The 45,801-nt window shown below is 56.1% G+C and carries 52 protein-coding genes, 1 tRNA gene and 1 pseudogene; 25 read left to right on the plus strand and 29 right to left on the minus strand.

The features are described 5' to 3' along the window. Nucleotides 1-35: 35 nt before the first annotated feature. From WKI84_RS01405 to WKI84_RS01415, 3 genes are all read left to right on the plus strand, one after another. Nucleotides 36-932, plus strand: a complete 897-nt coding sequence (locus WKI84_RS01405; protein ID WP_337861727.1) for an inositol monophosphatase family protein — start codon at nucleotides 36-38, stop codon at nucleotides 930-932. A gap of 328 nt (nucleotides 933-1,260) precedes the next feature. Next, on the plus strand, nucleotides 1,261-3,489 hold the full coding sequence (locus tag WKI84_RS01410; protein ID WP_337861728.1) for a hypothetical protein: 2,229 nt from the start codon (nucleotides 1,261-1,263) through the stop codon (nucleotides 3,487-3,489). A gap of 112 nt (nucleotides 3,490-3,601) precedes the next feature. Beyond that, nucleotides 3,602-3,922 carry a hypothetical protein gene (locus tag WKI84_RS01415; protein ID WP_337861729.1) on the plus strand — a complete coding sequence of 107 codons (321 nt, stop codon included), beginning with the start codon at nucleotides 3,602-3,604 and terminating at the stop codon, nucleotides 3,920-3,922. Between the two features lie 58 nt (nucleotides 3,923-3,980). Here WKI84_RS01415 and WKI84_RS01420 read toward each other — a convergent pair. The 4 genes from WKI84_RS01420 to WKI84_RS01435 form a co-directional block, all read right to left on the minus strand. Next, nucleotides 3,981-4,092 (minus strand) — tRNA-Asp (locus tag WKI84_RS01420). A gap of 214 nt (nucleotides 4,093-4,306) precedes the next feature. After that, nucleotides 4,307-6,286, minus strand: a complete 1,980-nt coding sequence (locus WKI84_RS01425; RefSeq protein ID WP_337861730.1) for an AAA family ATPase — start codon at nucleotides 6,284-6,286, stop codon at nucleotides 4,307-4,309. Nucleotides 6,287-6,471: 185 nt separating this feature from the next. After that, on the minus strand, nucleotides 6,472-8,325 hold the full coding sequence (locus WKI84_RS01430) for a DUF790 family protein (RefSeq protein ID WP_337861731.1): 1,854 nt from the start codon (nucleotides 8,323-8,325) through the stop codon (nucleotides 6,472-6,474). A gap of 3 nt (nucleotides 8,326-8,328) precedes the next feature. After that, nucleotides 8,329-9,759, minus strand: a complete 1,431-nt coding sequence (locus WKI84_RS01435) for a DEAD/DEAH box helicase family protein (RefSeq protein WP_337861732.1) — start codon at nucleotides 9,757-9,759, stop codon at nucleotides 8,329-8,331. A gap of 179 nt (nucleotides 9,760-9,938) precedes the next feature. Between WKI84_RS01435 and WKI84_RS01440 the strand changes: the two genes are divergently transcribed. The 4 genes from WKI84_RS01440 to WKI84_RS01455 all read left to right on the plus strand — a co-directional run bounded on the left by WKI84_RS01440 (nucleotide 9,939) and on the right by WKI84_RS01455 (nucleotide 11,278). Next, nucleotides 9,939-10,127, plus strand: a complete 189-nt coding sequence (locus tag WKI84_RS01440) for a hypothetical protein (protein WP_337861733.1) — start codon at nucleotides 9,939-9,941, stop codon at nucleotides 10,125-10,127. Next, the gene (locus tag WKI84_RS01445; protein WP_337861734.1) at nucleotides 10,124-10,483 is read left to right on the plus strand and encodes a hypothetical protein; all 360 of its coding nucleotides are present in this window, start codon (nucleotides 10,124-10,126) and stop codon (nucleotides 10,481-10,483) included. The genes WKI84_RS01440 and WKI84_RS01445 overlap by 4 nt, the downstream gene beginning before the upstream one ends. Before the next feature lie 128 nt (nucleotides 10,484-10,611). After that, the gene (locus WKI84_RS01450) at nucleotides 10,612-10,821 is read left to right on the plus strand and encodes a hypothetical protein (protein ID WP_337861735.1); all 210 of its coding nucleotides are present in this window, start codon (nucleotides 10,612-10,614) and stop codon (nucleotides 10,819-10,821) included. Between the two features lie 34 nt (nucleotides 10,822-10,855). Further along, on the plus strand, nucleotides 10,856-11,278 hold the full coding sequence (locus WKI84_RS01455) for a helix-turn-helix domain-containing protein (RefSeq protein ID WP_337861736.1): 423 nt from the start codon (nucleotides 10,856-10,858) through the stop codon (nucleotides 11,276-11,278). On the opposite strand, the gene WKI84_RS01460 is transcribed toward WKI84_RS01455, so the two are convergent. The 8 genes from WKI84_RS01460 to WKI84_RS01495 form a co-directional block, all read right to left on the minus strand. Beyond that, on the minus strand, nucleotides 11,265-11,939 hold the full coding sequence (locus tag WKI84_RS01460; RefSeq protein WP_337861737.1) for a hypothetical protein: 675 nt from the start codon (nucleotides 11,937-11,939) through the stop codon (nucleotides 11,265-11,267). The two genes, WKI84_RS01455 and WKI84_RS01460, sit on opposite strands and share 14 nt — an antisense overlap. A 1-nt stretch (nucleotide 11,940) precedes the next feature. After that, nucleotides 11,941-12,522 (minus strand): proteasome subunit beta, encoded by a 582-nt coding sequence (locus WKI84_RS01465; RefSeq protein ID WP_337861738.1) that lies wholly within the window; start codon nucleotides 12,520-12,522, stop codon nucleotides 11,941-11,943. Between the two features lie 82 nt (nucleotides 12,523-12,604). Next, nucleotides 12,605-13,435, minus strand: a complete 831-nt coding sequence (locus WKI84_RS01470) for a MarR family transcriptional regulator (protein ID WP_337861739.1) — start codon at nucleotides 13,433-13,435, stop codon at nucleotides 12,605-12,607. 153 nt (nucleotides 13,436-13,588) lie between these two features. Next, the gene (locus WKI84_RS01475) at nucleotides 13,589-13,876 is read right to left on the minus strand and encodes a stress response translation initiation inhibitor YciH (protein ID WP_337861740.1); all 288 of its coding nucleotides are present in this window, start codon (nucleotides 13,874-13,876) and stop codon (nucleotides 13,589-13,591) included. A gap of 86 nt (nucleotides 13,877-13,962) precedes the next feature. Then, nucleotides 13,963-14,949 (minus strand): trypsin-like peptidase domain-containing protein, encoded by a 987-nt coding sequence (locus tag WKI84_RS01480; protein WP_337861741.1) that lies wholly within the window; start codon nucleotides 14,947-14,949, stop codon nucleotides 13,963-13,965. 44 nt (nucleotides 14,950-14,993) lie between these two features. Then, nucleotides 14,994-15,587, minus strand: coding sequence for an NAD(P)H-dependent oxidoreductase (locus tag WKI84_RS01485; protein ID WP_337861742.1), 594 nt, complete (start codon nucleotides 15,585-15,587; stop codon nucleotides 14,994-14,996). A gap of 161 nt (nucleotides 15,588-15,748) precedes the next feature. After that, entirely contained in the window at nucleotides 15,749-16,693 is a 945-nt protein-coding gene (locus WKI84_RS01490) for a methyltransferase domain-containing protein (protein ID WP_337861743.1), read from the minus strand. A 32-nt stretch (nucleotides 16,694-16,725) separates the two neighbouring features. Continuing rightward, nucleotides 16,726-17,295, minus strand: coding sequence for an OsmC family protein (locus WKI84_RS01495; protein WP_337861744.1), 570 nt, complete (start codon nucleotides 17,293-17,295; stop codon nucleotides 16,726-16,728). Between the two features lie 153 nt (nucleotides 17,296-17,448). Between WKI84_RS01495 and WKI84_RS01500 the strand changes: the two genes are divergently transcribed. Next, nucleotides 17,449-17,760: a hypothetical protein gene (locus WKI84_RS01500; protein WP_337861745.1), complete on the plus strand. Its 312-nt coding sequence runs from the start codon at nucleotides 17,449-17,451 to the stop codon at nucleotides 17,758-17,760. A gap of 30 nt (nucleotides 17,761-17,790) precedes the next feature. Here the strand turns inward: WKI84_RS01500 and WKI84_RS01505 are convergent, their stop codons facing one another. Further along, nucleotides 17,791-19,830 carry an AAA family ATPase gene (locus WKI84_RS01505; RefSeq protein ID WP_337861746.1) on the minus strand — a complete coding sequence of 680 codons (2,040 nt, stop codon included), beginning with the start codon at nucleotides 19,828-19,830 and terminating at the stop codon, nucleotides 17,791-17,793. Between the two features lie 88 nt (nucleotides 19,831-19,918). On the opposite strand from WKI84_RS01505, the gene WKI84_RS01510 reads away from it, so the two are divergent. The 3 genes from WKI84_RS01510 (at nucleotide 19,919) to WKI84_RS01520 (ending at nucleotide 22,105) form a co-directional block, all read left to right on the plus strand. Continuing rightward, nucleotides 19,919-20,503, plus strand: coding sequence for an OsmC family protein (locus WKI84_RS01510; RefSeq protein ID WP_337861747.1), 585 nt, complete (start codon nucleotides 19,919-19,921; stop codon nucleotides 20,501-20,503). A gap of 148 nt (nucleotides 20,504-20,651) precedes the next feature. Continuing rightward, the gene (locus tag WKI84_RS01515) at nucleotides 20,652-21,113 is read left to right on the plus strand and encodes a hypothetical protein (protein ID WP_337861748.1); all 462 of its coding nucleotides are present in this window, start codon (nucleotides 20,652-20,654) and stop codon (nucleotides 21,111-21,113) included. A 305-nt stretch (nucleotides 21,114-21,418) separates the two neighbouring features. Then, nucleotides 21,419-22,105, plus strand: a complete 687-nt coding sequence (locus tag WKI84_RS01520; RefSeq protein ID WP_337861749.1) for a hypothetical protein — start codon at nucleotides 21,419-21,421, stop codon at nucleotides 22,103-22,105. 72 nt (nucleotides 22,106-22,177) lie between these two features. Here the strand turns inward: WKI84_RS01520 and WKI84_RS01525 are convergent, their stop codons facing one another. The 6 genes from WKI84_RS01525 to WKI84_RS01550 form a co-directional block, all read right to left on the minus strand. After that, the gene (locus WKI84_RS01525; protein ID WP_337861750.1) at nucleotides 22,178-22,903 is read right to left on the minus strand and encodes a hypothetical protein; all 726 of its coding nucleotides are present in this window, start codon (nucleotides 22,901-22,903) and stop codon (nucleotides 22,178-22,180) included. Between the two features lie 75 nt (nucleotides 22,904-22,978). Beyond that, nucleotides 22,979-23,125, minus strand: coding sequence for a hypothetical protein (locus WKI84_RS01530; RefSeq protein WP_337861751.1), 147 nt, complete (start codon nucleotides 23,123-23,125; stop codon nucleotides 22,979-22,981). Continuing rightward, nucleotides 23,119-23,700 (minus strand): nicotinamide-nucleotide adenylyltransferase, encoded by a 582-nt coding sequence (locus WKI84_RS01535; RefSeq protein WP_337861752.1) that lies wholly within the window; start codon nucleotides 23,698-23,700, stop codon nucleotides 23,119-23,121. Before WKI84_RS01535 ends, WKI84_RS01530 begins: the two co-directional genes overlap by 7 nt. Continuing rightward, on the minus strand, nucleotides 23,697-25,364 hold the full coding sequence (gene metG / locus WKI84_RS01540; RefSeq protein ID WP_337861753.1) for a methionine--tRNA ligase: 1,668 nt from the start codon (nucleotides 25,362-25,364) through the stop codon (nucleotides 23,697-23,699). The genes WKI84_RS01535 and metG overlap by 4 nt, the downstream gene beginning before the upstream one ends. A 60-nt stretch (nucleotides 25,365-25,424) precedes the next feature. After that, nucleotides 25,425-26,678: an adenosylhomocysteinase gene (locus WKI84_RS01545; RefSeq protein WP_337861754.1), complete on the minus strand. Its 1,254-nt coding sequence runs from the start codon at nucleotides 26,676-26,678 to the stop codon at nucleotides 25,425-25,427. A gap of 45 nt (nucleotides 26,679-26,723) precedes the next feature. Next, a complete protein-coding gene (locus tag WKI84_RS01550) occupies nucleotides 26,724-27,260 on the minus strand; it encodes a hypothetical protein (RefSeq protein WP_337861755.1) in 537 nt (178 codons plus the stop codon). Between the two features lie 165 nt (nucleotides 27,261-27,425). Between WKI84_RS01550 and WKI84_RS01555 the strand changes: the two genes are divergently transcribed. The 3 genes from WKI84_RS01555 to WKI84_RS01565 all read left to right on the plus strand — a co-directional run bounded on the left by WKI84_RS01555 (nucleotide 27,426) and on the right by WKI84_RS01565 (nucleotide 29,671). Continuing rightward, a complete protein-coding gene (locus tag WKI84_RS01555) occupies nucleotides 27,426-27,731 on the plus strand; it encodes a Rieske 2Fe-2S domain-containing protein (protein WP_337861756.1) in 306 nt (101 codons plus the stop codon). A 65-nt stretch (nucleotides 27,732-27,796) separates the two neighbouring features. Continuing rightward, on the plus strand, nucleotides 27,797-29,230 hold the full coding sequence (gene cysS, locus WKI84_RS01560) for a cysteine--tRNA ligase (RefSeq protein WP_337861779.1): 1,434 nt from the start codon (nucleotides 27,797-27,799) through the stop codon (nucleotides 29,228-29,230). Nucleotides 29,231-29,329: 99 nt separating this feature from the next. Further along, entirely contained in the window at nucleotides 29,330-29,671 is a 342-nt protein-coding gene (locus WKI84_RS01565; RefSeq protein ID WP_337861757.1) for a hypothetical protein, read from the plus strand. Nucleotide 29,672: 1 nt separating this feature from the next. Here the strand turns inward: WKI84_RS01565 and WKI84_RS01570 are convergent, their stop codons facing one another. The 4 genes from WKI84_RS01570 to WKI84_RS01585 all read right to left on the minus strand — a co-directional run bounded on the left by WKI84_RS01570 (nucleotide 29,673) and on the right by WKI84_RS01585 (nucleotide 31,934). Continuing rightward, a complete protein-coding gene (locus tag WKI84_RS01570; protein ID WP_337861758.1) occupies nucleotides 29,673-29,888 on the minus strand; it encodes a hypothetical protein in 216 nt (71 codons plus the stop codon). An 8-nt stretch (nucleotides 29,889-29,896) separates the two neighbouring features. Continuing rightward, nucleotides 29,897-31,159: an MBL fold metallo-hydrolase RNA specificity domain-containing protein gene (locus WKI84_RS01575; protein WP_337861759.1), complete on the minus strand. Its 1,263-nt coding sequence runs from the start codon at nucleotides 31,157-31,159 to the stop codon at nucleotides 29,897-29,899. Nucleotides 31,160-31,379: 220 nt separating this feature from the next. After that, nucleotides 31,380-31,523: a hypothetical protein gene (locus WKI84_RS01580; RefSeq protein ID WP_337861760.1), complete on the minus strand. Its 144-nt coding sequence runs from the start codon at nucleotides 31,521-31,523 to the stop codon at nucleotides 31,380-31,382. A gap of 153 nt (nucleotides 31,524-31,676) precedes the next feature. Continuing rightward, the gene (locus WKI84_RS01585) at nucleotides 31,677-31,934 is read right to left on the minus strand and encodes a hypothetical protein (RefSeq protein WP_337861761.1); all 258 of its coding nucleotides are present in this window, start codon (nucleotides 31,932-31,934) and stop codon (nucleotides 31,677-31,679) included. A 107-nt stretch (nucleotides 31,935-32,041) separates the two neighbouring features. Here WKI84_RS01585 and WKI84_RS01590 point away from each other — a divergent pair, with 107 nt between their 5' ends. The 6 genes from WKI84_RS01590 (at nucleotide 32,042) to WKI84_RS01615 (ending at nucleotide 39,391) form a co-directional block, all read left to right on the plus strand. After that, nucleotides 32,042-33,427, plus strand: a complete 1,386-nt coding sequence (locus WKI84_RS01590; RefSeq protein ID WP_337861762.1) for an NAD(P)/FAD-dependent oxidoreductase — start codon at nucleotides 32,042-32,044, stop codon at nucleotides 33,425-33,427. A gap of 203 nt (nucleotides 33,428-33,630) precedes the next feature. After that, entirely contained in the window at nucleotides 33,631-35,037 is a 1,407-nt protein-coding gene (locus WKI84_RS01595; protein ID WP_337861763.1) for a DEAD/DEAH box helicase, read from the plus strand. A gap of 48 nt (nucleotides 35,038-35,085) precedes the next feature. Then, nucleotides 35,086-35,589, plus strand: coding sequence for a zinc ribbon domain-containing protein (locus tag WKI84_RS01600; protein WP_337861764.1), 504 nt, complete (start codon nucleotides 35,086-35,088; stop codon nucleotides 35,587-35,589). Between the two features lie 151 nt (nucleotides 35,590-35,740). After that, complete coding sequence (locus tag WKI84_RS01605) at nucleotides 35,741-36,253, plus strand: hypothetical protein (RefSeq protein WP_337861765.1); 513 nt, start codon at nucleotides 35,741-35,743, stop codon at nucleotides 36,251-36,253. Nucleotides 36,254-37,017: 764 nt separating this feature from the next. Next, on the plus strand, nucleotides 37,018-38,523 hold the full coding sequence (locus WKI84_RS01610) for an ATP-binding protein (RefSeq protein ID WP_337861766.1): 1,506 nt from the start codon (nucleotides 37,018-37,020) through the stop codon (nucleotides 38,521-38,523). A gap of 445 nt (nucleotides 38,524-38,968) precedes the next feature. Next, complete coding sequence (locus tag WKI84_RS01615) at nucleotides 38,969-39,391, plus strand: zinc ribbon domain-containing protein (RefSeq protein WP_337861767.1); 423 nt, start codon at nucleotides 38,969-38,971, stop codon at nucleotides 39,389-39,391. Here WKI84_RS01615 and WKI84_RS01620 read toward each other — a convergent pair whose 3' ends face one another. Further along, nucleotides 39,392-39,532: a hypothetical protein gene (locus WKI84_RS01620; protein WP_337861768.1), complete on the minus strand. Its 141-nt coding sequence runs from the start codon at nucleotides 39,530-39,532 to the stop codon at nucleotides 39,392-39,394. Nucleotides 39,533-39,618: 86 nt separating this feature from the next. Between WKI84_RS01620 and WKI84_RS01625 the strand changes: the two genes are divergently transcribed. After that, nucleotides 39,619-40,215 carry an AAA family ATPase gene (locus WKI84_RS01625; protein ID WP_337861769.1) on the plus strand — a complete coding sequence of 199 codons (597 nt, stop codon included), beginning with the start codon at nucleotides 39,619-39,621 and terminating at the stop codon, nucleotides 40,213-40,215. A 286-nt stretch (nucleotides 40,216-40,501) separates the two neighbouring features. Here WKI84_RS01625 and WKI84_RS01630 read toward each other — a convergent pair whose 3' ends face one another. After that, nucleotides 40,502-40,984 carry a luciferase family protein gene (locus WKI84_RS01630; RefSeq protein WP_337861770.1) on the minus strand — a complete coding sequence of 161 codons (483 nt, stop codon included), beginning with the start codon at nucleotides 40,982-40,984 and terminating at the stop codon, nucleotides 40,502-40,504. A gap of 70 nt (nucleotides 40,985-41,054) precedes the next feature. On the opposite strand from WKI84_RS01630, the gene WKI84_RS01635 reads away from it, so the two are divergent. Genes WKI84_RS01635 through WKI84_RS01645 form a run of 3 tightly spaced genes read left to right on the plus strand, consistent with a single transcriptional unit; the run spans nucleotide 41,055 to nucleotide 43,624 of the window. Next, a complete protein-coding gene (locus WKI84_RS01635) occupies nucleotides 41,055-41,468 on the plus strand; it encodes an Lsm family RNA-binding protein (RefSeq protein WP_337861771.1) in 414 nt (137 codons plus the stop codon). Nucleotide 41,469: 1 nt separating this feature from the next. Further along, nucleotides 41,470-43,008 (plus strand): tRNA guanosine(15) transglycosylase TgtA, encoded by a 1,539-nt coding sequence (tgtA, locus tag WKI84_RS01640; protein ID WP_337861772.1) that lies wholly within the window; start codon nucleotides 41,470-41,472, stop codon nucleotides 43,006-43,008. Next, nucleotides 42,995-43,624 (plus strand): endonuclease V, encoded by a 630-nt coding sequence (locus tag WKI84_RS01645; RefSeq protein ID WP_337861773.1) that lies wholly within the window; start codon nucleotides 42,995-42,997, stop codon nucleotides 43,622-43,624. The genes tgtA and WKI84_RS01645 overlap by 14 nt, the downstream gene beginning before the upstream one ends. Here the strand turns inward: WKI84_RS01645 and WKI84_RS01650 are convergent. From WKI84_RS01650 to WKI84_RS01665, 4 genes are all read right to left on the minus strand, one after another. After that, nucleotides 43,614-43,748, minus strand: coding sequence for a hypothetical protein (locus WKI84_RS01650; RefSeq protein WP_337861774.1), 135 nt, complete (start codon nucleotides 43,746-43,748; stop codon nucleotides 43,614-43,616). The two genes, WKI84_RS01645 and WKI84_RS01650, sit on opposite strands and share 11 nt — an antisense overlap. 75 nt (nucleotides 43,749-43,823) lie before the next feature. Further along, the gene (locus WKI84_RS01655; protein ID WP_337861775.1) at nucleotides 43,824-44,117 is read right to left on the minus strand and encodes a 4Fe-4S binding protein; all 294 of its coding nucleotides are present in this window, start codon (nucleotides 44,115-44,117) and stop codon (nucleotides 43,824-43,826) included. A gap of 104 nt (nucleotides 44,118-44,221) precedes the next feature. Beyond that, nucleotides 44,222-45,160, minus strand: coding sequence for a hypothetical protein (locus WKI84_RS01660; protein ID WP_337861776.1), 939 nt, complete (start codon nucleotides 45,158-45,160; stop codon nucleotides 44,222-44,224). Between the two features lie 101 nt (nucleotides 45,161-45,261). Continuing rightward, nucleotides 45,262-45,438: a hypothetical protein gene (locus tag WKI84_RS01665; protein ID WP_337861777.1), complete on the minus strand. Its 177-nt coding sequence runs from the start codon at nucleotides 45,436-45,438 to the stop codon at nucleotides 45,262-45,264. A gap of 162 nt (nucleotides 45,439-45,600) precedes the next feature. Between WKI84_RS01665 and WKI84_RS01670 the strand changes: the two are divergent. After that, nucleotides 45,601-45,801, plus strand: a pseudogene (locus WKI84_RS01670) (hypothetical protein); the annotation flags it as partial.

Consider the following 45,801-nt stretch of genomic DNA (forward strand, 5'->3'; position numbering starts at 1 on the left):
TATTTAACAGGCAGGGGCGCACAGGTGCTCCGGCAATGACTGTTGCTACTACTACTGCTACTGCTGCCGGCGATCATGATGATGATGACGACGATGCGATGGCAGGCATCCTCAAAGAGGCGTGCCTGCTGGTGCGCGCCCGCACAAAAGGCATGGCCGGGACTGCTCGCGGGAGCAAGGAGATGGGCAGGACGGGCGCCGGCGGCGACGTTTCGAGGAAGATCGACCTTGCGGCAGAAAAGGCGGTCATGGAGGTGCTGAGAAAGCACAAGGTCGGCGCAACGGTGATCGGCGAAGAGTGCGGCGTTATCAGCAATGAAGGCAGCGGCTTTGTAGTCGTGGACGGCATCGACGGCACCACGAACGCGGTGCGCAGGGTACCCTTTTACTGCTGCTCGCTGGCGTACGCCACCGGGCCCAGGCTGAGCGCAGTAACTGACGCCGCGATAATAGACCTTGTAACAGGCGACCTCTACCACGCGTCCAGGCGCAGGGGCGCGTTCTGTAACGGCAGGAGGATCAGGACCAGAAAGAGCACGGAGAGCATGGTGATGGGGATCAACCTCTCCAAGATCGACGAACGGGCGGCAAGGCGCCTTGCCCCTGTCATAGCCCGCTCAGAGCACACCCGGCAGCTGGGCGCAACAGCTCTGGAGATGTGCTACGTGGCGTCAGGGCGGCTCGACGCGTTTATCGACGTGAGGGGCAAGGCAAGGATAACCGATATTGCCGCCGCCTGCCTGATAGTGGAGGAGGCCGGCGGCGTGGTCTGCTCTCCAAGCGCCGGTGACGACGACGGCTCCGCTCTCGACGCCGACCTGGATATCAAAACGCGAGTCTCGCTCATAGCCGCCGGGAGCAAAAAGATATTCCGGCGGCTGTGGCCTGCCAAGCGTGGCGGCAGCACCAAACACTATGGCGCACAGCCATAAAGCTGCGACTGCCACCAAGCCCGCCGCATCACGACAATCTTCTGTCTGATTTTTACCTTTTTTGGTCACAGAATGCGCAAAGGGTATCCTGCATAAAGTTGATAGATATTCTTATTTTTTGAAAAAAATGAACACTAACAGAACAGTTCTATGGCAAGTGAACGAATTTGGCGTTGCAGTCAATAAATATCGTATCATATATAGTTTTATAAAAGGCGACCTCACGACTGCCATGCAGAAAAACAGCATTACTGATCCGACATCACCTATTACAGAAACGATACCAGAAACTACCTTTTATGAGGAGGAAATACCAGAAGAATATTCTATGATGGAAACATATGAGGAAGCAATCGCCGCGCAAGGCAATAGTGAAGGAGGGGAAGAGGCCACCACCACCACCGCTGCTGCTGGCACGGTTGCAATGGCGATGAGCATGCCAGAGATGGCTGCGCAGGTGGCGGCAGCAGCACCGCCGTCGCTTCCGACCCCGCAGCCAATCCCGATCCCCGCCAAGCCTGTGCCGGTCCCGATACCTCCAAAACCGATACCTATCCCCAAAAAGCCAATCCTCCTCCGCAACAGGGTGAGCGGGCGGTACAGGGGCAGGACCGGCCCGTTTGAGCTGGAGCTGAGGATAGATGTCGACGGCAGGAGGCCGACGATGAGGGTGAGCGGCGACTTTTACCAGATCAGCGGCAGCACCACCCTGTATTTCGGGTCGTTCGTGGTGCACCCGATCGCGGTGAGGAGGACGATCTCGACCGTGACGATAGAAGGCACGGGCACCTACACTTGGAGCGCCGGCGCGCCCAAGGTCAAGATCACGATACCGCGCACCCCCATTTTCAGGCCGCGGGCAGACGCCGTCCTGCAGTTCTACAGGCTCGACGACACGCCGGGCGCAAGCTACACGTGCTCGTTCGAGTCCGTCTACTTCCGCACGGTTCTCATCGAGACGGACTGCGTGGAAAACGTCACTCCGTTTTCCTCGTACAACACGGGCTCCCTCCCCTCGGGAGGCCCGGCACGCAACCTGTCCGTGGTCAGCAGCTACGCCGAGGCGGGGCTTGAATTCCAGGTGTCGGGCAGCGCAAACGTGATCCCGCTTGGCGAGGCGCAGGGGAACGCCAAGTGGAGCGACAGCGAGCTCCACGCGTCGATGGCGGCCCACTTTAGCCAGTGGAAGGAGGAGCCGCAGTGGAAGGTCTGGCTGCTGGCGGCCAACGAGCACGAGGAAGGGCCGGGGCTGTACGGCATAATGTTCGACTACCCCAACTTTGGCAGGCAGCGCCAGGGCTGCGCGACATTCCACAACGGGATCGGGGGCAACACCGCCGACAAGCTGCGCCTGCAGCTGTACACCTACGTGCACGAGCTGGGCCACTGCTTCAACCTGCTCCACTCGTGGCAGAAATCCTACGCAAACCCGCCTGTGCCCAACAGGCCAAACGCGCTCTCGTTCATGAACTACCCGTGGCGCTATCCCTCCGGGGGCGCGTCGGGATTCTGGAGCGCGTTTGCTTTCCAGTTCGACGACGAGGAGGTGGTGCACCTGCGCCACGCGTTCAGGAACAGCGTGATAATGGGCGGAAACGACTTTGTCGTGGGCTCGGCACTCACCGCGCTTGAAGACCCCGCGGCGTTCTCCACGCCGGTGAGCGACGAATCGGGCCTGCAGCTGGAGCTGAGGACGCAGGACTCGCGGCAGAGCTTTGCCATGGGCGAGCCGGTGGTGGTGGAGCTCAAGCTGAGCGCCACCGATACCCGGGGCAAGAGGGCGCACACGCTCCTGCATCCAAACTCGGGCTCGGTCCAGGTGGCGATACGCAAGCCGAGCGGACACGTGCAGATCTTTAAGCCGCTTGCGCAGCACTGCGCCATCCCGCAGGTCGTGACGCTGAACGAAAAGTACCCTTCGATATACGACAGCTCCTACATCGGGTACGGCAAGGACGGCTTTTACTTTGACCAGCAGGGCACCTACCTGATAAGGGCGGTGTACAGCGCACTCGACGGCTCGCAGGTCACGTCCAACATCCTGACGGTCAGGGTGCGCAGCAGCCAGTCTGCCGAGGACGACCAAGTGGCAGAGCTCCTCATGGGCCAGGAGCAGGGGATCCTGCTGTCGCTGCTCGGCTCCGACTCGCAGATGCTAAAGAGCGGGAACGAGGCGCTTGCCACGGTAGTGAAGGAGCACGGCAAGCACCCGCTTGCGGTGTATGCAAAGCTTGTGCAGGGGTACAACGAGGCGCGCAACTTCAAGACCGTGCTGTCTGACAACAGGCTGAGCGTGCGCAAGCCAAACCCCGAAAGGGCGGCAGAGCTGCTGACCCCCGTGATAGAGGACTCGGCAAGGGGCGCCGGCGTGGACAACATCACGCTGAACCAGACGATGCGCCAGCTGGCAGTGGGCCAGAAGGCGGCAGGCAGGGAGAAGCAGGCCGAGAACACCATAGAGCGCATGCTAAAGCTGTTCACAGGCAAGAACCTGAGGCCGCACGTCATGCAGACGATAGAGCTGCAGGCAAAGAGCGTGCTCGGCGGCATGAGATGAGGCCGTCCTCTCCTCCCCCTTTCTCTTCCTTTTTATCTTATAGAATGCAAGCGAGAACTGCTTAAGAGCAGATGCAGTATGTATATGTCATTACAATAAAGGGCTTGGAAAAATGGCGAAACTGACTGTAGACATCCAGGAAGGCTTCAGGGGCGACTCTGTGGTGGTCAAGGTCGACGGCAAGGTGGCGTTCAGCAAGGACGGCGTGACCACGCAGCTGCTGAGGGGCCCGGCGGCAGCGTTTTCAACAGAGGTAAATGACTCGGGGCGGCCGGTAAAGCTGCACGTGATAGTAAAGACGAGGAACCTGGAAGGCTCCAAAGAGTACAGGGTGAATGAGGATATGCATGTTGGAATCTCGATAGAGGAGAGCGGCAGCGGCGGCGGCAAGGAGGAGATAGTGTTCCGCGAGGGCCCGTTTGGATACCTGTAGCAGCATATATGCTGCTGGCAGTTTTTGGCGGCCGGAAATGAAAGAAAAGATGTGTAAGCGCCCGGGCCGGGATTCGAACCCGGGTCGGAGGAGTGACAGTCCCCCATACTGGACCGGACTGTACGAGGCCAGCTGAGCGCATCAGCCAGGCTTCTCTATACTACCCGGGCGCACGTAACGCAACTCTTGGAGGAAGCAATTAAAATGTTTTGATTTTAGTTTAAAGCAGAAATAAAAAGAAGACCTCTTTCGAGTCGTATTGCTCTTTTAGCGCTTTTCCTTATAAAGTAAATCCCCTTAGCGCCCGTCATTAGATAATGACCTGCAAAATATGTATCGGCAAAATGCCTACCACCTACTCTGATGAAATGCACTGCCGGACTCCTAACTTCTTGATTTACTGACTACTATCCGCAAGAATGACCTTATGGTTTCTAGGCAATCTGGGTTAATGCGCGCAAGTAATCTTGCGAACTCAGAAGCAATTGCTGGTTTTGAGCCCTTGAATTCCCTCTCTGCTTCCCTATACAAATTCAAATCAATGTTACGCATAAGATCCTCCAAGTTTCCGTCCTCTATGACGAATACCGGGCCATTTTCTATTATGCTATCCTTCCTAATAGAGCCGTAAGTATCAAAGAGGTTGCCTGCATCAGCGTCTGCCAAAATAATATACGGGATCTCAAATCCGTCCAGGTACCTTCTGTATTTGATAAAGTTGTTCTTCCCTCCCACACTAGTTACTACTACATCGTTTCTTTCGAAATCTAGAGAATCGTCAGTTGAACCCAAATAGCCTGCCAATCCAAGAAGATTATGCTCTGATTCCCCCTCTACTAGAACCACACACCTGCCAAAAAATAACCTAGTGTCGATCTGATGTCGTAGGTTGCTCTTCTTTTCTCTAAACCATTCTTCCAATTCTTTGTTCAATCTAGAGACCTTACTGACGTGCTCACTCTTTCGAATGTAGATAATGCTGGCATCGCCATCGAAAAGCTCGTGACGAACCAGTTCTGGAGAATGAGTGATGATTAAGAACTGGTTATCGTAGTTGGTCTTCTCCAAGAATCCCATGACTGATTTCATCAGGGGTAGGTGTAAATTCACTGAAGGTTCATCCAACAGAATCAGAGAACTGCTAGTGCCATAAGACAATGCAAGAAGATACAAAATTTCGCCAAGCCCCGACCCTACTTGATCCAGAGGATATTGTTTGTTTAATTCATTATCGATTATTACAATGGATGAAGATGTGGGTCTACGTATTTCATCTTCTCCAACGAAGTTTCCTTTGCCTTCTTTTTGATATTGCAAGTGCACGTCAAAGCTCAGTTTATTGGAGCCAAGGATCGCCTCAAAGGCAGATTTTATGGTCGCAAATTTCTTTCTGTCCTCCAGCTTTTGCGAGTTCTTGAGGGTAAAAAGAAACTGAGCGACGTTCCTGCCATCTGGCTCCAAGCCTGCTACATAATCCAAAGAGTGAGCATTGGCAAATGATTTGAGCTTTTTCTCAAAGTCTTCATCTCCAGTTCTCAAGTGGTCCGCAAACTCTGTTCCATTGCGAAAATTTCTTCTTTCGGTTGTCGAGAACGTCCTCTTTTTTAATAGTGTTCCAAGCAATGGAAGGAACATGACATAATTGTTCATGCCTAGTTCCTTATCTTGGAAAAGGAGCAAATTCTTAATCAGCTGTTTTCCTTCTGGTGACATATTTTGAGCGATGTTCGGAGTTATATCATGTACAACGAACCCCTTGTCGTTGGCCTCATTCATGATTGCATCAACCTGATTCTTTGCTTCAGAAACATCTGAAAGGCTCCCGAGGAATTCATGTAACTTAGGCTTTTCCATTATAGAATATCCATTTTTCTTGCCTTCTCTTGCTATGACTACTGAACCATTGAAATGTTGTGAATACATCCGTAACCCTATCTTCTTGAATTCTATCTCGAAGCTAGGAGTATCTCCTGCTTCCTGCATATTTGGTTCCCAAGTAAGTTTGATTCTAAGAACATCTAAGACCTTGCATAAGGTGTCTCTATTTGAGAACTTGTAATATTGTGTTGAACGGTTAGAGCCTTCAGAGAAAAAGCCAAGAAAGTCTACTAGAATTCCTACTTCCTCCTTTGAGAGTTGAACTTCGATCTCGAGAAAATAGTCCGTAGCTCCAGCTGTAATCTCCCAATCCTTAAGGTATCTGTGGGTGGCAAGAGATTCAATCAGCAATTTTATCATCCTAAAAAGGTTAGATTTGCCAGAATTGTTAGGACCCACAATAACAGTTTGACGCGAGAATTCCATTTTAGTTTCGTCGCCATAGGAGTAAAGGCCCTTGCAACTGAGGCTATTCAGAAAGACCATTCTCGTAAAAGATCTTCCTAGGCTTATATAACATATTTCCACAACGTCTGAAAACGTTGCCTTCTGATATGCCGCTAGCCATGCGGCATAGGGACCAACGAATGTATCGGGCCGCTGTGTCTACATTTATACAAGAAACTGAGAGCTAGAAGAAATGCTAAAATCTTTTGGTCGACTGCGACTCCTCACTGTGTTCTCTTTACCAGAGTTGCAGAGCCCGGGTCGAGGCTCTCCCACACCACGTCGTACCCCAGCTTTGATATGAGCGCCGCCTGGCAGGACTCTGGAATCCCTTCCTGCGCCAAAAGCGCGCACGCCTCCGTGAACCTTTCCACGCCTGCAAGCGCCGAGCCTATCCTGCCGGCCTTTTCCCTTGACACTAGGTGGGTGCCTGCGACTTCGACATACCTGTCTCCGTAATCCCTTTTCACTATCTTTAGGACGGCTTCGGCAGGCAGGCTCCCGTCCCCCATCCTGCGCGCGACCTCGCCGACTGCGACGACGGCGTCCTTTGCAGGGTCGAGCTCTGCCTTGAGGCCCGGGTCGCCTGCACTCCTTTCCACGGCCTCCCTGTCTATCGCTTTCAGGCATTCAAGTATCGGGCTGACCGGCACGCTGCCTTTACGGTAAAAGATGAGCCTCCCCCTTGGCATCACCCTCTGCATATGGGAAAAAGACGGCATGGAGGAGCAGGCCAGGTCTTCGTCGAGCGCGATGAAAAGCTCTATCATTTCCTCTTTTTGCTGCCCGCCGTCGAGCCGGGCAGAATACGCCGAGCCGAATATGTCTGCCAGCTTTTGGAACTTGCGCTCAAGGTACTCGGGCGTCCAGAACCCCACTATTTCCAGGTACACTTTTTTCCTGCCGGGCTTGGCAAAGAGAAAGTCGGGTATGAACGCCCTGCCGCCTGACACGACGAGCGGGTCCGGCTCCCTGACGAGCTTCCATCCTGCATATTCGTTATTGCTGCCGCCGGCCACGCTTGCAAACCTCTGCGCAAATTTTTCCTCCACCGCGCTGTCAAAGGAATAATGCTGTTGCTGTCGCTCGTCGGGTTGAGACTCCCTTCCCATCTGATAGAAAGGGTCTGCCAGGAGGGCGGGCGCGGTAGAATCGGACATCCTGAACTCGTATTCTGCCCTGTTACCATCCATCGTTTTTCTGAGAACCCATGCGCGGACCTCCCACCTGCCTCCGGAAAACACGATATGGGGCAGCAGCTTGGCAAGGGCAGTCCCGTACCTGTCGGTCAGCTTGAACAGCCCAGGCGGGCCTTCGAGCGAGCAGACGATCTTTTTTTCTTTGCTTTTTTTCGCATTGCCGCCGTTACCTTCTTCTTCTTCGTCGGCTGCATGCAGGTAGTACATCAACCCAAGCCGCTTTACCTGCCGCAGGACGTGCTTCCAGCCCCGGCCTCCTGAAACCAAAAAATCGAGCCGGGTGCTGCGGAACAGAAGCGTCTGCATCAGGGCCAGGTTGTACCAGCCTGCAAGCGCCCGGGCGTCGATCCTGTCATGGTCGTCGAACCTGTCAAGCACGAGGTTGTCTTCAAGGTCGCCCCACATCGCCTCCAGCACGGCGTCGGCAGACGGGGCCTGCAACTTGGCCGCCACGGCGCCCGCTATCTCTGCGCGCTCTGACGGCGTCAGCGCCAGGCCGCGCCGGGACGACTCCTCAAAGACGGCCCTTCTTACCGCTGCGGGGTTGAGCAGCGCAGGGGAAAAAGCGCCCGCCGTAGTAGAGCTGGTAGTAGCCGGCAAAAACACGCACCTCCTTTCAAGCAGCGCATAAAGCCCCCTCACCAGCTTGGCGCGGTCGCTGCTTGCTACTCCTCCCACGCCGCTGCCGCCCTCATGCCCAGACTCGATGACTGCCTCTATCTTGGCCTCAAGCTCGGACTTTTTCTCCCTGCTCTTCCAAGCTTCTCTGAACTCGTCTATTATCCTGCCTGCAAGCTCGACCTCCTCTTCTGTCGTGATAAAGAGCGGCGTCACGGTTCTGTTCCTCGACCTTGCCCTGAGCAGCGGCTCTGCAAGCACGGGTCAGGTTCGCGCCTCCTGCTGCTGTTGCTGCTGCTCTTTTTCAGTCTGCCGCCGCGCTTTCTGGAGCGCCCTCTTTCTCTTGGCGCTTGTCACCGTCTCTTCCCTCGTTTCGGCAGAGACCAGCTCTATAAGCCGCGCTTTTTTCTGGCCTCCCTTGCCGGGGCGCAAGAGCCTGCCGAGCCGCTGTATGAACTCCCTGGCGCTCCCCGTCCCGCTCACGATTATCCCGAGCTCTGCGTCCGGCACGTCGACCCCCTCGTCGAGCACCTTGGAAGTCACGATGGCGGTGTAGCGCCCCTCCTTGAAGCCCTGCAGGACGTCCTGCCTCTCCTCCTTGCCGGTCTTGTGCGTTATGAACGGGATTAGGAACCTGCCTGAAATGTCGTAGACCATGCTGTTGTGCTGGGTGAATATTATCGTCTTTGTCCCGCTGTTCTCGGCCAGTATCTCCTGCAGCTCGTCCAGCTTGGCCCTGCTGTTCAGAGCAATGTTTGCGGCCCTGTTCCTTGCCAGCAGCGCCTCCCTCGCAAGGGGGCTCCTGCCGGACATCATGACCAGCTTTTCGATGGATATGGCAGAATAGTTGGCGCCAAAGAGCGAGTTGATGCACTCGTGGTATCTTTGCATGACCTGCCTGTACTGTACAAGCTCTTCCGGCAGCATCTCTATCTTTCTCCTCTCTATCTCGTAGGGGGCCAGGTGCTTTTCCCTTGCCAGGGCGTCCGGGCTTGCCTGGAACACCACGCCGCCGACGAGTGCTGGCAGGTCGCGGTGGAGCTCGTCTTCCCGCTCTATCGTGGCTGTGAGTCCCAGGCGGAAGGGGGCCGTCATCTGCTCTGCAATCGTCCTGTAGCCGGGCGCGGCCAGGTGGTGCACCTCGTCAAAGACGACGAGGGCAAACATGTTGCCAAGCGAAGAGACGCGAAGGTACGCCGAGTCGTACGTCGACACCGTGACCGGCCCGATGCTGTCTGCGCCCCCGCCCAGGTTGCCTATTTTTGCGTTTGGAAAATGGCGGGCAAGCACTCCAGTCCACTGGTCCATCAGGTCGAGCGTGGGCACCACCACGAGGGCGGCAGCGCCTGCGCGCCTTATCGCCTCGACGCCGACGAGCGTCTTGCCCGAGCCGGTTGGGAGCACGACGCACCCCTTCATGCCCGCTGCCGCCCAGCTGTCCAGCGCCTTTTGCTGGTAGTCGCGCAACTGCTGCAATGTCGACGGTTCTCCAAGGTTCGGGCGGGGCAGGACGCCCGGCGCGACATTGTCCTCGCAGGCTATGCCGCTGCGCTTCAAATAATCAACGATGCTCTGGTAGTGCATGGCCTGCGCTCGCAGCACGCCCGTCCTCGGGTCCAAGACTGCAAAGGGCATGTGGGCGATCCCCCGTATCACGATCGTGCCCCTGTCGTAGTCGAGCGCGGCTTTGAGCACCGGGTTTCTGTGCTAAAAAGCATTAAAAGTCTTGGCCGAAAGAGAATCCGGAAGAATTACTGCTCCTTCCTTCCTTGCGCGCTGCTTAAAAGCTGCTCTGTCGCTGGATGGCGGCGCGCAGACTGACGGGCAGACAACGCTTAATTATCACTCTCTGCTCTCTAACAGATGCGGCATATATGTTGGCTTCCGAACGCGATACACGCAAAATAGCCTTCAAGAACGAAGAAGAAAAATCCAGGGCATTCTACGAGCTGGTGCATTCACGCGCACGGTTCAAGGGCATAGGCAAGAATGCCTTTGTCGTCTCAAAGAAGGACTGCCAGGTTCTCAAGGAGAAGGACATCGCATTCTACGAGCTGGATTGAAAAAGAAAGAAGAAAAGTTGTCAGACCTCAAAGTAGAGATTTTGCTGCCGCTGTACTACAACGCCGCTAACCATTCCGGCAACCGCGCCAGCATCGAGGGCGGCAAGTACACCCAGACGTACAACGAAATCATCGACAGGTTTGGCGGCTGCACAATAGACAATTCCCCGCTGCTTGGCGGCTGGCTGAACCCCGCCACCGGCAAAGAAATCCAGGATGAGAACGTGACATACTGGATAGTCTGCAAGAATACGAAATCAAACGTCCAGTTCTTTTCCCGGCTAAAAGGCGTGCTGAAAAAGAGGTTCCAGCAGGACGAGATAATGATGTACTATATCGAGATACACAGGATCTGACGCGACAGGACAGCTTTTTTTACGAGCTGAAATCATGGTAAGCTGTGTGGCGCCTTGTAAAATATCTGGAAGAAAATGAGCAATCGATCCTTTCATCATCGCCATCAGATCAAGCAGGGCTTGTCGCCGTGCTGCAAGAGATCTGGCAGGGCGGCGGCCAGGAAAAAGACTGTGCAGCCCTTGCAGCTGCGGTAACTGCTTCTTTCTACCTCGGGAGGCGGGCGCAGCAGGCAAAAGACTCTTCTTCAAACGATAAAAGCGCCGAGCGGTTCTTCAGAGAAGCTGTCGCGGCAGCGTTTGAGACGGGCAAACAGTCTGCAATCACAGGCCCGCCGTAAAGTTTTATTAGCAAGTACGCTTTTCTTACCTGGTATGTCAGAAACACCACTGAACAGGGAAGGCTATGCCCCCGCGCAGGCGTCTGCCTCCTGCCCCGTGATCGACATCTGGGAGGTGCTCGGCCGCCGGTGGTCGCTCCTCATATTGAAGAACCTCAGCACAAAAGAGACGATACGTTTTAACGAATTGAAAAGAGCGCTTGCCGGCATCAGCAGCACCGTGCTTTCAGAGCGCCTGCTGGAGCTTGAAAGGGAGGGGCTGGTGTCAAAAAAGATCTATCCTGAAGTGCCGCCAAGGGTAGAGTACAGCCTGACGCCGCAGGCCAAAGAGCTTGAAGTGGTGATAAAAGAGCTGGCGCGGTGGGTCAGCCGCTGGAAGCGGCCCGTGGCGGCCGCTGCGCCGCCGGCGTCGTCAAAGGAAGAAAAAAAGGAAGCCGGCGCTGCTAAAGCCTCCTGAACTGCTTCTCCTTTGCAGTCACCACCCCCACCTCGACGACGGGGCGCTCGCCAAGGGCCGTCTCTATCGCCTTGTTTGCCAGCTGCGCGGCCTGCTCGACTGTCATGTCGGCGCTGTACCCCCTCTGGATGGCGTCAAGCGCCGAGTCGGCCGACTGCCCGATGGCAAACCCGGCGCCCCTGAAAAAGGTGCCGCTCGGGTCCACCTGGTACATGTGCACGCCCGTCTGGTCTGCCCCTGCAACGATGACCGACGCGGCCTGCGGCCTCACCGCGTATATCGTATAGTTGTGCAAATAGCCTCCTAGGTGCTTGGCAAGCGAGCCCACGTCTATCGGGCTCTCAAACGACAGCCTGTGCTTTTGCGCTTCAAGCCTCAGCTCGTCTATCAGCGACAGTATGTCGCCGATGTAGCCTGAGCCGGTGGCCCCTACGTGGGCGTCGATTGCAAACACTTTTTCAGTCGGCTCCATCAGCGGCCTGGCCGGCTTGATGTGGCTTGCAAGCAGGGCAAACTGCGGGGTCTTGATGCCTATCGTAGTTGACCCTCTGCTGACTGCCTCCAGCGCGCTGTCCACCAGCACCAGCCGGCCTTCCGGCCCGTAGAACGACGGGTAGCGGCCTGCTGCTGAAGCTCCAAAGCCTGTCGCAGACTCGGCCATCTCAGGAAGCCGCCTCCTTTACCCTGATCAGGTTCGGTATCACCATCGTGTCGATTCCGTTGCCAGAGCCCGGGTCGCGCTCCATCGCGGCTGCGACTGCCTTTGCAGCTATTTCTTGCGCTTCGGCGTTTGTCAGGTCCTTGCGGTACAGGCTCTCCAGCACGCCGTACGCTATCGGCGAGCCCGAGCCGGACGACGCAAAGTCCTCCCCTATGATGGCGCCGGACATGTCTGCCGTGTAGACGTGGCCGCCCTCTTCGCCGACCCCTGCCACCAGCAGCTCGACGTAGTAGGGCTGGTAGTTGCGCAGGCCCGAGTACGCCAGGTTGGCTATCAGCCTGGCCGACTCCCTGACCGTGAGCGGAAAGCCCCTGCGCAGCTCCATCAGCTTGCGCTCGGCCTTGGCGACCTTGATCAGGTACTCGGCGTCTGACAGCTGGCCTGCTATTGCGATTGCAAGCGTGTCGTCCACCCGTGCTATCTTTTGCGTTATCTTGGACCCGATGAAAAAGCCCTTGCTGGCCCTCTTGTCAGAGCCGAGCACGACTCCTTCCTGGGTCTTGATGCCGACTATGGTAGTCATATGCTGGATCTATAATGGAGGGGTGGGAATGAATTGACCGCGTATTTCAAAAGCCGGTCACACATGCCTGCTACTATTACTACTAGTTGTTTATGAAATAATAATTGTTGTTCAAAACAAGCGAGTTGCTGGCCGGCCTTTGCAGCCGGTCCTGCAGCGCCCTCGTTATGTGCTCAAAGATGGCGTACGAGCCGGCCATCGCCTGCAGCTTTTCCCTGTCTGTGCGGGCGTTCGTCTCCACGACCACATAGTCGGAGATCATGCGCAGGTTTATCTGGAACGAGCCGTCGTCGCTTGACCACTGGAGCGTAAAGCCCGTGCCGCTTTCGATGAGCCCGACCCAGCGGAGGTTCCTGAACCACTTGCCGGCAAGCGGGCGCACAAGCTCAAAAGCCTTGACGTTGTTGACCGGTATGTATGTCTGCAAGAGCTGGAAATATTCCCTTCCGCCCCGCGCCTGCTGCCGTTGCTGCGCTGGGAGCCCGGCTCCTACCTTTGAGACGGCCTCTGCGCCGCTGCGGCTGAGGTGGTAGCCGATTCCAGACTTTTCCACAAGCCTCATTTCGGCCAGCCTGTGCAATGCGCGAGAAAGGCTCTGCTGGTGCATGCCTAGCCGGCGCTGGATGCCCTTGAAGGTAAAGCTGGCGCCCTCCTGCTCATGGAGGAGCGCAAGGATCCTGCCGTCGTTGGCGTGCAGGTCGTCAGGAGAATAAGCTTCCTCCTCCCCCTCCTCCTCTTCTTTTTTGTGGACGAGAACCTGCTGCTGGCCGCTGGCGCCGGCAATGTTGCCAGAGACGACGCCAAGCTTGCTGCCATTATCGCCGTCGCTTGCTGAGGCAGCAGCGCGGCTCTGGGGGGCGCCATCATCTGCTGCCGCCACTGCTGCAATTGCGTCGTCCTTTTTCTCTTCCACCCTGGCTTTGCTCTCTCTCTACATATCCCAAGAGGCGGTTTCAGGATATAAATCGTAAAGTAGCCTGCCCGCTAGCAGGTAAGCATTTTGCTACCGCATAGTATAGAGGGAGACTGTCACATTCTGCACACGACCAGCTTGGCCCTTCTTTTCTCACATGACTTCTATCGCGTCCTCGCCAAAGCCCATCGCGATGAGCATGGCCTTGACCGTGTCGCGGTGGTCGCCCTGCAGGATTATCTTGCCGTCCTTGAAGGTGCCGCCCGTGCCGATCTTGGTCTTCATCTTTTTCGTGATTTCGGGCGCGTCCTTGCGGTCCTGCAGCCCGGATATGACCGTCGTTGGCTTGTTGTACCTGCGTATGTCCTTGGAAATTATTATGCGGGCTCGCTCCTTGTCTAGCTCCCGCACCAGCTCGTCCATCGAGAAATCGTCAGACACTATCGATCCTACTATTGGCTGTCATTGCAGAAAAGCCTTTTGGAAACCAGAATGAGGAGGAAAAAAAGAAAAAAAGATTACTGCTACTACGGGCGCTCGTCCACCTGCACTGCCACCTGGAACTGCCGCCCGTAGCGGTTCACGGTCAGGTTCACCCTGTCATCGACGCGCTTTTTCCTCACGTACGACGCAATCTGCGACGGGTCGTCCACCCTGCTGCCGTCTATCTCCTCGATGATGTCACCCCTGCGCAGGCCGGCGTCGTCGGCGGGGCTGTACGGCTCGACGCCTGCCACCAGCACGCCTTCCTGCCTTCCGCCGCTGCCACCACCACCACCGCCACCAAGGCCATAGTACCTGGCTACTCCGGGAGTCACCTTGATGGATGCGATGCCTATCCACGGCCTGCTCACCTTGCCCTTCTCCACCAGCTCGTCGAGGATCTCCTTGGCCGTGTTTATCGGGACTGCAAAGCCGATCCCCTGCGCGTAGGGCATGTTTGCCGTGTTTATCGCCACCACTTCGCCTTTGGTGTTCACAAGCGGCCCGCCCGAGTTGCCCGGGTTTATCGCCGCGTCGGTCTGCACAAGCTCCAGCACGCTCCCCGACCTTGCCTGTATGCTCCTGTTAAGCGAGCTCACGATGCCGGCCGTAACAGTCGGCCCGCCTGTCAGCCCGAACGGGTTGCCTATGGCTATCACTATCTGGCCCGCCCTGAGCGCCGACGAGTCGCCAAGCTCTGCCGCAGGCAGCGGCCCCTCATCGTCGCCGGACTCGACCTTTATCACGGCCAGGTCGGTCGCCTCGTCGCTACCCACCACCCTGCCCCTGAGCACCCTGCCGTCTGCCGTTGTGACCTTGAGCCTCTCGGCGTCGTCGATGACGTGGTTGTTGGTCAGTATGTAGCCCTTTTGCCCGTCGATGACGACGCCCGAGCCGACGCCCTCGACAGGGAACACCCTGTACAGCTGGTCCTGCATCATGCGCACGCTGGCAATGTTGACCACGCTCTTGCCCGCCTTTTCCACCGCGTTCACAAGCACGTTTTCGTCCACCGGTATCATTGCTCCCATATACGGGGCCGGCGGGTATAGCGACCGGCTACGGCAGAACCCGGTCACGACCGCCTGTAGCGGGCCGCAAACGTGTCGTCGTCCCTGCCCGCCAGGTCCTGCGCAAACTGGGCCTTTATCAGCCGGCCGTACACGACCAGGTCGCGGGCCATCATCCCTATCCTGTGCTCCACCCTTGGCCCGGGCCTGCCGCCTGTGAAATCCTGCTCGCCGTTTATCGAGACCCCGTACGGCATGCTCCACCCGTAGCACTGGCGCACGGCAGTGCGCATCTGCTCCATGACGGTCAGCCCCTTTTCGTGCGATGCCACCACGTAGCCGAACAGCTTGCCGGCAAGCTCTTCGTAGAAAAAGTCGAGGAAATTTTTCAGCGTGCCGGACATCGAGCCGTGGTAGTCCGGCGAGGCCAGTATGAAGGCGTTGGCCCATTCCACCTCCCTTGCAATCCTTTCAGGCATGGCTTTGCTCGGAGAGTAAAAGGGCACGTCGGCCTTGGCAAGCTCCAGCAGCCTGACCTGCGCGCCGCGCTTTTGCGCGTTTTCAAGCGCGATCTTTAGCGCCTTTGTGCTGTACGAGTTTGCGCGGGGGCTGCCTGCGACCCCAAGCACGTTAAAATCGAAATCGTCTTCTCTGGACACTGCCTTTCATTTGCAGGCGACGGGATTTAAGGATGGCAGCAACCCTGCGCAGAGCAGGTAAGCGCCGGCTGACTCGCTTGAAAATCGATCTCTCCTGCAAATTTCCGCTCCGCCGGGGTGCAAAGACGCAATGACTAGCAAAAACTACGACATGGCGGCGCTCATGACCACCGCCGCTGGCGCTGGCCGGTCGCACATATCACCTCATTGTCCAGATCGATCCTGCCGCCGGGGCCGGCGTACGGCCTGGCAGCATCGGCTATCGACTTCCATAACTCTTCTTTCCTTTCATCTGTCTGGCCGGCTATCATGGTGTGGATAGGCGCGGCTATCGACCGGTGGAAGCGCATAAAGTCTTCTGCGGAACTGAACGAAAAGGTGACAGTCATCTTTTCGGTCCTTACGTTGCCAAACCCTGCACGGGCAAGCGAGCGCCGGAGGGCAGCCTCGTCGGCGAGGCGGAAAGGGCCAAGGGCGCCCGGGGGCGGAGGAGGGGCGCTTATCTGCTTCCTTGCGGTGCTAAAAGCCAGATCGAGCAGCGGGACTCTGGGCGGTGCAGACCAGACGGCTGCAGAGAGGATCCCGCCGGGCACCAGGGCCCGATGCATCTTGTCCAGGGTGGCGTCGAGGTTTGGAAAGAACATGAGGCCCCACCGCGAAAGGACTGCGTCAAACCTGGAATCGTGCAGGCCGACTGCTTCCGCGTCGCCCTCTTTAAATTCAACGACTTGCTCGAGGCCGTTCGTCATGGCCCTCTGCCGGGCAATTTCGAGCATCTGCGGCGAGATGTCGATGGCCGTCACGCGCCCGGAAGGCCTGACGCGCTTTGCCGCCGTAATCGCCGGCTCCCCTATCCCTGTTGCCACGTCAAGGACACGGTGGCCGGGCTTGACCTCTGCAAGCTCGACCAGTCTGTCGCTGACTTTTTGCGCGCCCTTTTCAAACGTCTGCCACCACGCAAGCCAGCCCTGAGCAACGCCGTCCCAGCTCTGCCTCTGCATGGCTTTGTACTGCTCCGGATTGAACGGTGCTGGAGGTGACGGCTGTGAAGAGGAAGGAGGGGGAGGGCTTGCGCCGCCGTTGCTGCTACCATTATTGTCGCCCATGCCTATTTCTTCTCTGCTGACTTATGAATAATTCATTGCGCTACTACCACTATTACGGACGTGCCGTTTGTCAGCGTGTCCATGGCAGGCGACAGTTTCTTTCCGATCTCGTACAGCTGTTTTAACTGCTCTTTTGTGGCAGACCTGCTGTCGATGTGTACGTTGACCCTGAACTGCTGCGCCCCGGGCCTGACGTCTGCTGCCAGCCCGGAGAACCCTCTCAAATCGACGTCGCCTTCTGTGTCGATCCTGATCCCGTCCAGCTTTATGCCCATCGCCGTTGCATGCGCAACGATTGTCTGGGCGATGCAGCTGCCGAGGCTGGCCATGCAGCTTTCGCATACGGTGGGGCCCTTTGCCTCTCCTGACAACTGCTCTGGAAAGTCGCAGACCATGGCATACTCTTTCCCCCTGGGTACGGTCATGCCGCCGATTAGCGGGTCCTTGCACGTGGACCTGGCCGCAAAGCCGCTGCCGCTCCATTCCGTCCTCACGGAGAATGTCGCCTTTGCCGCCTCCGGCCGGCTCTTTATTGAATCAAAGACCGAGCCGAGCACCTGCACGTTGACGCCGTTAAACGATCTTTCGCTGTTCACCGTCATCTCGGTATATGGTGCGGGCGCGGATCGATTAAGCATCGGGATTAACAGAAAATGTGAATGTGCCTTCCTTTCTTCCTCTTTCTTTTGCGCCTGCAAGAAAGGAAGCATAATCGTTATATCTTTTGCCGGCCATACCTGGCTGCAAAAAGAACAATGATGTACGTCCTGTACCACACTCACAGGGGCGCCGACTGCCCCGGGAAGGACCCGAACATGATGAAGGAGCTGGCATCAAAATTTTCCAGAGAAAGCCTTTCTGAGAAAAACGTCAAGATGCTTGACGTGTTTGTGGACCAGTCGTGCATGCTCCAGCAGACCAACAGGGACCACTACTGCCTGTTCGTCGTGGAAGCCGAGAGCTCTTCAAACCTGGAGCAGCTGTTTGCGCCCATGCGCATTGATGTCCGGCCCATGATAAGGTGGCCCAGTTTCCCGCTCAAGGGCGGCGACGAGGCCGGCGGATAAAAATGTGTGTGATGGATTGCTACTTCTTATTTACTTGGCCATGTCCGAGTAGGATTTGGATTCTTCCAGCCTGCCGGTAGCAAAACACAGCCGGGCCAGCTTCATGTAGGCGTTTTTCAGCGGCTTTTGCATCCCGTGCCTCTGGAAGGCAGCCGCTGCTTCAACCAGGTGCCTCTCGGCGGCCTGAAAGTCGCCTCGCAGGTACAGGGCCTCGCTCAGCGTCTTTTGCGAGTACGCGATCAGGAGCTCGTCGCCAAGCTCGCGCGCAATCCCCAGGGCGGCGTCAAGCCGCTCCCGGCCTTCCTGCCACCTCTCCAGCATCGACAGCGCCTTGCCCTCGATGTTGTAGAGGTAAACGAGCCAGTCCTTTTTGTTGCTGCCGCTGGCTATGCGCGAGGCGCTGATCTGCCCGAGCGTTTCAACGAGGGGCGCCGCGTACCCCTCCTCGAGGAACCTGTATTTTTCTTCGGCCACCTCTTCTGCCAGTATGGCTGCAATCCTGGCGATGTTCTGGCACCTCACAAGGTGGTAAAGCGATTCGACCACGCCTTCAGCCGTGTTTTGTGAAAGGTAGTACAGTGCGGCAGGCTCGTGTGCCTCTTCAGGGTACGCCAGCATCGAGTAGAGGGCCTCCCTGAGCATGTCGTGGAGAAAGAATTCCTGCCCGGCCGCCGTCCTGCTGACCAGCATTTTCTTTTCCAGCGAGTATATCAGGTGGTTCAGGTTCCTTTTTCCCTGGACGCCGGGGCGGAGGGCTCCAATCCTCACCGGAGTCCGGAAAACGGACAGCGACATCAGGACGCTCAACTCGTCCTGGCTCAAAAGCTCCAGGATTTCCTTCCTGAAATACGCAAGCAGTTCTCCGGCTGAAATGTTTTCAGGCGGTTTTTTCGTCTCGCCGGCGCCTCCTCCTCCTACTTCCCTCTCCCTTGCGAGCATGCAAAACATTTTCATGGCCATCGGGTGACCTGCGAACCTCTTCCAGATGCCGTTCACGGCAGACGATGACTTGCCGGCAGCAGCAACAACATCAGCAGAATCGCCTATTCTAAAGCTTGACAGCATCTCTTCAGACTCGTCCAGCGGCAGCCCGGACAGAGTCAGCTCTTTGCTGCGGGCATTGTCCAGAAAGAAGGGTGGCTTTGACCGGGACAGCACCAGCGCCTTGTTGCCCGGCTCCAGCTTTAGCTGCAGGTGCCTGAGAAGGACAGAGATCTTTTCGTCCCTTACCCTGTGGTAGTCGTCAAACACAAGGATACAATTTCGCAGCCTGTTGAGGTCGGCAGTCAGTATCTCCAGGCTCTCCGGGCCGGTCGCTGCCGCCACGCCGTTGTTGTTGCTGCCGCCCCTGCCGGCGGATTCATCATCGTCATCAAGATGGCTGAGCAGGCCGCCGGCGCCGTTCTTTGAAAGAAAGAGCGCCAGCCTGCCGACAAGGTAGGCGAGGGTGTCTATCTCCTTGAAGGTGTGCCAGAAAACCCGGCTGGCCCCCGCCTCTTGCTGCTGTTGCTGCTGTTGCTGCTGGACGAACTTTCTAGCAAGGGACGTTTTCCCTATGCCCGCGATTCCGCTTATAAAGAAAAAGCTCGCCCTGCTGTCTGACAGCAGTTTCAGCTCGGCTCCCCTCCCTACTATCGGAGAAGCGTCGTAAGGCGCGGCTGACGGCTCGCCAACGCCTGATTCCGCGTCGGCCTTGGCGGCAGAAACCTTTCGGCCTTCGGCCCTGCCTTTCCCGCTGTACCGGACCTGCAGCCCGTCCCGGGCCAGCTTGACCGAGATGTCGTGCGTGGTGAGCGAATACAGCTTGACGTTCTGGCCCAGCCTTGTGCCCCAGGAGCCTTTGACCAGGCCGTGCCTCTCCATGGCCTTGAGCCGGCGCACCACGTCCCCCTCCTTCTTGTCCAGGTACCGGGAAAGGTCCCGGGGACTCAGGGGCTGCCTTCTGAGCAGCGTGATGATCCTGGCGTTGACCTTGTTCCCCATCAGTTTCAGGAGGACTTCAGACTCGCCTGCTGCTCTTTCTTCTTCCTCTTCCTCTTCCTCTTTGCTGTCCATGAGGCACTGATCCATTCAGGGCGACGGTTAGCAAATAATCTTGCGGAGTTTCAATTTTTTGTTAAACCCGGAACTTAATCGTGTTTTATGCACTGTTACAGTCATGACAACAACATCATCTCAAAAGATAGAGTCAGTGGTTAACGGCATAGACACAAAGCAGGTCCAGCAGATAATCGACGCAGTGAAGGGCAACCCGGCTGTGGCGCAGGCCACCTTCTCCACCACCACCGCATGGGCGAGCGGCTTTGACAACGAGACTGCCATCAAGGATTTCGAGCTGGGAAAGAACAGGGTGGCAAGGCCGCAGGCTTTCAGGGTCGCAGGCGACCACCCGCCAGAGCTGCTCGGGACAAACAGGGGGCCGACCTCGGTGGAGCTCCTCCTCGCCGCGCTGGGGCACTGCCTTGCGTCAGGCTGGTCCACATACGGGGCGGTGATGGGCGTGCCCATACAGGAGCTGCGGGTACAGGTGGACGGGGACATGGACCTCCAGGGCATGCTCATGCTTCCCCAGCCGGGTGCCGTAAGGCCGGGCTTTCAGGAGATAAGGGCAAAGTACTTTGTAAAGAGCAGGGCGGGCAGGCAGGAGATAGAACAGGTCAGAAAGCTGGCCGAGGACCTGTCGCCCACCAGAGATTCCCTGCGGGCGGTGAGGTTCAGCTCAGATCTGTTCATCGAGAACTGACTGATCTGGCGTGCTCTGCTGCGTTGGCGGCGGCGCGGGATTAGAGGGAGTGCGCCCCCGTCCTCCTCTCTTTCTTTCTTCTCCCACCCCTCCCCTCTCCTCCTTCTTGCCCGTCGCTGCCCGGCAGAGCATCACAGGGCTCTGCAACATGGACTGGAAGATTGATGAAAGGCGTGCTGCTGCGTTAATTTCCGTGGATGGCTGCCCAGCAGCAACAGTTCTCCTTTTGCGTGCAGTTTGGGCAGTCTCTTGGAGACTGGCTGGCGCGGCATTCGGAAGGGAGGCAGCCGCAGTCGGCACATCTTATTTCCATGCGCTATTTTATCAGCGCCCCCCCCCACGCCCCATAATAATATACGCAGGCGCCCATGCGTGGCGTATTGAAAAAGCAGCAGCGCTTTTCTTTCTCTCCCGCCGCACTTTTGCGCATCCAATAGAGAGGAAATATAAAAGAACAATTATTTCTGCCATTTTCCACTGGAAACGCGCTAGCGGTCAGAGCCAATCAGTCGTCCCGCTCGGCGTTCTGCGCAGGATGGCAACCACTTTGGCAGGTTGCTTCTTTATTGCCACTGTTGTCGGCGTCTATCTGCCAGGCGACCACAGCTAGTTACGTCTAAATTTCTTGCCACGAGTATGTCACATCAACATAGTTGCCTTATTCCGAGCCGGAGGGTTTACATGAAAGATAAAAGGAATGCATTTCGTTATGCCTCGATATAGGGTAACTTTATGTGCTACTATCTCAACAACTCAACAGGGCGATAGTGGAGGCCCGGTTTTCTCGGTGCCCAATGCCTCTAACCAAGTATACTTTTACGGGATCGTTGTCGGAACCACAGTAATTAATGGATTCACGTATCCATATACAGCCCATGGGAGGGTATATCCAGCGAGTTAGGAGTATCATAGCAGATGCCAAAACCCCTTTCTTTTTTGTTCATCGGAATTGGGGCGGCAGCAATTGTCATACTTGGATATCAGCTACTTGCTAACCAAGACGGTAATGATAGTGGTGGTGATGATGGTTTGAATGATACGAACAGCAAAAACCCCTTCAAAGTTACCGGAAAGATCTTGATGGAGGTTGGAAAAGGACGGTCTCTGCCCGGACTAGCACTATCGGTAAATGCGACACAGTCTGTTTACCTAAAGGAATCTGTGTCACACATAGCTTTTTGGGAGATTTTTTCAGATTGGAAAAAGGACGGTTCTGCCGAAAGCTCCCTCCGTATAACTGATAATAAAGGTATTATTGATGTAACTGATCCGTCACAATTTATAGTGAATCCTGCAATAATGGGAACCGCAGAAGTTATTTGCCCTTCTGACAAGAATATCCGAACCGTGGAGTTTGGATCTCCCTATATCGCACCTCTAAAGAAGGGAGTCCAAGGAGATATACTTATCAGATACAATCTGGGCATGATAACCCCTGACAACGAAAAAGAATATCGCCTAAAGTTTGCATCGTTCTACGAAACTGAAGTGAAACTGCCAGACAATGCGATAATAAAATCAAACAACGATGAGATCTGCGACATTGACTACGCAGGTTTTTCCAAGATATTCTTGTATGATACCATATTCGAGTTGATTTAGGATGCTGGACAACCTGTTGGATGACCCCGAATAAGATTTCGTTTGAGATGTATGCGTATGCGCATCTCTACGTTAGTCGTCTGTCTCGGCGTTCTGCAGCGGTATGGCGACGACCTTTTCCTTCTGGGCTGCTGCCGTCACCCCGGGCCTAGGCGCAGTAGCAGGACCACCAACAACCGCGCTTTCGGTAATCACCGGCTCTGCGGCAGCGGCAGGAGACGCGCCCCTTGCGTCTATCTGCCGGCTCTTGACAAGAAAGTCCTTCAGGATCTTGCTGCGCTCGTCGGCCATCTCGCTTGTCTTTACCTCAAAGACGCCGTGTATGACCAGCCGGTCCTCCTTCTGGTACAGCCCCACCTCGATGAGGCCGTGGCCGTTGCCCGTGATGGCCTCCTTCATGCTCTCCACCAGCAGCTGCGAGTCTGGGTAGGGCCGGGGTATGTACGACACGACTTCGTCGATTATCGTGTCTCCGTATATCATGACCGGGTTACTAATCAGCATGTGGTTTGGCACCTTGATGAGCCTGCCCGTTCTGACTGAAGGCAGGCGCTCGCCGTCGCCCACCTCCATGACGGTCGTCCTCAAGAGCCCGATGTGCATCACGTCGCCCTTTGTCACCGGCAGGCCGGCGGCCGATATCTTGATCCTGTTGCCGGGCTTGATGTCCCTCGTCTTTTTGATGACCACCGTAGACACGAGCGCGGCGATGTAATCCTTGAAGACTATGCCTATGCCCATCGAGCTAAAGACTATGCTCAGGAGCGGGACGTAGGCCATAATGTCCGCAGTGGCCATCTCTCTGACAGTGCCAACCTCCGAAATCAGGTTAAGGCATCGACTTGCAAACTTTAAACAACTGGTTCAAAAGTGTTAGACCGTTATCTGCCTGCCGCACGAGAGGCATTCGACTGTAACTGATTTTCTGTTGTCGTCGTCGTCCCTGCGCACGATGCTGAACTTTTTGCCGCCGCAGCCGGGGCAGACGGGGCACGCCCTCAGACCTTTTATCCTTACCATCTGTTTGGATCCGTGTCCGATCTGGTCAGCATCTTTATCCTCTCAACGCCGCCGGCCTCCACTATGGCCTTTGCGACGGCAGGCGGCACGAGGCGCTCCCACTCTTCTTTTTTATTGTCGCCTCCGGACGCAATCAGTGCCCGGATGTGCGTGCCGTTGTACTCCTCCCTGTTGGCAAACTCGGGCTTTCTGACAGCGACTGACGGGTCCTGCGAGCGTGCAAGGTAGTCCACGAACTCGTTGCCGGAATACAGCGCGTCAAACGGCGGCACCTGCGAGCGCAGGCCAGCCAGCCAGCGTGCGTTGTTCTCGTCGTTTGCCACAGGCACTATGTAGCACCGGGCCAGGTCAACGCCGGCTTCTTTCAGCGCAGCGTGTATCATGGATACGCGCTCTCCGGCCGTGAACGGGTCTTTCTCGATAAAGTTGAACTGGGCGCTTCCGATCACTATTACAAGCTCCTCGCACTCTGCCAGCGCCTGTCTGGCAAGGGCAAGGTGGCCGTTGTGGAACGGCTGGAACCGGCCGGTCATGAGGCCGCGCCTGAACCTCATCCTCATCCTCTTCTTCGTCATTTCCTGGTACCCAGCTTTGCCTTTTGCTCCTCTATTTCCTTTGCCTCTACCTTTTTGAATATCGGCCCGACCTTGCCCAGGCGATGCCCAGGCTGCACCCTCAGCTCGGAGGCAGACTGCCAGCTCTGGGCGTGCACGCTCCCTTCGAGGCCGAGCTGGGCCCACATCTTTTCAGACGAGAAGGGGATGAACGGCTCCAGCAGGATGGCAAGCGACCGGGCCGCGTTTGCAGAGACGTAGAGCGTGGTCGCGGCGGAAGAAGAAGTCTGGCTTTCGCTCCAGGGCTTTTTCTTTTGGAAATACTGGTTGAAATGGTTGGAAAGGGCCAGTATCCTCTTGAGCGCCCTGTCCGTCTCGTTTGCCGCAAGGAGCTGGCCGGCCTCCTCAACAGTTTTGCCGATCTCGTCGACTACTGCCGCGTCGTCGGGGCCAAGCTCGCCGGCCTCCGGCACCCTGCCCTCAAACGCCCTTTGCGTGAAGGAAAGCGCCCTGTTGACAAAGTTGCCGACGCTTGCGATGAGCTCGTTGTTTATCTTGTCTGCAAAGCCGGCAAAGTCAAAGTTCAGGTCGTCCTGCGAATATGTCACAATAGAGGCCATGTAGAACCGCAGGTAATCGGGGTTGAACGCCGACGTGAAATCCCTGAGGCCGATGTACCAGTTCCTGCTCTTTGATATTTTCTGGTTCTGGAGCATGAGGTGCCCCCTCGTAGGTATGTAGTCTGGCAGCTTGTATTCCTCATCGATGCCCATCCTCATCGCCGGCAAAAACAGGTAGTGGTGGTAGACGATGTCCTTGCCGATGTAGTGGTATATCTGCGAGCTGTTCCAGAACTCTTTGCCGCTGACACCCTTCTTCTTTTCCTCGATCAGCTTGACCATCGTCGAGATGTAGCACAGGTGGTTGTCGAACCAGCCGTAAAAGACCTTGCCCTCGGCTCCCGGTATCGGCACCCCCCACGAGAGGTCGCGGGTGATGTCCCAGTCCTGCAGCCCCTCGTCTATCCAGTTTATGACGTAATTTCTGACATCGGGCTGGAGGCGTGGGTTTGAAGACAGCCACGCCTTTAATTTTTCAGAGAAATTGGAGAGCTTGAAAAAGTAGTGCTTGCTCGTCTTTTTTACGGGGGGCCGGCCGCATATGGCGCATTTTGGCTCCAGTATCTCGTCCGGCACCCTGCCGCATTTCTCGCACAGGTCGGAATACTGGTTGTCTGCGCCGCAGAACGGGCACCTGCCCACCACGTAGCGGTCGGGCAGGAACTTGTCGTCAAACTCGCAGTAGAACTGGACCACGTCCTGCTCGTAGATGTGGCCGTTCTTTTGCAGCTTGGCAAAGACGTACTGCACGAAACTGACATTCTCTGGCGAGCTCGTGCGGTAAAACAGGTCAAACGAGATGCCTATTGAAGCAAAGTCCTCCCGGTCGCGCTGGTTCCAGTAGGCGACGTAATCCGCGGGAGTCTTGCCCTCCTTTTCCGCCTTGATCAGGATGGGCGTGCCAAAGTCGTCGCTTGCGCAAATGTGGTAAGCTTCGCGGCCGCAGAGGCGCATAAAGCGGGTAAAGATGTCTGCCGGCAGGTAGGTCGAGGCTATGTGGCCCAGGTGTATCTCGCCGTTTGCGTACGGCAGCGCGCTTGTCACGATGATGCTTTCTTCCGGCATCTTTCCTCTCTGTTCAGGCGCGCTCTGGATTTTAACCTATCATTTGTCTTTCTTTTTTCTTTATTCTTCGCGGCCATACCGCGCCTGCTGCGGGGTAAGCGAGTCTATGGAGACGCCCATCGACGCAAGGGCGCTCCTTGCGACCTTGACGTCTATTTCCTCCGGCACGTTGTGCACCCTCGGCTCGAGCCTGTTTTGCGCCACGTGCAGTATCGATAAAAGCTGGTTTGCAAACGACAGCGCCATGACCTCCGGCGGGTGGCCAGACCCTGCGACCAGGTTCACCACCCTGCCTTTTGAGAGCAGGTACAGCTTTTTGTTGGTGCGCCCACCACCGATGTCAAAGCGCTCGACCTCCGGCCTGACCTGCACCGGCCTTGCCCTTTTGTAAAGGTAAGAAACGTCTATCTCGACGTCGAAATGGCCAGTGTTTGCCAAGATTGCGCCGTCCTTCATCTTTGAAAAATGCTCCTTCCTTATCACGTGGGTCTGGCCTGTGCAGGTGATAAAGAGGTCGCCTTCCGGCGCCGCCTGCAAAAGCGGCATGACCTCAAAGCCGTCCATCTTGGCCTCAAGCGCCCTGACCGGGTCGACCTCGGTCACGGTCACGATGGCGCCAAGGCCCCTCGCCCGCGACGCAACGCCCCTGCCGACCCAGCCGTAGCCGCACACCACCACGCGCGAGCCGGGGAGGAACATGTCTGTCGCCCGCAGTATCCCGTCAAGCGTGCTCTGCCCAGTGCCGTGCCGGTTGTCAAAGAGGTATTTGGTGCGGGCGTTGTTCACCGCGATGACAGGGTAGCGGAGCTTGCCGGACCTCTCCAGCGCAAGCAGCCTCTTGACGCCCGACGTCGTCTCCTCGGTGCCGCCCGTGACGCCCTTGACCCTTGCCCTGTGGGCGGCCGTGTGGAGGTCCCCGCCGTCGTCGGTGATTATCTGCGGGTGGAAGGCAAGCACGTCTGCGATGCACTGGCGGTACTCTGCCTCCGTCTCGCCCCTCCACGCGTACACGTGCACGCCCTCCTTGTGCAGAAAGGCGGCAACGTCGTCCTGGACGGAAAGCGGGTTTGCCGAGCACAGCGCCACCTGCGCGCCAAGCTTTTTTGCGGCCATGACAAGGACCGACGTCTCTTTCGTGACGTGCAGGCAAAAGCCGAGCCTGAGCCCGTCAAGCGGCGGCGGCCTTCTGCTGCCGGCTGCTGCAGAAATAGCGTCTGCGGCAAGCCTTTCTATGATGCCCATCCTGCCGGCTGCCCACTCGTAGGCGAGCCTGCCCTTTCCTGCCAGCTTGGCGTCTGCTATCTTGCCGGGCAAAAACTATCAGCGCTCAAGATCAAGTCGGCTGCAAGCCTATAAAAATTACTGGCTGCTACTGCTACTACTAGTACTGCTCCCAAATTCCTTGTAGCGCGCCTTTCCGCGCCTCATGAGCGCAAAGAGGCCGAGGATCACTGCGATCCAGACCGCGCTCACGGCCATGTTGGTAGTGCTGACGTACATGTACGGCAGCGCCTCGATGATGTTCTCCTGTATCGCGTCAAGCGACACGTGCATGTCGTTCATGCCGGTGTTGTACGCGCTGCTGTGCGGCTCGACTGAAGCCACCGAGTTTGCCCTGGATATGATGTTGTCAAGCTCGAGCTGGATCAGCCCAAAATCCGTCCTGGCAGTCGGGAAGGACCAGACTGGGTTGCCCTCCTTTGGAAGCGTCCTTTTTGCGGCATAGACATAGTCTGCCAGCTCCATCGGCGACTGCGCCGACTCGGCCCGCGCCAGGTTGCCAAGCGCCTCGTCCACCGGGTAGATGTACGTGGCATAGCCATAGTACGCGATCCCCATGCCAAAGGCAAGTAACGACAGCACGCCTACTGCCAGCAGCTTGAACGAAGAAGACAATTTATTATCTCGCTTGCAACCAATGATTCTGGCCGTGGCGTATTTAGGTGTGGCGGCAGATGCCTCTACATTCCAGCACCAGCAGTACGCCACCACCGTCGTCATCATCACCATCATCACCGCCACCCGATGACATTTATAACCAAATTGCAGGGATATTTCGTATTGGCACTGGTCAAGGTGGCAAGCACCAGCGAGCTCCGGGAGAACGGAGGCAAGGAAGTGAACGTCAACGGGACGAGGATCGCGCTATTTCACTCTGGCGGCAAGTACTTTGCGCTCGAGGCGTTGTGCAGGCACCAGGACAAGCCCATTGCGCCGGGCAAGGTGGACGGCGAGGTGGTGGAATGCCCGTGGCACTCGTGGCACTACAACATCCGCACAGGCGAGCTGCTCGATTTTCTCGAAGGGGTCAGGCTGACGACCTACAAGGTGGACGTCAGGGGCAGCGACATCTACATCGACCTCTGAGCAAGACAGGAAAAGGGGAAAAAGGCAAAGGTAAAATGCGCTGTGCTGCCTAGGGGCTCTTGCAAGTGAAGCTATACAACACACTGTCGCGCTCTGTTGAGGAGCTGAAGCCTTGCAGCAGCGGTGGTGGTAGCAGCAGCAATAATGATAATAACACCATCAGGATGTACGTCTGCGGCGTCACCGTGTACGACAGCTCGCACATAGGCCACGCCCGCACGGTCATCGTGTTTGACGTGCTGCGCAGGTACCTGCTCTCCAGGGGCTACAGGGTGAAATTTGTGCAGAACTTTACCGACGTGGACGACAAGATAATCAACCGGGCAAAAAAGGAGGGCAAGAGCGCGCAAGAGATATCGTCCACCTACATCGACGCATATTTCCGCGATTTCAAGAGGCTGAACGTTCTTGAGGCAGACATGCACCCCAAGGCGACAGACCACATAGCCGACATGATAGGGCTGATAGGGGGCCTGATTGAAAAGAAACACGCCTACCTGACGCTAAACGGCGTCTATTTCAGAGTCAAGTCGTTTCCCGGCTATGGCAAGCTGTCAAAAAAGCCGGTCGAGGAGCTTGAGGCCGGCGCAAGGGTCGAAGTCGACTCGTCGAAGGAGGACCCGATGGACTTTGCGCTCTGGAAGTTCTCCTCAGAGCCGCCCGTGTGGGACAGCCCCTGGGGGAAGGGCAGGCCGGGGTGGCACATCGAGTGCTCGGCGATGGCCCTGAAATACCTGGGCGAGACGTTTGAGATCCACGGCGGCGGGCACGACCTCGTCTTTCCCCACCACGAAAACGAGATCGCCCAGTCAGAGTCGTACACGGGCAGGCAGTTTGCCAAGATCTGGATGCACTCTGGCATGGTCACCATAAACTCCCAAAAGATGAGCAAGTCGCTTGGCAACATAGTCACCATCGAGCAGGCACTCAACGAGTGGGGCATGAACACGCTCAGGCTGTACTGCCTGTCAGTCCATTATGCCAAGCCGCTCGATTACACAGACGAGCTGCTGAAAGAGTCGGCGCAGAGGTGGCGGCAGATAGAGACCTGCTCTTTTGAGCTTTTGGCAGCGGCGGGGCCCGGCGGGGAGGCAGACGCGGTGGCCCGGCTTGCAGCCGACGCTTCCAGGGCGTTTGACGCGGCGATGGACGACGACATGAACACGTCGCTTGCCCTGACAGAGTTTCTAAAGTTCGTGACGAGGCTGAACCAGTACGCGGCGGCTGACAGGCTTACCGGCGAGATGGCACTTGCCGCCCTGCCTGCGTTTGGCAGGATGATGAATGTGCTTGGCCTTGCGGCTGCCGAGCCGGACGAGCAGGAGCGCAAAGAGATAGAAGAGATGGTGGCCCTGCGCAACAGGCTGCGCGCAGAGAAAAAGTTCAAGGAGGCCGACGAGGTGCGAGGCAGACTCCTTGCCCGCTCTGTAGAGCTGATGGACCACAAGGGGGGCAGGACTGTCTGGAAAAAAGTGGAACGGCCGGAGCGGCAACAATAATGGTAGCAGAGCAGTAGCAGTTGTTGAGCAAATTGTGCATGTTGTTGCACTGTAGGGCTAATGTCGTAGCTTGCGGCTACATACTGTGTTACAGCCAAGATGAAGATACTGGACGGCAAGCGCATGGGCTCTGTCACGTTTGACGAGGACGGCATGCTGCTTGGCGAGGTGGCTGGCGACGTCATTGTTAACAAGGGCTACCTTGAGCTCAAGGGCAAGGTGCTCGGCAACGTGCTTGTCAGGGGCGGCTCATGCAGGCTCACCGGCATAGTCAAGGGCAACGCCGTCAACGAGAAGGGCGACCTCGAGGTGTTTGGCACCGTGCACGGCAAGGTGATAACCAAGATCGGATACACGTACGTCAACCCCGGGAGCAGGGTGGGCGGTGGCATAGAGCACGCCTACATAAAGAAGGAAGAAGGGCTGGCCGGCAAGATCTAGCCTAGCCGGCCTGTTGCTGTTGTTGCTGCTCTTTTATTATCTTGTCCAGATCCTTTTGCAGCGACTCGATTATCTTGGGTATCTCTTTTTGCGCGCAGGGAAGGCACATCTGCTGGAGCGACAGCGGGTACGCAAAGTACCGGTCGCCAAGCGCAATGTCCTTTTTGCACGCGACGCACTTTTTCAGCTTGTACGGGTCGGTGTTCTTGGTTATCATCGAGAGCGCTAGACCTCGACCACCTGGCCCTGCTCCGGAGCCTGGGCCTCGTAGCCGTACTTTTCGCGGATCTCCTCGGCAAACCTCGTGCACGACGGCCCGTCACCGTGGACGCACAGCACCTTGGGGTTGCCCTTGACCCTGTCGAGTATCTCGAACAGCTCGTGACGGCTGTTGTGGCCGGAGAACTCGAAGCGCTTGACGTCGGCATAGCACTTGTGCATCCTGCCGTCAAAGTTGGCCACACGCTTTTCAAGGAGCATCTTGCCCGGCGTGCCCTCGCCCTGGTAAGAGACGAGCGCGATGCCGTTCTTTTCGCTGTTCATTATCTGCTGTGTGTAAAATATCGCCGAGCCTCCGACGAGCATGCCTGCCGGCGAGATGATGACGCACGGCTCGTTTGCCACCTTGCGCCTGCGGCTCCACCCCGTTATCCATTCGGCGCCGCCGATTGCCCGCTTGAACATCTCGGGGTCGCGCAGATAGTCGGGGTGGCGGCTCATGATCTCGTTTGCCTTGAGAGCCATGCCGTCCATGACCACCTTGTGCTTGAAGTTGTACGCCTCCAGCACGCAGGCTATCTCTTGCGCCCGCTCGACAGAGAACGACGGTATGAACATCGTTCCGCCGCGCTCGATCACCTCGTAGCAGAACTCGACGAGCGCCTTTTCGGACTGTTCTCTTGGAGTTTGCTCGTTCTGCGAGTAAGTGCTCTCGATTATCATCATGTCTATGGGCCCAAAGTCCAGGTCGGCAGCGCGCAGGAGCTTTGACCCGCGCGTGTTGATGTCGCCGGTGTAGAACAGCTTTTTGCCCTCGTGCTCCACTATCACCGTAGAGCCTCCAACCACGTGGCCGGACTCGTGCAGCGTCACCTTGGCGTCGCCCACCATGTACGGTTCGCGGTAGCGCAGCTTCTTGGACGCCTTGAGCATGGTCATGACGTCAATGTATTCAAACGGCAGGTAAAAGCCAGAGATCTTGATCATGTCCTCTATCAGTAGCTCGGACAGCTCAAACGTCGGCAGGGTCGCCAGCGCCGGTATGTCTGTCGAGCCTGAGAGGTATAGCGACGGGACGAATCCAGAGTGGTCCAGGTGCGCGTGGGTTATCACCACTGCGTCAACTTCCTTGGGCTTGATGTGCATAGGGAACACGGGCTCCCTCTTTAGCAGCACGCCATAGTCCAGCAGGATGTTGGTGTTGTTGCAGCTTGCGAGAAAAGCGGAACGGCCGACTTCTTTTGCGGCCCCCATTACCTTAACTTTCAATCTTGCTTACATCATAAAGTGAGTTTTTAGGCGTTTTAAAGCTTGCTAATGCGGCTGCTGTTACCATTAGCTGAGCGAGAGAGAGTGATGATGATAATGTGAGTGATGGTAGCTCGGCACACCGCCACCACAGCAAGCCACAATATCTGAAAGAACAGCATACATGGTTGCAACTAGGCCGGCCAGCCATTTCTGCCGGCTGCGGGTTGTCTCTTTCTCCCTAGTTCCGGTATATTGTACAGCCGCAGTAGCTCATGGCTTCGTCGTCGTCGTTGCACGTATGGTTGTCGCTCCTGTAGAACTTGCAGCATTTGGCAAACCTGCACGGCTCTGCTTCTAGCCACGGCACCTTGAAGCGCATCATACAATCGGTATAGGCAGCCCGGGCAAAAAGGCAGCATGTGTAGCTTTTGGGACGTACATACATACATCGCAGGGAGAGTCTTTCTTGATAAGGTGACTCCTCTTTCCTCAGACAGGCGATAAAATAGAGTATTTCTTGCAGGTTCTTCTTCTTCTAGTTGGCTTCTTCGGTGGCACCGGGTCCGTACACCCGCATTTCCTTGAGGATCTCTATCACCGCAGGGATGTCAAGGTCGAGCTGCATCGCGATAAACTCCTCTGACATGCCCCCGACGTATAGGTTCCTCGCAGTCTGCTTTTTTGCAGCAATGATCTGCACTTCAGCAGCTGTTGTCGCCATCGTTGTTGTTGTCGTTGCCGGCATATCTATCGCGGCAAGAGACGCGCACGCCGGCGATAAAAAAAGCTGCACGTCTGGCCGTTTACACGCCGCTGCACTTTACCTTCCTCAGACAACACAGGCAATGCTCTGCTGTATGGCAGCGGCAGAAAGAAAAGAGCAGGAGCCGGCGTCATAGAGTGAAAAAAAGAAAGATCAGAGTGCTGATACTGGGCGGAGGGTTTGCAGGCGTCTACTGCGCCAGAAAGCTGGAAAAGCTGGCGGCGCGCAGCGCCGGCGCGGCAATGGAGGTGAGCCTGGTCAGCAGGGAGAACTTTATCGTCTTTACACCGATGCTGCCGCAGGTCGTGTCGGGGGCCATAGAGAGCAACCACGTCGTGGTGCCCATAAGGCAGGTGCTCAAAAGAACCAAGTTTTACGAGGCGGATGTAGAGTCCATAGACGCCTGGAACAGGAGGGCAATCCTTGGCCTGCCTGACGGCGGCAAGGTGGTGGCAGAATACGACCAGCTTGTTGTGGCGCTCGGCTCGGACGCCGCCAGCCTCGCCCGGACGCCATCAGGCGTCGAGCAGGGGACGCCGCCCGTGTTTGCGCTCAAGAGCCTGAAAGACGCGCTCGTCCTGCGCAACCACGTGATAGACATGCTGGAGCGGGCCGACATCGAGCCAGACCCTGCAAAAAAGAGGCAGATGCTCACCTTTGTGGTAGTGGGAGGCGGCCTGTCAGGGTCAGAGACGGCAGGCGAGCTGTGCAGCTTTTTCAGAGAGGCGGCAAAATACTATCCAAATATCAGAGATGGCGGCGGCACGGGGCACGGGATCAGCCTTGTGCTCGTACACTCTCGGGACAGGCTGCTGCCCGAGCTTGATTCTGACCTTGCCGAGTTCACCCGCCGCGAGCTTGAAAAGGGCGGCGTCGTGGTGCACCTGAACTCCCGGGTGACAGGCGCGGCTGCAGCAGGCCATGTCCGGATCAAGGCTGAAGACGGGCCCGAGTTTTCCATGCCGGCTGGCACGGTGGTATGGACGACTGGAGTGTCGCCTAGCCCGACTGTGGCCGACATTTTTTGCCACAGCAGGCCGGAATCCGGCAGGCTGCCCGTAGACGGCAACCTGCGCGTGGAAGGATACAGCGACGTGTGGGCGATAGGCGACTGCGCCCACGTCGCAGACGGCCGCTGCCCGCCCACGGCCCAGCACGCGATCAGGGAGGCCGAGCTTGCGGCAGAGAACATTGCAAGGGCGGCCGCAGGCAGGCCCCTCAAAGAGTTCTCCTACGCGGCAAAGGGCCAGATGGCCGTCATAGGCGACAGGAAGGCCATCGCAAGGATATCGGGGGTAAAGATCCACGGGTTTGCCGCATGGCTGCTGTGGAGGGCGGTCTACCTGCACAAGCTCCCGATGCTCAAGAAGAGGCTGAGGGTGACGTTTGACTGGACAATCAACGTGTTCTTTGACAGGGACCTGACGCACATCAGGGGGTTCAAGGACGAAAGCAAAAACCCGGCTGAAAAGACAGACATCGAAAGGAGAGAGAAGAGGAGGAGGAGCCTGCAGGCGCACTAGGATGTATTATAATATGTCGGCAGCGCAAAGATTTAACTGCCGTGTAGAGCAGGCAGGGGTGCCTGCCAGTTGTCTTTTCTATCACGAGCTTAGCTACCCTTATAAGCATGTAAAATGTAGCAACATCTGACAAAGGTTTTACGGCAGAGAAATAAAGTCGTGTGACTTTTGTAAGAAAGCAACTACAACAAAGTGAATAAGAAATGACGAAAACGTTTGAAGAATTGGGCCTGAGCGCAGAGTTGAGAAAAGCGCTCAGCGAAAACGGATTTGAGGCGCCTTTTCCCATCCAGGAAGCAGCGATCCCGCTCATCTTGGAAGGCAGAGATGTCATTGGGCAGGCGCACACTGGGACCGGCAAGACTGCAGCATTTGGACTGCCAATATTGGCCAAAGTGAGCAACGATGGCCCCGTCCAGGCGCTGGTGCTTGTGCCGACAAGGGAACTTGCGGTGCAGGTTACAAACGAGATCAGCCGGCTGGCAAAGTACACAGGGATCAGGACGGTCGCCATATACGGCGGCCAGAGCATAAACCTCCAGCATGAGAAGCTGAGCAGGGGCGCGCAGATAATCGTCGCCACGCCGGGCAGGCTCATCGACCACATAAAGCAGGGCTCGATAGTGCTCGACGACGTAAGGTTCGTGGTGATGGACGAGGCGGACAGGATGCTCGACATGGGCTTTATCGACGACATCAAGTTCATCCTGTTCTACGTGAACGACAGCAGGCAGACGTGCCTCTTCTCGGCCACGATGCCGCCAGAGATCCTCAGGCTGGCAGACGAGTACATGAAGAGCAACATGGAGCACATACGCCTCAACGAGGAGGAGGTGACCCTCGAAACAATAGACCAGTCGTACCTGGTGGTGGAGGAACGCGAGAAATTCAAGCACCTCTGCGACTTTATCAGAAAGGGCGACAGGTCGCAGCAGACGATCGTGTTTGCGGCCACCAAGATGCGCGCCGACAGGATAGCGCGCCAGCTCCGCGACGAAGGGTTCAACGCGTCGCCGATACACGGCGACCTGACCCAGAGGCAGCGCGACAACGCGATGCACAAGTTCAGGAAGGGCAGCGAGGACGTGCTCGTGGCTACCGACATTGCGGCAAGGGGCATCGACGTCCCAACCGTCGGGAACGTCATCAACTATGACGTGCCTGACGACCCGAACGTCTACTTCCACCGCATCGGCAGGACGGCGAGGGCCGGCGCGCAGGGCAGGGCGATATCGCTCGTGTCCCCGGACAGGATACCCGACTTTGAGCGCATCCTGCAGCAGACCAACCTCCCGATACGCAAGCTGAATGACGAGATGGGCATCGCAGTGCCAGTGGCACGGCCGCGCCCTGCATTCGGCGGCAGAGGGGGCGGCGGAGGCTACGGCGGCGGCAGGCCGTCTTATGGCTACGGCGGCAGCAGCTATGGCGGCGGCCACCGCGGCTACGGCGGCAGCTATGGCGGAGGCGGCAGCAGCTACGGAGGCCGGCGCGGCAGCAGCAGCGGAGGAAGGCGCGGCAGCAGCTACGGCGGCGGCAGTCACCGCGGAGGCGGCCACGGCGGCAGGCGCGGCGGCTACGGCCGCAGAAACGACGGCTACTACTACTAGAGTAAGCGGGAATCGTTATAAGTCCCGCAGCCTCTCTCTTTTTTCATAATGTCTTTTGGCGTCGACACCCTTGGCGGGCTGTCTGAGAAATTAAAGCAGCTGTCAAACGACAACCAGAGCATGTACGAATCTTTCCTTGACGCCACGCAGCTGTTCAAGCAGGGCAAGATGGGCGACAAAGAGTATTTTGCCAAGATGGGCGAATACCTGGTGGCTCAGTCTGCCATGACCTTCCTTGCCATCCGCGTGATCTTTGAAATAAAGGGCGCGATGGAGAAGGGGTCGTCGATAAAGAACCCGACCGGCGGGATTGCCGCCCCTGCTGCGCCGCCCCAGCATCAGGCCGGCTTTGGGATCGGAGGCTTTACAGACACCGGCGGCCAGGCGGGTTACACGCTGCCGTCGCCCCAGCAACTGCAGCAGCAGGAGCCGACGTTCAAGCCTGTTGACATCGAGTTGCCGCCGAAAAAGGCGACCAAGAGCTGCATCATCTGCGGCGCGACGATCCCGGCGCAGGCCAAGTTCTGCAGCAAGTGCGGCAGGTCGCAATAGCGCGTGCGTGCGTGCGTGCGCGTTTCCAGCCTTCTACAAATACAAGCGTAATTGTAGTTTTTAGTTCTTTTATGGGGGCTTGTGGCTTTGTAGAATAGAAAGAATACACTGGTAATTCTTCGTCGGATCGCTAGTGATATTACGAGGGAAAATGTGGCAAATCAGCCGCAGAGTTAACAGTGTAAAATCGTTTGAAGGAGGCTTTGAGAATCGACCGGTAGAACGCTATCACAACGAGGTAAGGGAGGTCATCAAGGCTCGCCGTGGCTTTGGCAACGACAGGTCGGCAGAGACGTTCCTAAATGGAGTCAGAATAAACCACAACTTTGTCCGCCCCCATACGGGGTTGCCAAACAACATTACACCTGCCGAGGCTGCGGGGCTTGACCTTGGACTTGACAAGCGCAATCCCATGAAAGACCTGATAGCCAAGGCCATAAACGAGCAGGACAAGCACGTTTTCTTTGAGAGGTACGTCATTAACCAGCTTGGCAAGCGGTACGAAAAGCTGATGGTCGTAAATGAAAAGGACTGCATCAAGTTCAAGCAGAAATGCTGGATAGAAAAGCCAGAGTGGAGGGAGATAAACGACATTTTGAGGGTTAATGGCTTTAGCTGGCTATACAATGGAAAGGACAGCTGCTGGATAAGGATGCAAAGTTAAAAGCAAGACGGGCTATCTATGCCTGATAGCCGGTGGAACAACGGGGATTGGCTAGTCCTGCCATGAACCCTGTGTAAGCGGGGAAAAGGATACTGCGTGAGCAGAATCCTGGCCGTGCCACGAATGTAAAACGCATCTTCGCGCCCTGCCGTTCAGGGAGTTGATTACGTAAGGAGATGGGCCCTGCGGCGACGCTTGGCTGACGTTCTGGCTAAATGGCAGGGGGAAACGGCCATGAAACGTTGTCGGCTATCGTCGCCTTCTTTTTGGAATGCAAAGTTAATCTATTTCCTCTTGCTTTAGGGTATCTTAGAGAGGGTAGGGCTTTCTAGAGGCCCGCGCTTGTCGGCTAATAACTGACTTGCGCGAGAAATTCCAAGCAAGCATCATGGGCGGCGTTTGATGGTGCAGGTCACACACTTGCATCATCATTTGTGCGTCGTGCGGTGATGCACCAACCCCGTAACCAGTCGGGCAATATCTCCCCTCTCTTCCTCCCTATATTTTCATTCTTCATGATTGCGACGGAGAATCCCGCTAGTGTGTAGAAATCAAACATTCTCGCTGCCCATGTCCCTAATTGAACAGCCAACCATCAGCCCGCGACCCGAATTGAGCAGGGGTGGGGAAAACTCCGATTTTTGAACAGCGTATAATTCCAAAACTACTATATAAGTAGTAACCATTACGTTGGCCTGTATTATATAAGCATGTCACCATTATAATGGTGACCTTTAATAATAGCATATGTGATATATCAGCAAATGGCCAGAACACCTAACAGCTCTGATTTTACTGTAGAGGCCCGGGATGATGAGATCCTCCGATTCCTCTATCAGCATAATCCTTGGTGGGTAAAAAAACCAATAGCTGAAGCCAAGGTCAAGCCCTTCAAAAGGCGCGATTATTATAAAATTGTAAATAGATTAGCTGATGACAAGATTCTAGCCCTGATAGGTCCGAGGCAGGTTGGCAAAACAACAATCGTTTACCAGCTAATTGAAAAGTTGCTTAGCGAAGATGGAATAAACGCACAAAATATTTTCTTCCTTTCACTTGATGATCCCTATCTTAATGTATCAACCAAGAACCTTGAAAGGATATTCGAGCTGTATGCCACCAACATTTTGAAACGACCCCTCGATGAACTCAAAGAGAAAGGAGCAGAGCGAATCTACATCTTTCTCGACGAAATACAATCTGTGGACAACTGGGAGGTCATATTGAAGCGATGGTACGACCTTGGCTACAAAATGAAATTTGTAATAACCGGCTCGTCTAGCGTCAGCATAGTGGATGGAGCCTCTGAAGCCTTGGTAGGTCGCATACACCCGCAGATAGTCTTGCCAATGAAATTTCTGGAGTACATTAGATTCAAGGAAGGCGACATTGCAGAGCTTGTCAGATCAAACAACAAGAGAATGCGTACTGCGCTCAAAACAACATTAACAGAGAACAAGCCCGAGGAATTTTACAGGGTTGTAAATGAAGAGTTCAAAGCATTGCTGCCATACAGGGATAGAATACTTGTCCACCTCAACCAGTATCTGATCAAAGGCGGCTATCCAGAGATTGCAAGTACCAGTGACATGACAGTTGCCGCTCAGTATCTAAAAGATTACATCCATCTTACCATCTACAAGGATATTGTAAGGACAAAAAAAGTCAGAGATCCGGTTGCATTGGAAAACCTCTTTGCCATACTGGCCAAGGGCTCTTCTCTAATAGTGAACCGCGAGGAACTTGGCAAAAATCTTGGTTTGAAACGGGACACTCTGAATATGTACATCTATCTGCTAAAGACAGCTTTCCTGATCTCAGAAGTAGAGTTCTACTCTGAAAGCAGGGTGAAAAGAGCACGTAGGGAGAAAAAGATCTTGATAAATGATGCAGGCATAAGGAATGTTTCTGCGGCAGTCTTTGACGAACAGACTGTAGCAAACGACAGCGAAATGGGAAGAATAGTTGAAACAGTAATAGCAGATCATACAAGGAGACTTCGCTTCAATTTGGAAGCAACGGCATTTCCTTCCCTCTTTTACTGGCGAGAGAATTTTGAGGTGGATTTCGTAATAGATCCCTTCAACAAGATACTCCCAATTGAAGTAAAGTACAGGCATAGCATAGACGAATCAACTGATTTGCAGGGTCTAAGAACATTCGGTAGAAAATTCAGACCTCCACTATATTTGGTAATCACAAAAGACAGGATTTCTATTCAAGGCTCAACTGTGATGATGCCTGCATGGCTTTATCTTCTAATGTGCTAAGCAAAACACGAAATTTTCTTTTTGTCAGTAGCTAAAAAAGAGTAAAAGCGCCTGATTGTGCTTTTTCCATGAATTTGCCAGTATCAGAAGTAACACTACTTGGATTCTTCGCCTGCTTTACGGATTCCCATGCGTTTTCGATATTCTTCCCAGCCAGTCCACCAGTAATGGCCCGGATGCTTGGGAACCTTTTCGCTCATTACAATATGTTTTAACGCTGTTAAATTCGCGGCTGGTCGCTAGCGATTTTACGACGGAGAAAATGTGAAATCAGCCGCCAACTTAACAGCGTCCATTGTATCAATGATACTAATGGTATGGTACAACTTTATGGGATTGATGGAAAAACTATCATGAAGAGCCAAACCACTATACTCGCGGTCTGACTGCATCTTGCCTGCACCAAAATAACCATTTAATTATCAGCATGAGGCAATCAAGTGGCATGGCAAAGGTGTTCAACGGCAGGGCCGCGACCGAGGAGTACATGTCGACGCACTCGCTCACTTTTTCCACTCCTGAAATGACGCTGCGAAAGTTTGCCCTGTGGCTCGGCGAGACGGTCAGCTCGCCTTCCGGGCCGGTGCCCCGCCTCATGACGTTCATCGAGGAAAAGGGGGCCAAGAGCGACGCCCAGCTGGCGCCGGACACCGACGACTCTTTCAGGCCGACAGGGGCGGTCGCAGACATGTACGGCGGCATTGCAGTGGCGGCGGCAGCGGCTCCTTCCGACCAGATGACGCCTCCAAAGCTGACGCCCCTCGACAGGGAGACGCTCGAGCCCGAGCCCCGCTTTTGCATCAACTGCGGGCAAAAGCTCAAGGCAAACGCCAAGTTTTGCACAAAGTGCGGCAGCGCCCAGGGCTAGTTAGCCGCCGGCATAGGCGCGGTCCTTCTTTTTCTCCCGCTCTTCTTTGGCTGCAAGGTAGCACTCGTTGCAGACGGTCTTTGAGAACAAAAAGTTGAGCGAGTAGAACCTGACCCTGCCGCACGACTGGCACGCCTGCATGATGCGAGAAATTATTCACAGACGCCGATAAATCCCTAGCGAAAGGCAGAATAGCTGACCCGTTCTATCACCAGCCTGACAGCGGCGTGAAAGATTCTTTTAGGCTGGTAATCACGGGCAGCCCCGGCACGGGCAAGCACACGAGCGCGCGCATCGTGGCCGAAAAGCTGGGCGCGCAGGTGATCGACATAAACAAGGTCGCGCTGGACAGCGGCAATGCAGCAGCAGCGGTAGTGGTGGCAAGGACAGACCGCGGGCTGGACGTTGACACCAAAAAGCTGGGGAGGCTGCTTGCCGCGGCGCTGAAAAAGAAGGGGAGCTTTGTGGTGGTGGGCCACCTTGCCCCGTACGTCCTGAAGGCGAGTGCTGCAAAAATCGACATGGTCGCAGTGCTGCGCAGGTCGCCTTCCAAGCTGGAATCGAACCTGGCTGCCAGGAAATACGCGCGTGAGAAAATAAACGAGAACGTGTCTGCCGAGATCCTCGGCGTGCTGCTTTACGACTCGATCAAGGCGTTTGGCAGGCGCAGGGTGGCCGAGTTTGACACGAGCAACAGGACGCCTGACGAGACCGCAGGCGAGATTATCGCGGCATTGCAGAAAAAGGCGCCAAGGAGGACAGGTATGGTGGACTGGCTCGCCGTCCTGTCGGAAGAGGAAGTGCAAAAGTTCTTTGCATACTAGGGCGTGTCAGCAAGGCGGCTTGTTCAAGAGACCGGCAGGCGCATCGTACACGTAGTGTGAGCAAGGAGCAGCAGCGGCCGCTGCAGTTCCTTTACCTGACCACGACTGGATGGAAGACCGGCAGGCCGCACCGGATAGAGATCTGGTTTGTCGAGCGTTCCGGGAAATACTATGTCGTGTCAGAGCACCGTGGGCGCTCGCACTGGGTCCAGAACACGCTTACTGCGCAACCCCCGTGTGTAGTTCAAAGTGGGCGGGCAAGAGTTTGGCGGGACGGCGCGCACGCTCAAACCTGCATCAGAGCTGGCGGCGGGGCAGTTTCAAGGCTGATGGATGCCAAATACAGGTGGAGCCGGGGCCTCATCATAGAGCTGGCGCCGGCAGCACGCAGCTCTATGCCTTTTTCCTGACGGCCTCTCGTACTGCGTCCGCAAAAGCCCAATAACCTGCGCGATGTCGCCGGCGCCCCCGATCTCGTAGCTTGCCCAGCCTGACTGTGGGGCGACGTGGCAGTGGCAGTGGCGGTAGTGGTAGTGGGGAGGGGGGGCGCACACGACACCCTGCCTTCCGAGAGCAGCTTTTTGATGGTCTTGGCGGGCAGGCAGGCAGGCAGGCGTATATGTATGTCGGCCATCGCGCCGCCCAAGTGCAGGTGCCCTGTCTCCTCGCCGGCCGCCCGGAAGACGACGCTGCCAAACTGGTGTTCGTGGACGGTGGCGCCGTCCCGGGTGAGCAGCTCGCTTTTTATCGCCTCGGCGGCGCCTTCCATGTTGCTATCTTGGCGGCGGGCCGGCACAAAAGATAATTCGTATATATACTAGCGGGCAATTGAGAAAGGCATGGCAGCGGTCGTAACAAGGAGATTTGGCGAAGAGACGCTTCAATTCGTCGGAAAAAAGGTGGCTGTGGAAACTTCGGATAACAAGATTTACAACGGCACCCTGGCCGGCATCGACGACAAGCTCGACCTCGTGCTTGACAACGTGGAGGGCCACGGGATCCTGAAGCTGATGCTGAACGGCGCTTTTGTAAAGGAGATACGCCTCATGGAAAAGCCGTTTGATTTCAGGGCGCTCGCAGAGAGGCTCGAGCGGGCGTTCCCCGGCCTTGTCAAGATACGCGAGGACGTGGGCGCGATAATCGTGATGGACAAGATCAAGGTGACGCAGGCGGGAGTCGAGGAGGGGTCTGGCCTGGCAGCAGACAGGGTCAGGTCCATCTACGATTCCTTCATGAAGGAGACAAAGAAGTAGAGTGGTCTTTGAGGTCCGCTACACGGATCTTGCGGCGCGCATAGGCAGGCTCGAGACGCCCCACGGCACCGTGGAGACGCCGGCGTTCGTGCCTGTCGTCCACCCCGTGAGGCAGACCATCAGCCCCTCTTTTCTGAAAAAGATGGGCTTTCAGATAGTGATAACAAACGCGTACATCACTTTCCGCCATTACGGCGACGAGGCGCGGAGGCGCGGCATCCACGACATCATCGGCTTTGACGGCGCGGTGATGACCGACTCGGGCGGTTACCAGGTCCTGGAATACGGCTCTGTCGAAGTCGAGCCGGCAGAGATGGCCCAGTTTGAAAAAGACATCAAAAGCGACGTGCCGATCCCGCTGGACAAGCCGACCGGCTACGGCCTGCCCTACGAGAAAGCCAAGGAGTACGTCAGGATCACGCTTGAAAACTGCAAGGAGACCCTGCAGGTCGCAGGAGACACGGGCGCAGTCTGGGTCGGGCCGGTGCAGGGCGCAGAGCACTATGACCTGGTGGAGCATTCCGCAAGGGCGCTCGACCAGATGGGCTTTCAGCTCATGGCGCTTGGAAGCCCGGTCGAGGTGATGGAGGCGTACGAGTTTGCGACGCTTGCCCGCATGATAGCCCGCTACAAAAAGGCGATACCGGCCAAGCCCATACACCTCTTTGGCGCAGGCCACCCGCTCACGATACCGCTTGCAATCGCGCTTGGCTGCGACATGTTTGACTCGGCGTCGTACATGCTGTACGCCAAGGACGACCGGTACATGACGCCGCAGGGCACAGTCCGGCTCGCAGACCTGACGTACCTGCCATGCCAGTGCCCAGTCTGCTCTTCCTACAAGGTAGACGAATTAAGAAGGTCGCTGCCAAAAGACCAAAAGACCATCGAGGTCGCCAAGCACAACCTGCACGTGCTGAAAGCAGAGGTGGACGCGTGCAAGCAGGCGGTGATGGACGGCAGGATGTGGGAGTACGTGATGCAAAAGGCGAGGGCGCATCCCCGGCTCATGGAGGCGGTCCAGCTTTTCGGCGGCGAGGAATTCCGGTTCCTGGCGGACAACACGCCGGCTTTCAAGGAAAAGGCGATCCTGCTCTTTGACGCAATAGACCAGCACAGGCCGGAGGCGCGGCGTTTCAGGCAGATGGTGGCCACAACGACGTTCAGGCCGAAAAAGACCGACATGCTGATTCTGTTCCCCGAAGGCGAGGTGCGCCCCTTTTACGCCACAAGGGCGTTCAAAGAGCTTGCCAAGAAATTCCCCGGCGCGCAGATCGCCACATACAACCCGTTTCTCGGAGTGATACCTGCAGAGGTGTCCGACGTGTTTCCGGCGGCGCACAACCTCGCAGGCAGGCTGGACCGCAAGATAGAGGACTATCCGGCATTTGTAGAATCGCTGGACGCGTTTTTGGAAAACAACAGCTTTGAACAGGTGATAATAGTGGCAGACGGCTTTATGAAACAATACACAGAGAAGAAAAAACTGAAAGCCGGCAGGGTCGAAGACTATTCTGACCACGTGATTGACCGGCTATAAGAGGCTGCCGCTGCTGCCGAGGACGCCTGCGGGCGCAGTAAAGCTCCAGAAAGAGCTTGCCGGAAAGGTGATCGCACGGGACGATTTTGCAAAAGAAGAGGTAGAGACTGTGTGCGGCGTCGATGTCTCGTACAGGCGGGACGGCATGGTGGCGCAGTGCGCCGCCGTCGTGATGGATTCCAGCTTTAACGTCCTGGAGCAGGCCGTGACGAAAAGCAAAGTCACGCAGCCGTACATACCCGGGCTTTTCATGCTGCGGGAGGCAGGACCCGTCCTGCGCACACTTAAACTGCTCAAAAGGCAATACGATGTTTTGATGGTGGACGGCCACGGCCAGCTCCACCCGCGCTGGTGCGGCCTGGCCTGCTTTGTCGGAGTTACTCTTGACAGGCCGGCGATAGGGGTGGCCAAGAGCCTGCTGTGCGGCACAGTCAGGGACGAAGACGGCAGCATCGAGATCGGAGGGGAAAAGCTTGGGCAGATGGTGAACGACAGGCAGTACGTGAGCGTCGGCCACAGGGTGAGCCTCGAGACTGCCGTCCAGATTGCCAAAAAATTCACTAGGGACGGGGTGCCAGAGCCCCTGAAAATCGCGGACGCGCTCTCTAGGCGGTGATCGCTGCCACAGCCGGCGCTGCCGCCGCCGTCGTCACTGGCTTTTCTTCCTCTGCCTCGCGCTTTCTGGCCCTTGCCAGCCTGCGCGGCGCCTCATTATATTCGTGCATGTAATAGTCGCACATTTTTGTGTGATGAATTGATCGTCAAACGACTATTAAAATTTTGAAAAGAAAAGAGAAAAGGTGGGAGAGACCCTTTTAACCTTCTTCCCAGCCCTTGCTGAACACACCGTTCTTGTGCAGCGGGACTGGCTGTCCTGGAGTGTACTGCATCGGCCTCATCCAGAATATAGCGTGTGTCGGGCACACACCAACGCATGCACCATCGGAGATGCATCTCTCTGGATAGAACACGAATGCCTTACCCCTCTTCCATCCTTCCACCGGCTTGACCCTGAGCACATCTGGACCGAGGGCGGTGCAGATCTCTACGCAGAGTGCGCAGCCGATGCATCTTTGCTCATCCACATCTGGAAGTATAGCAATTGGCATCTATTAATTCACTGAACGTTGACAGTGCGTGAAAGTATTTAAACTGTGTGGCATTGCCAAAACGCTGTTATAACCATCTCAATCAGTCGGCTGCTGAGCGACTTTTACCTGTTGACCACTCTGACGGCTTTTGAAATATGGGTCGACAGTTTGGGCTCTGTCAGGCTGTCCGTCAAAGTCGCCTTGATGGTGTATCTGTCGGCCTTGGAAGGAACCCAGTCGGCGCTAGAAAAGGCGTCAAAGACGCCTGGGGGAGAATGGATAAACATGGGGATGCTCTGCTTGATGGGCTCGTAAACGACCTTTGTGTAGACGAGCCTGCCTTTGGAGTCAAAGATCTCAAAGGTCAGGAAAGAAGGGGACGCTGCCGGCCAGCGCATAGGTCTCAGGGTGACCTGGAGGACAGAGTCCGTGCCTACCGGGATCTTGGTTAGCTTGTTATCTGTGTCAAACCTGTCTACCGCCCGCAGGTCGCGCATGATCCCTTTCATGTCGCCGAGCACCACAAGGTCCGCTTTCCCGCTGCCCAATTCCCACCGGAAAACTGCAGAGCCGTTGTTTTTGCAATATCCGTAATTCGCATGCGAAGGCTCTATGCGAGAACAGTACGACATCCTGTCGACTACGATCCGCGCCGTTATTTCATAATTGTCTCCTTGAGCGGGCACCCATTCCGTGCTAATCCTGTAAGGATAGTCTTCTTTTTCCGGCAGGATTGACTGCCAGCGTATGAACTCTACCCTGTCAGAGTTTTTTGCCTCGATTATCCACATGTTAGGGGCAAAACCCGGCGGGCATTCCACGCGAGGATCAAATTCCGCCGAGATGACGACGGGCCTGCCTGCCTCTGCCTCTTTGATAATAGTATTCCCATCTCTGGACAGGATCTTTACGTCTGCTTCTGGCCAGCAGGAAGTCGCAAATGCGGCTGGGGCCACTCTGGCAGAGGCAAGGACCGATGCAAAGAAGAGGGCTGCTGCTGCGGCAAGCGCCACCAGCAGCAGGCCGGCCTTTTTCAACCAAGCTTGGATATTTGCGGTCACTAATATCTCTTTTACAGAAGAGTTTTACAAGCGCCCAGCGCCTGCTATATAACAAACAAAAGAAAATGAAATAAAGAGAAAAGAAGAGAAAGAGCTGTTTTTTACTTGCCGCCCTGTCTCAGAACGTCAACTTGGCCGCTGTGCAGCCAGTCCTTGAGCTCTTCGTGGCTCGGCTTGGCGTCGTGCTTGCCGGCCAGGTGAAGATGCAAAAGAACATAGTTAACCTGGTTGAGCAACGGCTTGTTAGCCTCGTCGCCCTTGCGAGCCTTATCCTTCAAGTCAGCTGGAACAGTCTTCCACCAGTCTTCGAATTTCCTAACCATAAGCCAAGTGTTGCGAATGGAACTTAATAAGCGTTATGGGATTTTGTAAACGGTGTTATAGTTGGTTTCCCGGCTCGCCAAGCAAAATATAGGGACGGTGTGTGATGTGCATATGCCGTGCCGTTCAAGCTTTCCGACCTGCAGCAGGCCATGCAGGCTTACCGGCAGTTTCTTGACGGCGGGCCGCCGTCGGCGCACCACGCCAGATACGTTTTCCCGTTCTTTGCAGGATCGTATTTTTCCTACCGTAAAGTAGACGTAAAGCGCGTCGTCGCCGTTGCAAAAGCTGTAAGCAATAATGACCCTTCCTACCTCGAC

The organism is Nitrososphaera sp. (assembly GCF_037447015.1).
Lineage (GTDB): Archaea > Thermoproteota > Nitrososphaeria > Nitrososphaerales > Nitrososphaeraceae > Nitrososphaera.

Coding starts and splice junctions, on each gene's coding strand:
- WKI84_RS01405 (WP_337861727.1), top strand. CDS start 36: ATGACTGTTGCTACTACTACTGCTACTGCTGCCGGCGATCATGATGAT.
- WKI84_RS01410 (WP_337861728.1), top strand. CDS start 1,261: ATGATGGAAACATATGAGGAAGCAATCGCCGCGCAAGGCAATAGTGAA.
- WKI84_RS01415 (WP_337861729.1), top strand. CDS start 3,602: ATGGCGAAACTGACTGTAGACATCCAGGAAGGCTTCAGGGGCGACTCT.
- WKI84_RS01425 (WP_337861730.1), bottom strand. CDS start 6,286: ATGGTCTTTCTGAATAGCCTCAGTTGCAAGGGCCTTTACTCCTATGGC.
- WKI84_RS01440 (WP_337861733.1), top strand. CDS start 9,939: ATGTTGGCTTCCGAACGCGATACACGCAAAATAGCCTTCAAGAACGAA.
- WKI84_RS01455 (WP_337861736.1), top strand. CDS start 10,856: ATGTCAGAAACACCACTGAACAGGGAAGGCTATGCCCCCGCGCAGGCG.
- WKI84_RS01460 (WP_337861737.1), bottom strand. CDS start 11,939: ATGGCCGAGTCTGCGACAGGCTTTGGAGCTTCAGCAGCAGGCCGCTAC.
- WKI84_RS01465 (WP_337861738.1), bottom strand. CDS start 12,522: ATGACTACCATAGTCGGCATCAAGACCCAGGAAGGAGTCGTGCTCGGC.
- WKI84_RS01480 (WP_337861741.1), bottom strand. CDS start 14,949: ATGGGAGCAATGATACCGGTGGACGAAAACGTGCTTGTGAACGCGGTG.
- WKI84_RS01490 (WP_337861743.1), bottom strand. CDS start 16,693: ATGGGCGACAATAATGGTAGCAGCAACGGCGGCGCAAGCCCTCCCCCT.
- WKI84_RS01495 (WP_337861744.1), bottom strand. CDS start 17,295: ATGACGGTGAACAGCGAAAGATCGTTTAACGGCGTCAACGTGCAGGTG.
- WKI84_RS01500 (WP_337861745.1), top strand. CDS start 17,449: ATGATGTACGTCCTGTACCACACTCACAGGGGCGCCGACTGCCCCGGG.
- WKI84_RS01505 (WP_337861746.1), bottom strand. CDS start 19,830: ATGGATCAGTGCCTCATGGACAGCAAAGAGGAAGAGGAAGAGGAAGAA.
- WKI84_RS01510 (WP_337861747.1), top strand. CDS start 19,919: ATGACAACAACATCATCTCAAAAGATAGAGTCAGTGGTTAACGGCATA.
- WKI84_RS01515 (WP_337861748.1), top strand. CDS start 20,652: ATGGACTGGAAGATTGATGAAAGGCGTGCTGCTGCGTTAATTTCCGTG.
- WKI84_RS01520 (WP_337861749.1), top strand. CDS start 21,419: ATGCCAAAACCCCTTTCTTTTTTGTTCATCGGAATTGGGGCGGCAGCA.
- WKI84_RS01525 (WP_337861750.1), bottom strand. CDS start 22,903: ATGGCCACTGCGGACATTATGGCCTACGTCCCGCTCCTGAGCATAGTC.
- WKI84_RS01530 (WP_337861751.1), bottom strand. CDS start 23,125: ATGGTAAGGATAAAAGGTCTGAGGGCGTGCCCCGTCTGCCCCGGCTGC.
- WKI84_RS01535 (WP_337861752.1), bottom strand. CDS start 23,700: ATGACGAAGAAGAGGATGAGGATGAGGTTCAGGCGCGGCCTCATGACC.
- metG (WP_337861753.1), bottom strand. CDS start 25,364: ATGCCGGAAGAAAGCATCATCGTGACAAGCGCGCTGCCGTACGCAAAC.
- WKI84_RS01565 (WP_337861757.1), top strand. CDS start 29,330: ATGAAGATACTGGACGGCAAGCGCATGGGCTCTGTCACGTTTGACGAG.
- WKI84_RS01570 (WP_337861758.1), bottom strand. CDS start 29,888: ATGATAACCAAGAACACCGACCCGTACAAGCTGAAAAAGTGCGTCGCG.
- WKI84_RS01580 (WP_337861760.1), bottom strand. CDS start 31,523: ATGATGCGCTTCAAGGTGCCGTGGCTAGAAGCAGAGCCGTGCAGGTTT.
- WKI84_RS01595 (WP_337861763.1), top strand. CDS start 33,631: ATGACGAAAACGTTTGAAGAATTGGGCCTGAGCGCAGAGTTGAGAAAA.
- WKI84_RS01600 (WP_337861764.1), top strand. CDS start 35,086: ATGTCTTTTGGCGTCGACACCCTTGGCGGGCTGTCTGAGAAATTAAAG.
- WKI84_RS01605 (WP_337861765.1), top strand. CDS start 35,741: ATGTGGCAAATCAGCCGCAGAGTTAACAGTGTAAAATCGTTTGAAGGA.
- WKI84_RS01610 (WP_337861766.1), top strand. CDS start 37,018: ATGGCCAGAACACCTAACAGCTCTGATTTTACTGTAGAGGCCCGGGAT.
- WKI84_RS01615 (WP_337861767.1), top strand. CDS start 38,969: ATGGCAAAGGTGTTCAACGGCAGGGCCGCGACCGAGGAGTACATGTCG.
- WKI84_RS01620 (WP_337861768.1), bottom strand. CDS start 39,532: ATGCAGGCGTGCCAGTCGTGCGGCAGGGTCAGGTTCTACTCGCTCAAC.
- WKI84_RS01630 (WP_337861770.1), bottom strand. CDS start 40,984: ATGGAAGGCGCCGCCGAGGCGATAAAAAGCGAGCTGCTCACCCGGGAC.
- WKI84_RS01635 (WP_337861771.1), top strand. CDS start 41,055: ATGGCAGCGGTCGTAACAAGGAGATTTGGCGAAGAGACGCTTCAATTC.
- WKI84_RS01650 (WP_337861774.1), bottom strand. CDS start 43,748: ATGTGCGACTATTACATGCACGAATATAATGAGGCGCCGCGCAGGCTG.
- WKI84_RS01655 (WP_337861775.1), bottom strand. CDS start 44,117: ATGCCAATTGCTATACTTCCAGATGTGGATGAGCAAAGATGCATCGGC.